This is a genomic window from Mycobacterium conspicuum, assembly GCF_010730195.1.
Lineage (GTDB): Bacteria > Actinomycetota > Actinomycetes > Mycobacteriales > Mycobacteriaceae > Mycobacterium > Mycobacterium conspicuum.
This window is the reverse complement of sequence record NZ_AP022613.1, coordinates 3,079,632-3,137,302: the sequence shown is the minus strand read 5'-3', so window position 1 is coordinate 3,137,302 and position 57,671 is coordinate 3,079,632. Positions and strand designations below refer to the sequence as shown.

Annotated in this window: 43 protein-coding genes and 3 pseudogenes (1 of these 46 only partly in view); 22 read left to right on the top strand and 24 right to left on the bottom strand. The window is 66.6% G+C overall.

All coding sequences use genetic code 11. The features are described from left to right. Nucleotides 1–239 precede the first annotated feature (239 nt). On the top strand, nt 240–818 hold the full coding sequence (locus tag G6N66_RS14625; protein WP_085232833.1) for a carboxymuconolactone decarboxylase family protein: 579 nt from the start codon (nt 240–242) through the stop codon (nt 816–818). Here G6N66_RS14625 and G6N66_RS14620 read toward each other — a convergent pair. From G6N66_RS14620 to G6N66_RS14590, 8 genes and pseudogenes are all read right to left on the bottom strand, one after another. Then, nucleotides 810–3,725, bottom strand: coding sequence for an MMPL/RND family transporter (locus G6N66_RS14620; RefSeq protein WP_085232832.1), 2,916 nt, complete (start codon nt 3,723–3,725; stop codon nt 810–812). The genes G6N66_RS14625 and G6N66_RS14620 overlap by 9 nt on opposite strands. After that, nucleotides 3,722–4,156: an MmpS family transport accessory protein gene (locus G6N66_RS14615; RefSeq protein ID WP_269474929.1), complete on the bottom strand. Its 435-nt coding sequence runs from the start codon at nt 4,154–4,156 to the stop codon at nt 3,722–3,724. The genes G6N66_RS14620 and G6N66_RS14615 overlap by 4 nt, the downstream gene beginning before the upstream one ends. Nucleotides 4,157–4,296: 140 nt before the next feature. Beyond that, complete coding sequence (locus G6N66_RS14610; protein WP_085232831.1) at nt 4,297–4,905, bottom strand: TetR family transcriptional regulator; 609 nt, start codon at nt 4,903–4,905, stop codon at nt 4,297–4,299. Nucleotides 4,906–4,965: 60 nt separating this feature from the next. After that, nucleotides 4,966–5,616, bottom strand: coding sequence for an RES family NAD+ phosphorylase (locus G6N66_RS14605; protein ID WP_232079309.1), 651 nt, complete (start codon nt 5,614–5,616; stop codon nt 4,966–4,968). Then, nucleotides 5,613–6,200 (bottom strand): hypothetical protein, encoded by a 588-nt coding sequence (locus G6N66_RS14600; protein WP_085232830.1) that lies wholly within the window; start codon nt 6,198–6,200, stop codon nt 5,613–5,615. Before G6N66_RS14600 ends, G6N66_RS14605 begins: the two co-directional genes overlap by 4 nt. 283 nt (nt 6,201–6,483) lie before the next feature. Continuing rightward, nucleotides 6,484–6,632: pseudogene (locus G6N66_RS30275) on the bottom strand (toxin); the annotation flags it as partial. A gap of 436 nt (nt 6,633–7,068) precedes the next feature. Beyond that, the gene (locus tag G6N66_RS14595; RefSeq protein WP_085232829.1) at nt 7,069–7,491 is read right to left on the bottom strand and encodes a PIN domain-containing protein; all 423 of its coding nucleotides are present in this window, start codon (nt 7,489–7,491) and stop codon (nt 7,069–7,071) included. After that, entirely contained in the window at nt 7,482–7,688 is a 207-nt protein-coding gene (locus tag G6N66_RS14590; protein ID WP_085232828.1) for a DUF2191 domain-containing protein, read from the bottom strand. Before G6N66_RS14590 ends, G6N66_RS14595 begins: the two co-directional genes overlap by 10 nt. 355 nt (nt 7,689–8,043) lie before the next feature. On the opposite strand from G6N66_RS14590, the gene G6N66_RS14585 reads away from it, so the two are divergent. The 4 genes from G6N66_RS14585 to G6N66_RS14570 all read left to right on the top strand — a co-directional run bounded on the left by G6N66_RS14585 (nt 8,044) and on the right by G6N66_RS14570 (nt 10,737). Further along, nucleotides 8,044–8,874: a DUF1906 domain-containing protein gene (locus G6N66_RS14585; RefSeq protein WP_085232827.1), complete on the top strand. Its 831-nt coding sequence runs from the start codon at nt 8,044–8,046 to the stop codon at nt 8,872–8,874. A gap of 165 nt (nt 8,875–9,039) precedes the next feature. Beyond that, nucleotides 9,040–9,450, top strand: coding sequence for a TA system antitoxin ParD family protein (locus G6N66_RS14580; protein WP_085232826.1), 411 nt, complete (start codon nt 9,040–9,042; stop codon nt 9,448–9,450). 12 nt (nt 9,451–9,462) lie between these two features. Continuing rightward, the gene (locus G6N66_RS14575; RefSeq protein WP_085232825.1) at nt 9,463–10,041 is read left to right on the top strand and encodes a zeta toxin family protein; all 579 of its coding nucleotides are present in this window, start codon (nt 9,463–9,465) and stop codon (nt 10,039–10,041) included. A 78-nt stretch (nt 10,042–10,119) separates the two neighbouring features. Continuing rightward, a complete protein-coding gene (locus G6N66_RS14570; RefSeq protein WP_139825194.1) occupies nt 10,120–10,737 on the top strand; it encodes a TetR/AcrR family transcriptional regulator in 618 nt (205 codons plus the stop codon). A 15-nt stretch (nt 10,738–10,752) separates the two neighbouring features. Here the strand turns inward: G6N66_RS14570 and G6N66_RS14565 are convergent, their stop codons facing one another. The 4 genes and pseudogenes from G6N66_RS14565 to G6N66_RS14550 all read right to left on the bottom strand — a co-directional run bounded on the left by G6N66_RS14565 (nt 10,753) and on the right by G6N66_RS14550 (nt 15,351). Next, nucleotides 10,753–11,838, bottom strand: a complete 1,086-nt coding sequence (locus tag G6N66_RS14565; RefSeq protein WP_085232823.1) for a methyltransferase — start codon at nt 11,836–11,838, stop codon at nt 10,753–10,755. Nucleotides 11,839–12,262: 424 nt separating this feature from the next. Continuing rightward, nucleotides 12,263–12,612 (bottom strand): annotated as a pseudogene (locus tag G6N66_RS30270) (type II toxin-antitoxin system PemK/MazF family toxin). After that, a complete protein-coding gene (locus G6N66_RS29560; protein ID WP_232079308.1) occupies nt 12,594–12,743 on the bottom strand; it encodes a hypothetical protein in 150 nt (49 codons plus the stop codon). The pseudogene G6N66_RS30270 and the gene G6N66_RS29560 overlap by 19 nt, the downstream one beginning before the upstream one ends. A gap of 226 nt (nt 12,744–12,969) precedes the next feature. Then, nucleotides 12,970–15,351: a putative bifunctional diguanylate cyclase/phosphodiesterase gene (locus G6N66_RS14550; RefSeq protein ID WP_085232821.1), complete on the bottom strand. Its 2,382-nt coding sequence runs from the start codon at nt 15,349–15,351 to the stop codon at nt 12,970–12,972. 514 nt (nt 15,352–15,865) lie between these two features. Here G6N66_RS14550 and G6N66_RS14545 point away from each other — a divergent pair. Next, the gene (locus tag G6N66_RS14545; RefSeq protein ID WP_085232820.1) at nt 15,866–16,324 is read left to right on the top strand and encodes an MPT63 family protein; all 459 of its coding nucleotides are present in this window, start codon (nt 15,866–15,868) and stop codon (nt 16,322–16,324) included. A 163-nt stretch (nt 16,325–16,487) separates the two neighbouring features. On the opposite strand, the gene G6N66_RS14540 is transcribed toward G6N66_RS14545, so the two are convergent. Further along, the gene (locus G6N66_RS14540; protein ID WP_085232819.1) at nt 16,488–17,060 is read right to left on the bottom strand and encodes a maleylpyruvate isomerase family mycothiol-dependent enzyme; all 573 of its coding nucleotides are present in this window, start codon (nt 17,058–17,060) and stop codon (nt 16,488–16,490) included. 54 nt (nt 17,061–17,114) lie between these two features. Here G6N66_RS14540 and G6N66_RS14535 point away from each other — a divergent pair, with 54 nt between their 5' ends. From G6N66_RS14535 to G6N66_RS14520, 4 genes are all read left to right on the top strand, one after another. Beyond that, complete coding sequence (locus G6N66_RS14535) at nt 17,115–17,756, top strand: class I SAM-dependent methyltransferase (protein WP_085232818.1); 642 nt, start codon at nt 17,115–17,117, stop codon at nt 17,754–17,756. A gap of 30 nt (nt 17,757–17,786) precedes the next feature. Continuing rightward, nucleotides 17,787–18,839 carry an alpha/beta fold hydrolase gene (locus G6N66_RS14530; protein WP_197747042.1) on the top strand — a complete coding sequence of 351 codons (1,053 nt, stop codon included), beginning with the start codon at nt 17,787–17,789 and terminating at the stop codon, nt 18,837–18,839. An 81-nt stretch (nt 18,840–18,920) separates the two neighbouring features. Beyond that, complete coding sequence (locus G6N66_RS14525) at nt 18,921–19,436, top strand: FKBP-type peptidyl-prolyl cis-trans isomerase (RefSeq protein ID WP_232079510.1); 516 nt, start codon at nt 18,921–18,923, stop codon at nt 19,434–19,436. Between the two features lie 185 nt (nt 19,437–19,621). Then, nucleotides 19,622–20,221, top strand: a complete 600-nt coding sequence (locus tag G6N66_RS14520; protein WP_085232816.1) for a hypothetical protein — start codon at nt 19,622–19,624, stop codon at nt 20,219–20,221. Here the strand turns inward: G6N66_RS14520 and G6N66_RS30265 are convergent, their stop codons facing one another. Together G6N66_RS30265 and G6N66_RS30260 are read right to left on the bottom strand one after the other, a co-directional pair. After that, nucleotides 20,222–21,112, bottom strand: a complete 891-nt coding sequence (locus G6N66_RS30265) for an N-acetylmuramic acid 6-phosphate etherase (RefSeq protein ID WP_332107699.1) — start codon at nt 21,110–21,112, stop codon at nt 20,222–20,224. 84 nt (nt 21,113–21,196) lie between these two features. Then, nucleotides 21,197–21,820, bottom strand: a pseudogene (locus G6N66_RS30260) (BadF/BadG/BcrA/BcrD ATPase family protein); the annotation flags it as partial. Between the two features lie 280 nt (nt 21,821–22,100). Here G6N66_RS30260 and G6N66_RS14510 point away from each other — a divergent pair. The 3 genes from G6N66_RS14510 (at nt 22,101) to G6N66_RS14500 (ending at nt 38,585) form a co-directional block, all read left to right on the top strand. Continuing rightward, the gene (locus tag G6N66_RS14510) at nt 22,101–23,756 is read left to right on the top strand and encodes a PfaD family polyunsaturated fatty acid/polyketide biosynthesis protein (RefSeq protein WP_197747041.1); all 1,656 of its coding nucleotides are present in this window, start codon (nt 22,101–22,103) and stop codon (nt 23,754–23,756) included. Between the two features lie 741 nt (nt 23,757–24,497). After that, a complete protein-coding gene (locus G6N66_RS14505) occupies nt 24,498–31,088 on the top strand; it encodes a type I polyketide synthase (RefSeq protein WP_232079307.1) in 6,591 nt (2,196 codons plus the stop codon). Between the two features lie 6 nt (nt 31,089–31,094). Further along, the gene (locus G6N66_RS14500; RefSeq protein WP_085232813.1) at nt 31,095–38,585 is read left to right on the top strand and encodes a beta-ketoacyl synthase N-terminal-like domain-containing protein; all 7,491 of its coding nucleotides are present in this window, start codon (nt 31,095–31,097) and stop codon (nt 38,583–38,585) included. Here G6N66_RS14500 and G6N66_RS14495 read toward each other — a convergent pair. The 4 genes from G6N66_RS14495 to hrpA form a co-directional block, all read right to left on the bottom strand. Further along, nucleotides 38,582–39,973 carry a GH12 family glycosyl hydrolase domain-containing protein gene (locus tag G6N66_RS14495; RefSeq protein ID WP_163645848.1) on the bottom strand — a complete coding sequence of 464 codons (1,392 nt, stop codon included), beginning with the start codon at nt 39,971–39,973 and terminating at the stop codon, nt 38,582–38,584. The genes G6N66_RS14500 and G6N66_RS14495 overlap by 4 nt on opposite strands. Nucleotides 39,974–40,106: 133 nt before the next feature. Beyond that, the gene (locus tag G6N66_RS14490; RefSeq protein ID WP_269474952.1) at nt 40,107–40,409 is read right to left on the bottom strand and encodes a WhiB family transcriptional regulator; all 303 of its coding nucleotides are present in this window, start codon (nt 40,407–40,409) and stop codon (nt 40,107–40,109) included. A gap of 412 nt (nt 40,410–40,821) precedes the next feature. Then, complete coding sequence (locus tag G6N66_RS14485) at nt 40,822–41,169, bottom strand: WhiB family transcriptional regulator (RefSeq protein ID WP_085231063.1); 348 nt, start codon at nt 41,167–41,169, stop codon at nt 40,822–40,824. A gap of 226 nt (nt 41,170–41,395) precedes the next feature. Further along, nucleotides 41,396–45,334 carry an ATP-dependent RNA helicase HrpA gene (hrpA, locus tag G6N66_RS14480; RefSeq protein ID WP_085231054.1) on the bottom strand — a complete coding sequence of 1,313 codons (3,939 nt, stop codon included), beginning with the start codon at nt 45,332–45,334 and terminating at the stop codon, nt 41,396–41,398. A 116-nt stretch (nt 45,335–45,450) separates the two neighbouring features. On the opposite strand from hrpA, the gene G6N66_RS14475 reads away from it, so the two are divergent. Continuing rightward, nucleotides 45,451–46,416: a GGDEF domain-containing protein gene (locus G6N66_RS14475; RefSeq protein WP_085231062.1), complete on the top strand. Its 966-nt coding sequence runs from the start codon at nt 45,451–45,453 to the stop codon at nt 46,414–46,416. A gap of 35 nt (nt 46,417–46,451) precedes the next feature. Here G6N66_RS14475 and G6N66_RS14470 read toward each other — a convergent pair whose 3' ends face one another. Both G6N66_RS14470 and zwf read right to left on the bottom strand, forming a co-directional pair. Then, nucleotides 46,452–46,880: a limonene-1,2-epoxide hydrolase family protein gene (locus G6N66_RS14470; RefSeq protein WP_232079305.1), complete on the bottom strand. Its 429-nt coding sequence runs from the start codon at nt 46,878–46,880 to the stop codon at nt 46,452–46,454. A 70-nt stretch (nt 46,881–46,950) separates the two neighbouring features. Further along, nucleotides 46,951–48,450, bottom strand: coding sequence for a glucose-6-phosphate dehydrogenase (gene zwf / locus G6N66_RS14465; RefSeq protein WP_085231052.1), 1,500 nt, complete (start codon nt 48,448–48,450; stop codon nt 46,951–46,953). Nucleotides 48,451–48,598: 148 nt separating this feature from the next. Here zwf and G6N66_RS14460 point away from each other — a divergent pair, with 148 nt between their 5' ends. Further along, the gene (locus G6N66_RS14460; RefSeq protein ID WP_085231051.1) at nt 48,599–48,874 is read left to right on the top strand and encodes a hypothetical protein; all 276 of its coding nucleotides are present in this window, start codon (nt 48,599–48,601) and stop codon (nt 48,872–48,874) included. A 7-nt stretch (nt 48,875–48,881) separates the two neighbouring features. On the opposite strand, the gene G6N66_RS14455 is transcribed toward G6N66_RS14460, so the two are convergent. Both G6N66_RS14455 and G6N66_RS14450 read right to left on the bottom strand, forming a co-directional pair. Continuing rightward, nucleotides 48,882–50,456, bottom strand: a complete 1,575-nt coding sequence (locus tag G6N66_RS14455; RefSeq protein ID WP_085231050.1) for a PecA family PE domain-processing aspartic protease — start codon at nt 50,454–50,456, stop codon at nt 48,882–48,884. 87 nt (nt 50,457–50,543) lie between these two features. Beyond that, nucleotides 50,544–51,989, bottom strand: a complete 1,446-nt coding sequence (locus G6N66_RS14450) for a PecA family PE domain-processing aspartic protease (protein ID WP_085231049.1) — start codon at nt 51,987–51,989, stop codon at nt 50,544–50,546. 139 nt (nt 51,990–52,128) lie between these two features. On the opposite strand from G6N66_RS14450, the gene G6N66_RS14445 reads away from it, so the two are divergent. The 3 genes from G6N66_RS14445 to G6N66_RS14435 are packed head-to-tail and all read left to right on the top strand — an operon-like array spanning nt 52,129 to nt 54,024. Then, nucleotides 52,129–52,782: a cutinase family protein gene (locus G6N66_RS14445; protein ID WP_085231048.1), complete on the top strand. Its 654-nt coding sequence runs from the start codon at nt 52,129–52,131 to the stop codon at nt 52,780–52,782. A 14-nt stretch (nt 52,783–52,796) separates the two neighbouring features. Further along, nucleotides 52,797–53,447, top strand: coding sequence for a DUF1345 domain-containing protein (locus G6N66_RS14440; protein WP_085231047.1), 651 nt, complete (start codon nt 52,797–52,799; stop codon nt 53,445–53,447). A gap of 28 nt (nt 53,448–53,475) precedes the next feature. Further along, nucleotides 53,476–54,024: a thioredoxin family protein gene (locus G6N66_RS14435; RefSeq protein ID WP_085231046.1), complete on the top strand. Its 549-nt coding sequence runs from the start codon at nt 53,476–53,478 to the stop codon at nt 54,022–54,024. Nucleotides 54,025–54,048: 24 nt separating this feature from the next. On the opposite strand, the gene G6N66_RS14430 is transcribed toward G6N66_RS14435, so the two are convergent. Then, a complete protein-coding gene (locus G6N66_RS14430) occupies nt 54,049–54,555 on the bottom strand; it encodes a MarR family winged helix-turn-helix transcriptional regulator (RefSeq protein WP_085231045.1) in 507 nt (168 codons plus the stop codon). A gap of 333 nt (nt 54,556–54,888) precedes the next feature. On the opposite strand from G6N66_RS14430, the gene G6N66_RS14425 reads away from it, so the two are divergent. The 4 genes from G6N66_RS14425 to G6N66_RS14410 all read left to right on the top strand — a co-directional run. Then, nucleotides 54,889–55,650, top strand: a complete 762-nt coding sequence (locus G6N66_RS14425; RefSeq protein WP_085231061.1) for a cutinase family protein — start codon at nt 54,889–54,891, stop codon at nt 55,648–55,650. A gap of 53 nt (nt 55,651–55,703) precedes the next feature. Further along, nucleotides 55,704–56,690 (top strand): D-2-hydroxyacid dehydrogenase family protein, encoded by a 987-nt coding sequence (locus tag G6N66_RS14420; protein WP_085231044.1) that lies wholly within the window; start codon nt 55,704–55,706, stop codon nt 56,688–56,690. Nucleotides 56,691–56,790: 100 nt separating this feature from the next. Beyond that, nucleotides 56,791–57,483, top strand: coding sequence for a DUF899 domain-containing protein (locus tag G6N66_RS14415; RefSeq protein ID WP_085231043.1), 693 nt, complete (start codon nt 56,791–56,793; stop codon nt 57,481–57,483). Further along, nucleotides 57,480–57,671, top strand: the 5' end (the start) of a protein-coding gene (locus tag G6N66_RS14410) for an SRPBCC family protein (protein WP_085231042.1). 291 nt of this gene lie beyond the right edge of the window; 192 of the gene's 483 nt are visible here — the first part of the coding sequence; it begins with the start codon at nt 57,480–57,482; its stop codon lies off the right edge, out of view. Before G6N66_RS14415 ends, G6N66_RS14410 begins: the two co-directional genes overlap by 4 nt.

Below are 57,671 nucleotides of genomic sequence, written 5' to 3'. Positions count from 1 at the left end.
ATCTGACCGCGCAATGAATTGCATGTGAAATCCGAAGAAGCGACGACGATGTTCAAATATCTGAGCATCCATACATGAATTCTCAATGGAGATCCTCGACGGTATTAGGTCTGTCAAGGGACTCCGCGCGGCAAAGGTATGAATTCGGTGTGGCTCGGCCGAGTGCGGCGAAACCTTGCAGATCGAAAGCCGCGGAGTGTCAAATACCTCTTGAATCCGCGCACACAGGAGATGACGACTTGACACGAATCGCGCCTTCCGAGGCTTTCGCCGCAGTGCCGACGCAAGACCTCGGCCAAGGAGACCGGATCAACCTGGGCGTTGCCGGCATCGTCGGTCGCCTCCCTGCCGTGGCGGAGGCACTCGGCGGACTGACCGCGGCGCTGCGGTCGAGCGGCACCTTGTCGCCCCGGCTGCTCGAACTGGTGCGCCTGCGCATCGCGTTTTTCAACCAGTGCCGAAGCTGCATCGCGGTGCGCTACCAGAGCGCCATCGACGACGGTCTCGACGAGGACGCGGTGTGCTCGTTGGAAAGACCGGCCGAGGCGGAGAACCTGTCGGCCGCCGAGCGCTCGGCCCTGCGCTTCGCCGAGCTCTTCGCGACCAACCACCTCGCCATCGACGACGCCATGTACGACGAGCTGCGCCAGCATTTCAGCGAGGACGAGCTCGTGCAGCTCGGCGTGCATTGTGCGATCGCGCTGGGGATCGGTCGGCTCTCCGCGACCTGGGATGTCAGCGACGACCTCCCCGCCTCCTTGGCGTCACCCGGGCAGTTGGCGCCCTGGAATTCCGCGTCGGTGGTCGCGTCAGGCTAAAGCGTCCGCCGTTGCGGGCTCGGGCTTGCGGGCCGGTGTCGGCCAGGGCGAAGGCTTCGGCCGCTGCCGGACCCGCTGCGGCCACCAGAACCATTTGCCCATCAGCGCGGCAATGGACGGCGTCATCAGCGAGCGCACGATCAACGTGTCGAACAGCAATCCGAGGCCGATGGTGGTGCCGACCTGACCGATGACGGTCAGCTGACTGACGGCCATCGTCACCATCGTGAAGGCGAACACCAGCCCCGCCGAGGTGACGACCGACCCGGTTCCACCCATCGCGCGAATGATGCCGGTATTCAAGCCGGCGTGGATCTCCTCTTTGAACCTCGACACCAGCAGCAGGTTGTAGTCCGCGCCGACCGCCAGCAGGATGATCACCGACATCGCGAGCACCATCCAGTGCAGCTCGATGCCGATCAGATGCTGCCAGATCAGCACCGAGAGGCCGAACGACGCACCCAGCGAAAGCAACACGGTGCCCACGATGACCGCCGACGCCACCACACCTCGGGTGATGATCAGCATGATGATGAAAATCAGGCACAGCGAAGCGATTCCGGCGATCAACAGGTCATAGGTGTTGCCGTCGCTGAGGTCCTTATAGATCGACGCGGTGCCCGCGAGATAGATCTTCGATCCCTCCAGCGGGGTGCCCTTGAGCGATTCGTACGCGGCCTTCTTGATGGCGGCGATGTGCGAAATGCCTTCCTGCGACATGGGATCGCCGTCGTGACTGATGATGAAGCGCACCGCGTGGCCGTCGGGGGAGATGAAGTTCTTCATGCCCTTCTTGAACTCGGCATTGTTGAAGGTCTCCGGCGGCAGGTAGAAGGAGTCGTCATTCTTGGACGCATCGAAGGCCTTGCCCATGGCGTTCGAGTTGCGCTGGGCCTCGTTCTGCTGATCCTGCAGACCCTTTTGGGTCGAATACATGGTCAGCATCGTGGTTTTCATGGCCTTCATGTTCTCGATCATCGACGGCATCAGCGCCACCATCTGCGGCATCAGGGTGTCGAGATGATCCATGATGGGCAGCAGGCTCTGGATGTCGTCGGTCATCAAGTCGACGCCGTCCAACGCGTCGAAGACGGACCGAAGCGAGAAGCAGATCGGGATGTCGAAGCAGTGCTTCTCCCAGTAGAAGTAGCTGCGGATGGGCCGCCACATGTCCTCGAAATTGGCCATGTCGTCCCGCAAACTCTGTACGTCGATGGTCATCTCGTGCATCTTCTTGACCATCACGTGCATGTCGTTGGTCATTTGCGTGGTGATGCTCTGCATCTTGACCATGCTGTCGATGGTGGTCTGCATCATGTCGGCCTGGTGCAGCATGTCGGCCATCTGGTCTTCTTGGTACTTCTGGTTCATCTGCTGGGTGACGCCCTGCATGCTGATCTGGAACGGGATCGAGGTGTGCTCGATCGGCGTGCCCTGGGGCCGGGTAATCGCTTGCACCCGACCGATTCCCGGCACCCGGAAGATCGTCTTGGCGATCTTGTCGATGACCAGAAAGTCCGCCGAGTTACGCAGATCGTGGTCGCTTTCGATCATGAGCACTTCGGGATTCATCCGCGCCTGGGAGAAGTGCCGATCGGCGGCCGCGTATCCCTCGTTGGCGGGTAGATCGGTCGGCAGATAATTGCGGTCGTTGTAGTTGGTGCGGTATCCGGGCAGGGTCAGCAGGCCGATCAGCGCTACCCCGATCGTCACCACCAGGATCGGCCCGGGCCACCGAACAACCAGCGCGCCGATCTTGCGCCACCCCCGAATACGTTGCGTCCGGCGGGGTTCCAGCGTCTTGCCGAAGCGCGTCGCCACCGAGATGACGGCGGGACCAAGCGTCAGTGCGGCCGCGACCACGACGACCATGCCGATGGCCAACGGGATGCCCAGCGTCTGGAAATAGGGCAGGTTGGTGAAGTTCAGGCAGAACGTCGCGCCCGCGATCGTCAGGCCCGATCCGAGCACCACATGCGCGGTGCCGCCAAACATGTCGTAGTACGCGTCTTCCCGCGAAAAACCCCTAGCGCGGGCCTCCTGATATCGGCCGATCAGAAAGATCGCATAGTCCGTGGCGGCCGCGATCGCCAACGTGACCAACAGGTTGGTGGCAAAGGTCGACAGCCCAATGATCTTGTAATAGCCGAGGAAAGCGACCATTGCGCGGGCGGCGAACAGCTCGAACACCACCATCACCAACGTGAGCAGCACCGTGACGATCGACCGATAGACCAACAGCAGCATGGCGATGATCACCGTGAAGGTCGCCGCCGTAATCACTTTCAGGCTGCGGTCGCCGGCCATGTGCTGATCGGCCGACAGCGCCGCGGGCCCGGTCACGTAGGCCTTCACCCCGTCGGGCGGGTGCACGCTCTTGACGACGTTCTGCACGGCTTCGACGGATTCGTTGGCCAAGGCTTCGCCCTGGTTGCCGGCCAGGTAGACCTGGACATAGGCGGCCTTGCCGTCGTTGCTCTGCGCGCCGGCCCCGGTCAGTGGATCGCTCCACATATCCTGAACGTGCTCAACGTGTTTGGTATCGGCGTCGAGTTTTCTGACGATTTCGTCGTAGAAGGCATGGGAATCGGCACCCAGCGGCTTTTGGCCCTCCAGGACGATCATCACCGAGCTGTTGGACTTGTATTCGTCGAACACCGCGCCCATGCGCTTCGTCGCGACCACCGACTGCGCGTCGTCGGGAGCCATCGACACCGAGCGCATCTTCCCGACCTCGTCGAGGTCGGGGGCGAGCATGCTGAGCAGCGCGATGAGAGCGATCCAGCCCAGGATGACGGGGACCGCGAACCTGCGGATGATGCGCGGGATCGCGGGCCGCGCTTCGTGTTTGGCGACGGGAATGGTGTCGGTGCGAGCGTCGGCGGTGTCGTGAGACGTTGTGCTCATGCGGATTTCACCAAGCAGAAGGTTAGGGCGTGCACGCCGTCGGTGGTGTTCTCGGCCTTGACTTCGTCATCGATGGTGATGCGACACCCGAGGTGGTCGCCGTCGCTTTGCGCCGAGATGTTCGGGAAGACCGACGGGGCGGTGGTGCTGAGCACCAGCGTCCACGGCAGCGGCGCACCGTCGACCCGCTTCGGGTCGGCGGACAGATCCAAGTAGTTCACGTTCGCGTGGCTCGCCGAGCCGAAGACCTCATATTTGACGACCTTGGGCTTGAACGGCTTGGAATCATCGAGCCTGGGACTGGTCAAAACCCCGGTGTCCTGGGCGCCGAAAAACGACTTGACCCGGACGACGGCGAATCCGCCGATCACCACGACCGCCACGATCAACAGCGGCAGCCACGCGTTGCGCACAAGCTTGCTCAGCCGCACCTAGGTGATTCCTTCCGGTCATGCAGCGTGGTCCCCGCCGTCTGGCGCCGCTCACTCGGTGGAGGGCGGCTGCAACCAGCGCACCAATACATCCTCTGCATTATTTGCAGAATATGCAAGTTTGCTGGAGGTGTTTCAGATCACTTGGTAAAGATGCTGTTCACCAGGGCGGCCGCGTGCTCGACGTAGGGCACCGGCGTGTCGTCGTCGTCCTGCGGCTCGCCGCTGGCCCACCGCTCAAAGCCCGAGCGCACGGCTGTCAGCGCCAGGGCGGAGATCAGCGCGGGTACCTCATCGTCGGGGCGCATGCCCTGACGGCGGGCGACGATGCCGATCAGCTGATTCTGGAACCGCTCCAGATCGGCGAGGAATGCCGACAACACCGCGGGCGTGGACTTGACGAGTTCAAGCATCCCGGCGACCTGCTCGCGGTCAGGGGGCATGTCGCGCAGGTGGTGCGCCGCCAGGTCGATCAGCTCGGCCAGAACCACCGAGTATGGTGCCGGCCCGGCCGCGACGAACTCGGCGGCGAGCTCGGGCGGGATGTCCGAGGGGCCGTAGGCGATGGCGGACTCTTTGTTCGGAAAGTAGTTGAAGAAGGTGCGCGTCGAGACCCCGGCCGCGAGGCAGACGTCGTCGATGGTCATCTTGTCGAAGCCGCGTTCTTGTGCCAGGCGCACTGCGGCGCCGCGGATGTCGGCGCTCGTCTGGCGCCGGCGCCGTTCGCGAAGGCCGACCGGATTCGTCACACGACAATAGTTGCACATCATGCAAACTTTGCAGTCAAAACCGAGGCGGACAGGCCCGAGTCAGACGATGTGGTAGTCGAGACGTCGCGCCGCGGCCGCAAGGCGACCTCCCAGATCGGGGTGGGTCAGAGGAAGCGAGAGCACCGGACGTTTCCGCATCGCTGAGTGGGCCGGCGAAAACAGCGCCAAACATGCCCCGCCCGCAAAGCGGCTGTTGTATCGCACCCCGTCAAGGTTGGGGAACGCCTCGACGATGGCCCGGGCCCATCGCTGCGTAACCGCGTGTGGCGCAGTCGATATCGCGAAGGTGCCGCCCGCGCGGATGATCCACGCGCCGACGCTGTCGGCTGCTAGATCCAGCACGCTTAGCGGCCGGTCAAATTGCAGCCCGGTCAGGTACGGTAGGCCGCTGCGGCGGTCGATCGTGCGATCGATTTGAAACGCCTCGGCAAGCGCGACTCCGGGGTCGCAGGCCCCGTACCACACGGTTCGATCCGGGTGTTCTGCCGGCGGTGGAGGGTGGGGGTCAAAGCGGAGCACCGGCCCGTAGTGCCGAAAAGCGTTCCAGGCCAACACATGGGTGCCTTCGGTGCGGTGAACGCGCCACCATGTCTCGCTCGTCTCGATCCGGCGCTGCTCGTCATCGTTGATACCGATCCTGCGCAGCTCCTCCGCGCTGGGCGGGGCGGGAAGCGTTGCCCCGTCGCTCACGTACTGGCCCAGTCGGCGATCTCGACCAGCTCGAGTACCGGCGCGACCGGACCGCCGCTGCGCAGCCAATCCAAGATCGATCGGGGCTGGCCATCAATCTGCAGATCGGCCTGCGGTGTGCGCAGCAGGCCCGCCACCGCTGTGGGATGCATTCCGGTCGGCAGGGCCCGAAAGACTTGCTCCAGCCCACGAATTTGCGTGTGGGGCTTGCCCGTCTTCGGATTGGCCTCGAACTGGATCACCGGATACAACCAGGCGCCGTTGCTTTCGGTGGCCCACAGTGCGCCGGCCAGGCGCCGCTGCCGCACTCGCGACTCGTTGATCCCCAGCAGCGAGGCCACCTCCGGGCCGGTGTAGGCGGTGTTGATCAGCCGTGCGGTATGCGCCACGATGTCGGCCGCGGACTCGGCGAACGCGACCGGATCCTCCGTGAAGCCGGCGTCGTCGAGGATCCGCGCCTCTTCCTCGGTGAGCGCCGCCGCCGCCGGTTTGATCGCCGGCAGCGTCCTTAGCGCGGCCACCAAATCCTCCCGCTGGAGGTTAAACCGTTCGGAAAGCAGTCGATCCAGCTCTTCGTCGATCATCTGAGCTCCCGGTGGCACGAGCGGTTGGAAGTAACGATAACTAACGATACGCCACAAGCGTTAGTTTGCCTAGGAGACGGGGTGCGCCCGGTGCGCTGGGGAGGGGGCCCGACGGATATTTCGTCACAGTGACGTAATGAGCGGCGGTTGCCCCCACTGGAGCGGGGATGGGTTCGTCAGGGCTCCAGCACGCCGGACTGGCCGGATGCACAACTCGTGCAGTGGAATCCGAGCTTGGCGACGGACGCTCAGCTAAACGTCGGGCCTTGTGGGAGTTGCGATCCTATGAAATCAGCGCGATGACGAACGATGTCGCCGCCGCTAGGGCGGCCGGACCGACGTTGCCGATCGGTCGCCAAGCGCGGAAATCGGCAGCCACTGCACCAACTCGGGAAGGAGCGTTCCATCGGGCTGGCTGGCGGGCACGACCATCCGGGTGCGTGCTCGACGTTAACGAGAGGCGGCGCCGACGACCGACCGAGCACGGGGTTCGAATAGCCCTGCGGCACAGGGTAATTCGTCACAGTGACGTAATGCTGGTGGCGCGACGGTTGGGAAGGGCAGGTGGCCGGCCGCCGCCTATGGGGCCGGTAGCTCCGCGCGCGCCCATGGTTTCACCTAGCACCCCGAGTCATCCACTAAGTGATTGAAACGTAGGCCAAGCTCGAAGTACGCACACGGTGTAGGTGGCGCGTTGGGGAGCGAAAATTTTTGAACAATGCCGCGACGTGCCCAGACGGGCCAATCGTCAACTGCTGCGAGCTCTTTCATCTAGCGCAACCCGCCAAGCTCTTTGCCGATAAGCGACATTATGTCAAGTTAAGTACTCCGTTTTTATCAGATGAATCATTGCCTGACTCTTGCTCGCTCAGATGGCCCCCCGCTCGAGGACCCATCGGTGTCGAAACTCTAGTACCTCTGCAGCAATCTCAAAGTCGGCGTCGTAGTGGATCAGCGTCAGGTTGTGGGCATTGGCCAAGGTTGCGATCAGGAGGTCAGCCATGCCGACAGCACGGTGGCGGCCAGTGATGGCCAACTGTCGTTGTGCGCCGAGTGCGGTCTGCCAGTGTTCGTCATTGGTTGGCAGGTATTCGTACGCCAATCGGCGGTCTGACCAGAGTTGTTCATAGTCGGCGGGATTGCGTGCGCTGAAGAGCGCCTCGGCGTCGAGTTGAGCTGTCGTCGCGACTAATCCGGCCTCAATGAGAGGGGCAAGCCGAGAGGCAACTTCCCGGTTCGTCATCCGCGCTGCTGCACTGGTATCGATGAGGTGCCGAGCGATCACCGCCACACGTCACCACGTCGATCAGGGTCGGCCATCTCCCCTAGCCCGCCAGCTTGCAACCATGCCACCTGGCGGGCGCGCGCAGACGATGCAGCCGCTTGCTGTAATGCGATACGCACGGTATCCGAGACACCGGACGTCTTGAGCTCTTTCTGCGCGGCAGCCAGCAGGTCGTCGTCGAGCTCGATCAGGCGCTTTGTCATTTACGAGGCCCTCCACCGGTATATATCGAATTACGACTCAGTATATACCGGATGTGGTTAGGGTGGGGCGCGAGACGTCGGTGAACTCTCGCGGGGGAATATGCGGCAATTGAATATGCAGCGATACCAGTAAACGAACTCCGCAGTCACCGCGCCTATGCCCTGTCCGTCTCGATCAGCGCACGCAATTCTTCGGCGATCTCGTCGACGAGTAGTCGCCCGGGCCCTTCGTAAGAGCTCGCGCGCGGCTTAATCGGTCGAAACGGTCACCGTTCGGTATCCATTCTGAAACGCACCCGCGTTTCGGCTGGCGCAGGTCTATCGGCAACGGCTGTCACGTCGTTAACATCGCGCGATGCCCGATTTGCCCTCAGCGGCAAGCGATGTGCGATTGCGCACGCTTTCCCGACGCGATGCGCTGCGTTACGCCACTGCGTTGGCCGGTCTGGGTGCCGTATCAGTAGCCTGCGGCACGCATACGGCGGCCGCCGCTTCTCCCCCCCAACTGATCGACTTTGCCGCGCACCAGATTCCGGCGCACGAGATCCGAAGGGCCGGCTACAGCGGGGTGGTCAATTACGTCTCGCTGTCACGCCCTGGCTCGTCTTTTGGCGCCAAGCCGATCACTCGGTCCTACGCCGACTCTTTGAAAGCCGCGGGCTTGGTGATCGTGAGTAACTACCAATACGGCAAGCCAGGTGGGTCGGCACCGTCCGACTTCACCCGGGGCTACGCCGGCGGCATCGCGGACGCGCGCACCGCTTGGCAGCTGCACACCGCGGCGGGCGGCGGCGAGGGAGCGCCGATCTTCTTCACGATCGACGAAGGCATCAACCGCGACACCTGGAATCGACTCGCGCTGCAGTGGTTTCGGGGCATCAACTCGGTCCTCGGTGTTCAACGCACCGGAGTCTACGGGGGCATCGATGTGTGCCAGTGGGCCGCGACCGATGGCGTTATCGGGTCTTCGAGCACAGCCGGCCGCCGGTGGGCCTGGCAAACTCGCGCGTGGTCCGGCAATCGGGTCCACCCCGCCGCTGTTCTTTATCAGCGCGTCGTGAGCACCGCGTCCAATCCCGGCCCGCGGGTCGGCGGACTCGAAGTCGACGTCAACGATGTCCTGGCCCCGGATTGCGGCCAGTGGAACCTCCATCGGTCGAGTTATCCGAATGGCGATGTGCGATAGGTCCGATCTCTCCTGAAATCCCATCGAGTCTGGCGCGGCGCAATATGCAGGACTTGGATACGCAGAGTTACCCGTCCGACGCGCGTGTCATCGGCGTCCAGCTGGAAGCGTGGCGTATCATTCTGATACGCTCTGTTGCAGATTGCTACGTCCTAAGGAGAAGCCATGCCGGGCGCTGCAGATCGGGTGACCCGCTTCGATGCGGACCTCGTCGACAGCGCCGCTGCGGAAGGCGCGCGGCAGAGCCGGTCGGCCAAGCAGCAGCTCGATCACTGGGTTCGGGTCGGGCGCGCCGTGTCGGCCCACCACACCGCCGCGCGACGTCGAGTCGAGGCTGCGCTCGTCGGGGACATCGAACTGCGTGAACTCAACGTCGAAGAAGGAGTGGTGTTCAACGCCGAGATCGATGCCGCGATCCAGGAGAGCCTGGCGCAAGCCAACTATGGCGCGGTGTTGGCCCGGCGCGGCGTCACCACCGTGGCCCTCAACGAGTCGGGCGATATCGTCGAGCATCGCCCGGATGGCAGCTCCATCGTGCTCGCGCCCAAGCGCCGCGCGTCCCGCCGCGGAAGGTAGATCAGCCAGCCGATGAACCGGCTCGATCTCGTCGTCGGACCCAACGGTGCCGGCAAGTCGACATTCGTCGAACTCACGCTGGCTCCGCTCCTACCCGGCAGCGTGTTCGTCAACGCCGACGAGATCGCCAGACAACGCTGGCCCGACGACCCGGCATCGCATGCGTACGAGGCCGCGGCGGTTGCCGCCGACACCCGTTCAAGACTGATCGAACTGGGCCGGTCGTTCATCGCGGAAACCGTGTTCTCCCACCCGTCGAAGCTCGAGCTGATCGACGCCGCCCACGCGGGGGGCTACACCGTTGTTCTGCACGTGCTGCTGATCCCCGAAGAATTGGCCGTGCAACGCGTCAGGCACCGGGCCAGCGCCGGCGGCCACGATGTGCCCGAGGATAAGATTCGCGAACGCTATCAACGCCTCTGGGCTCTCGTCGCTGCCGCGATCACCCGATCCGACTCGGCGACCGTCTACGACAACAGCACCCTGAAGGGCCCCCGCATTGTGGCGCAGCTGAGCTCTGGGGTGATCGTCGGCTGTCCCAGTTGGCCAATATGGGCACCCGAACCGTTGCGCTCGCGCTGGTCGATGTAACGCCGTCACCGACCGCCATACGCGTTCTTTTCAATGTGGATTGAAATGATATCGTTCGCACGTGTCCTGCCTGGGGAAATGGTGAAGCGCCGCGGCAGACGTCAAGGCGGGCCGGTATCGCGTGACGCGGTGCTGCGCGCGGCGAAGCGACAGTTCGCTATGCGCGGCTATGACAAGACGACGCTGCGAGCGATCGCCGACGACGCGCGCATCGATCCGGCGATGGTCCTCTATCTCTTCGGCTCGAAAGCGGCGTTGTTTCGCGAGTCGATGACGTTGGTGCTGCCGTCCGACCTGCTGACGACCGAGCTGGCGCAGAACGACGACGACTTGGGCTGCCGCGTGGTGCGTGCCTACCTCGGCATCTGGGAGCGGCCCGATACGGCCGCGAGCATGGCCTCGATGGTGCAGTCGGCGACGTCGAACAGCGACGCCAACACTGCATTTCGCGATTTCCTGCGCGACTATCTGCTCACCGCGGTGACCGACGCTTTGGGCGGCGGCGACGAGGCGCGACTGCGGGCGATGCTGGCCGCGACCAACCTCGTCGGCACCGCGATGCTGCGGTACATCATGCGGGTGCCGCCGCTATCGTCGCTCGGTGTTGAGGAGGTGGTCGCGCTGGTGGGGCCCGCGGTGCACCGGTCTTTGACCGCTCCCGCCGACGAGCTGGGCCTGCACCTGTCATCGCGCTAACCCAATAACCCTGGGCTACACCGCGATTCCCTCCACGATGCTGAGCGGCGACACGGTGTCGATGACGCGGTTCAACCGGAAACCGGCCTGGTCGAGCAGCCGGCCGTATTCCTGCGCGGTGCGTTCGCACGCGCCGGCGACGACCAGCATCTCGATGTCCACCCACTTACCGTGGAAGTCGCGGTCGTGGTCGGGAATGACGAACTCGCACAGCAACAGTCGCGCGCCGGTGCGGGCCGCGTTCCGGACCTTCTTCAGGATGCGCACCGCGTCTTCGTCGGGCCAATCGTGAATGACGTTCTTGAACACATACGCGTCGCCGCCCTCCGGCGCGGACTCGAAGAACGAGCCCTCTTCGATCCGCACCCGATCGTCCACGCCGTACTTGTCAAGCAACTCCGGGGCGCCGGCCACGACCTCTGGAAGGTCGAAAAGTATGCCGCGCGCGCTCGGCGCCGTCTGCAGCATCGCCGCCAGCAGCCGACCGTGTCCCCCACCGACATCGACGATGGTGCCAAACGCACTGAAGTCGTAGGCCGCGATCAACGGCGCGGTGGCGAACTCGGACAGGTTGGTCATAGCGGAGTTGAAAATCTGACCCAACTCCGCTTCCTCGGTCAGGTACTCGAATACCGGTTTGCCACGCAGCTCGGGCACCACTGGCCGCCCGGTCCGGATCGCCTCGGTCAGGTGGCTCCAGTGCTCGCGATGCTGAGGTGACCCGACCCACCGCGCCATCCCGGCCATGGACACGGGCGCGTCGGTGCGCAGGGTTTCCGCGAGCGGGGTGAGTGCGTACCGCCCATCGCCGCGCTGGCGGAAAATCCCGATGCCGATCAGCGCGCGCATGAGTCGGCTCAGCGCGTCGGCGTCGGCGCCGACCCTGTCGGCCAGCCGCTCGCCCGACAGCGGGCCATCGGCCAGGGCGTCCGCCACGCCGAGGTCCGCCGCGGCCGTGATCGCCTGAGACACCCACGCGTGCAGGATCAATTCCAGCATCACCGCGACCGGCGGGGCCGAGCGCTGGCGCAGCCGCGACAGGTGGTGACGGGCCCGCTCAACGGCTCGCGCGACCTTTACGGGAGGAACCTTCGACGTCAACTGACTACCTCTTCTCTTCTAGTCGTCACGCCGGACGCCTTGCGCGGCGCTCGCTTGAGGCGCTTGGCCAGGAACCTGGGCACCAGGAACTATGCCCGCAAACCGACAATATTTCAATCAATATTGAAATACTCACTCGGTCGGCTGAAAGCCGGGTGAGCGTTCGCGGGCCGCGGTGCCGCGGCCTCGACGATCTGGCGTGCCACACGTGCCGCCATGTAATCCGATTCGTTACGCCACGCCGGACGGCGGCATCAGATATGGCGGCTTGCCGGTAAAATGCACGAATTAGGCTGTGCACCAGCCTGTTTCACACTTCGATCATGGTGGTCGGGTCATGCTCAGCTTTGCGTTGTCGCACTGGTATACGAGCCCGCGACCTCTCGCCGAATTCGTCGGTCGCGCGCATGATTTGGCGCCTAACTCACGGACCGAGTACAAAACGCAGCGCTTGATCAATGGCTTGTAACTGCTCTGGGCCAATCATTCCTTGACGAGATGACAGTCGCTCGACGGAGACCACTCGCAGTTGGTCGCAGCGAGCGTAAGAGGTGCGGTCGAGTCCGCTGCTTTCTGGCTCGAGTTCGACATGGCTTCGCAGGCCGTAACTAGCAGTCGTGATCGGCACATGACCACCAGGCCGCCGGGCCCATTGTTGAGGATGTCGACCGATACCACCACCGCCGGGCGACGAAAAGCCGGCTTATGTCCGACCGGCTGGCCGAGGTCGACGTAGTAGACCTCGCCTCGCCAGATCAAGCCAACGCGTCCCACTCGTGACGTTCGGCCAGGTACTGCTCCCACAGTTCGGGGTCGCTACGTAGGCGCTGGTAATCCCCGTTGAGTTCGCGCAGGAACTCCTGCCTTTCCAAGGCGTCGATGGCCGCGTGCACGACGTCGATCACGGCGGTTTGACGAGCCTTAGCCAGCGATTGGAGCCGCTCAGAATCGGAACGACGGACGCGAACAGTGGTGGTTTCTGCTGCCATAAAATCAATTAGACGAAATGTAGATCGCAGACGCGACCGCAGATTATCTCGTGCGTTGGCATAGATCAGTCCGTGGCAGACCGCGCGTCGCCCCGATCGAATTAAAATGCCAGCGCCGCAACGGTTTTCGGCAGTAGGCGATTCATAACCTCGGGCTTGCCTCGGTTCGGCGCGTGGTGGCGAGTCCAGCCTCCGTGTCCGGAACCGTGTCATCGTGTCGTCGGCGCAGCATCGGCATCCCCGCGCACCTGGTGCGGCAAGACATGGCGATTTCGGATAGCGCGGACGCTGCGCCGAACAGGTGGCCTTGCGCCGATAGGCATCCCGCCTTGAACACCGTTTCGGCCTGCTCGGCGGTTTCTATGCCCTCGGCGATCACGTCCACGCCCAGCGCATCGCACAAGCCGACGACCGATCGGTACAGCGTCAGGTTTCGTCCCGGCTCGACGCCCACGGCGAGCCCACGGTCGAGCTTCACGATTTGAACGGGCAGCTCGTGCAGGTAGGTCAGCGAGTTGTAGCCCGCGCCGAAGTCGTCCAGGGCCACCCTGATGCCCACTTCGGTCAAGCGTCTGATGGCGGCCGCGCCGTCGGCGAGATCGACAACGGGAACCGTCTCGGTGATTTCTAGGACGAGTCGGTGCGGCGATAACCGGTGTCGCGCCAGCGTGCGGCGAATGGCCTCCTCGAATTCGACGCTGCCAAGTCGCGCGGCACCAACATTGATGTGGATGTCCAGATCGAGGCCCGCGGCCTGGATCTCCGCGCAGGCCAGATCCAGCACCATGGCGTCGAATTGTGCTCCCATGCCATTCGCTTCAGCCGAGGAGACGAAGGTCTGGGGAGGAATCTGTACCCCGCTTGGCGTCGTCCACCGGGCAAGCGCCTCCACCGCGACCGGGACGCCGTGTGGGAGGGAAACCACGGGCTGATACTTCAGCCGAAAGCCCTCCGGGATGCGCCCATCCGCTTGCCGCAGCGCCGCAGAAAAGTCCTCCGACACGCTGGACGACGGGTGGTAGACGACGGCGGTGTCCTTGCCCAGCCGCTTCCCCGTGTACATCGAGATGTCGGCCTGCCTGAGCAGATCGTCGGACGTCGGCGCCAGACCGTCACCACCCGGGCTGACCAGGCCCATGCTGGCACGCACCCGCAGGGAAGTTCCGTGTACGGAGAACGGACTGCGCAGCGCCACCCGTAGCTTGTCGGCGAATATCTCGGGTGCCTCGACACCACCGGGAATCAGGACGGCGAACTCGTCTCCCCCGATGCGAGCCAGCATGTCAGCAGGTCTGAGGCAATGCGCTAGGCGTTCGCTGATCGCGCACAGCAACTCGTCGCCGGCAGCGTGCCCGAATCTGTCGTTGACCTCTTTGAAGTCGTCGATGTCGACGAAGATCAAGACGAATGGCTCGTCGCGTATCGCTTCGTCCAGTCGCTGCGCCAACAACAGTCGATTCGGTAGGCCGGTCAACGCGTCGTGGTGGGCCTGATGGGCCAGCCGGCGTTTGGCGTCGACGAGCTGTTCGGTCAACGTCCGCTGTACGCGCATCGCCACCACGTAGCGGGTCGCGACCAGCAACGCCATTGCCAAATATGTGCTGACGAAGATCGGGTCGACCCTGCGGCCGATGAGCACGTGGAATGTGAGCAGCGTCGTGCTGCCCAAAAAGCCCACGTAGGGCAGGGTTAACTGCGCCCAGTTGGTCGGCTGTTCGAGGTCGTCGTGGTGGGCTCGGGGCCGCGGTGGCAGTTCGAGCAGGCTCCACGTGATGAACAGCGGAGCCATGACGAACCCGGTGCCGACACCCAGGTCCAGCGCGGTCACGCCGACGCTCCTGAGGTAGGCCAGCAGCCTGTCCGAGGAAGCAAGGGTGATCACCGCGGCCGCTAGCAGCATGTAGTTCGCCCGGCCCGGCCGATAGGGCGGGTACCACATCGCAACAAGAACGGCGCTCACCACCACGACGAGCTCAACAGCGGCGATGCCCCAGACGACTTCGGTATTGGTCGACCGCGGCAGTGCGGCGCCGTCCATGGCGCCCAGGCGGGCGACGTAGACCAAGTGGCAAAACGCCAACGTCGCCAGCAAGCCATCCAGGACGGTGGTGATCACGCCCGGCCGGGTCCGCACCCAGGTCCTGGCATCGTGTTGATGGCCAGCGCGCACAAGGAGCACCATCGCCCCGCCGAACAAGAGTCCGCCGATAAAGTAGCCGGCGACGGCGGGCCCCGACGCAGTGGCTCCGAGGTTCTCGGCGCGCGCGGCCCGCGAGAGAAACTCCGCGACAGTAAAGGTAGCGATCGCCGCGAGGAGCGACACCCGCCACCAGCGCGACAGGCCGGTCACCCGGCGCACCACCATGAGCCCGACGAGCAATGCGCCCAGACAAACGATCGCCTCGAGGACATACTGCACGCGTTGCGCCGTCGCCACTCCCCACAGCCCGAGCGCGTTAAACCCTGCCGTCGCGACGACGACGGCAGATAGCCCGCAAAGCAGGCGTCGTCTCCCAAACGACAACGCGCCCCCTCCAACCCACGGCGTTGACGCTCAACATCCTGGCAGAATTGGTTGACGGCTGTGGCCGTTATCCCCCGATTGGCCTACGTTCAGTTTTCACTCGTTATTTCGCGCGACAGCTAGCCGAATGAGCGCAGGTCCGCGTTAGGTGAATTGGCAACGCGTCTCGACCGATCCGGAAATACGGCGGGATCGACGACGGCGACCATTGGTCATTTCTTAATCCGATTGTGCACAAAAGGATTTCGCCTGCCGACAACTGTACCGGTAGTCCTAATGCCCCGCCTGGCGGTATGCGATCGCTCCGAACCGGTCGAGTTGTACGACGTACCATCCACTTTCGGACCGACACGATATCCATGAGAAACCGCGCCGATATCGAGGGTTTACGAGCGCCCAAGATCGACGAGCGTGCTAGCGAGTATCAGGTTTGAAGTTCCAACCTTTGGATAGACCTCGCCTGTGGATCAGCTGCCGCTTTTAGGCAGTCGACACATCACGAAGGGAGCCCGACGTGGCATTCTCACGCATTGCATCGAAAACAACTGCTGCCACCGTAGTACTGGCGGCGGCTGGAATCCTGGCGGCGACACCGGCATTCGCCGATCCGCAAGTGCTGCCATTCGGCCAGATGGCCGAGATTTCAAGTAACGGCGGCACGATCGACTACACCGTGAGCAACCTACAGCCCAGCGGTCACAACGACGGCGTGTGGTACTCCGACGTCACGGCCAAAGGAGTTAGCGGCAACGCAACACCGAACATTGCCGACTTCAACGCTCGCGCCGCCAACAGCTCCACGTTCGCGGTGATGAAGGGCAACCAAACCGACGGCCTTCCTGAGGGGCCGCTCCCCTTGGGCAACCCTGTTACCGGACGGCTGTACTTCAACGTTCGCAATGGCACCAACCCCGACAGCGTTGTGTACCGCGACGCCGGAGGCACCGACAAGGTCGTCTGGAGGACGATGTAGCTCGGCGAGCATCTCGTCATTCCGAACCTTGCGCTAAGGGCCGCTTTGACGACGTGCCCCATGGCGCGATGAGTCCGATCCTCGCTGACCGTGGAGCTGCGCGGGCACCCAGCCCGGTGGCCGCGGGGTAAAACCGCGCCGGCGGAATGCCATAGGCCGACCCTCACTCCCCTCGCCATGACGGGTCGCGGCCGAGGCGGGCCAAAAGCTTCGACTGCACGTCGGCCCCGTCGTCAACGGCAACCGGAGCCGCGAACATCCCCGACGCGCTCAGCGCGGTCGGCTCGGCCGGCAGATCATTGACGAAAACCGCACACCATCCAGGATCCAACCGGTCATCTGCCCCCACCGCGCGGGCCAAATCCCAGGTGTGCACCAACACGTCTCGGGTAAGGCTTGGCACCAGTTTTCGGGCATCCAGCGTCGTCGCCTGATTCGTCCCCACCGCCGGCACTTGCACGACACGCTCGAACAAGCCTTCCCGGCCCAGCGCGTCGTGCAGCGCGTGGAAAGTCAACTCCCAACGGCGCTGTGGATCGTCGCGGGGACGCTCCGGCTTCAGCCCGAGGGGCCGCAACAGAAGCACGTCATGAAAGCCGATCACGTGCTCCACGACGGCCCGCGCGTCCCAGGAAGCGCAGGGTGACAAACGATCCCATTTGCCGTCCGCCGATTGAACGGCGTCGCCGAACCGGCGGCACACCGCCAAGTGGAACTCGCCCACATCTGCATACATTTCAGTCATCATGGCCTCGCAGCCGGCGATGCACCACCGGGTTAGGGTCGGGCTGTGCTCGATTGGGATCACAACGCGTACTACCACCGGTTGTTGCTCCGGCAGTTGCCGTCGCGCTGCGAACGCGTACTGGATGTCGGATGCGGCGCTGGATCATTCGCGGCCAAGCTCGCACAGCGAAGCATCCACGTCGACGCCGTCGATCGCTCGCCCGCGATGATCGAACAGGCGCGGCATTGCGCACCGGCGAACGTCAACTGCGTGGTTGCCGACGTCCTGGCCGACGAGCTGCCCGGCCGGGACTACGACGCGATCGTCTCGGTCACGGCGCTGCACCACATGCCGCTGCGGGACGCGCTCCGAGCGCTGTCGGCCGCGCTGCGACCGGGTGGCATACTCGCGGCCATTGCGTTGCCCCGCTCGGACCTGCGCCGAGAACTTCCGATCGAGGTCGCCGCTTCGGTGGCGCATCGTTTCTTCGGCTTGGTGTTTTTCGCGGCGCGAAGGTTGGGTAACGGCAATGGCTTCGCGAAAGACGCGGATCGTTCCATCATGCCCGTCGTGTTGGACCCGCCATTGACAACCCGCGAAGTCGCCGAAGCCGCGAGCGCGCTCCTCCCCGACGTTCGTGTCCGACGGCTACTCTTCTGGCGGTACCTGCTGACCTGGCAGAAGCCGGCCTCAAAACCTTTATGAGACAACCGTTTACGACTTGGAGGGCAGCACGTGAAGAAAGCCATCGCGGTCGGCGGCGGTGTGACGGTCGTGGCCGCCGGGCTCGCGGTCGCGGGTCGCGCCATGGCCGGGCGCGCCGATCCATGGCAGGCGCGAGTGGTCGCGGCCGGGTGCACGGCGAAGACCGCGCGGATCGGCGAGGTGGATCTCGGCTACGCGGAGGGGCCAGACAACGGACCCCCGCTGCTGTTGTTGCATGCCCAGCACATGGACCGGCACAGCTACAGCCGGGTGTTGCCCGCTCTGGTCAAGCGCTTCCACGTCTTCGCTGTCGACTACCCCGCCCACGGCATAACCGTTGTGCCCGAGGGATATCCGATGACGGCGAACCGGATTGGAGCGGATTTGGCGGCCTTCGTCGAGACCACGATAGGCATGCCCGCGTACGTAACCGGCAACTCGTCCGGCGGGCTGCTCACCGCGTGGCTGGCCGCAAACCGTCCGGATTTGGTGCGCGCGATCGTGCTGGAGGATCCGCCGTTGTTCGCCGCGGAGTATCCACGCATCAAGACGACGATCGTCGACCGATCGTTCGCCACCTGTGCGGACGCCGCCCGGGATGGCGTCGACGACTTCCTGCCCTACTGGATCCGCAGCAACCGCGCCTTTTTCGCCGAGCATGTTGCCCCGGGAGCGGCCTTCCTGCTGGCCCAGGTCGTGAAGGTCTACCGTGCGGCACGCCCCGGCCAACCCGTGGACATCGGGTTGCTGCCAAACGACACGGTGCGACTGTTCGTGCGCGGCATGGATCAATACGACCCGCGGTTCGGCGCCGCGTTCCACGACGGCACCTGGAACGCCGGCTTCGATCACGCCGAGGCGCTCGCCAAGATCAGCTGCCCGGCGCTTCTGTTGCACGCCAATTTCGATTTCCTGCCCGACGGCACACTCAATGGCGCGATGACTCAAGAAGACGCCGACAGGGCGGTCGCACTGCTCGCCAACGGGACCTATCGCAGGGTCGACGCCACCCACGTCGTGCATCTCGACAAGCCCGAGCTTTTCATCGATATCCTCCAGGTCTTCTTCCTGGGCTCTCTGTAAAGGAGGGCACGAGGCGGTAGCGTGACGGCCGTGAAATTCTCCCGGGTTTATTTCGCCACGCTCGCGGCCTCCGTTGCGGCAATTGTCGCGGCAACCGTTTTGACCCTCGCCGCCTCGGGCACGGCCACCGCGGCCGGCTCCTGCCCGACCGCAGCACCGCCGAGCGGCGGGACGCCTGACTGGACGCTGCCCGGTACCACCGGCAGCGTCGCGGTAACCGGATCCACGGATACCACCGCTCCGCTCGTGAACGTAACGACGCCGTTCAGCGTCACCCAGACCCAGGTGCACACGCTGCACGCCGGGGATGGCCCGGTGGTTCCGGGCACGGCCCGGGTTTCGGTCTGCTACATGGGCGTCAACGGGCGCGACGGGTCGGTATTCGACAGCAGCTATGCACGCGGCGCCCCGGTTGCGTTCTCGCTTGACGGAGTCGTGCCGGGCTTCCAAAAGGCCATCACCGGGCAAAAGGTCGGGTCGACGGTGGCCGTGGCGATGACCCCCGCCGACGGCTACCCCGACGGTCAGGCCAGCGCGGGAATCCGGCCGGGCGACTCCCTCATCTTCGCGATCAAGATCCTCAGCGCCTCGAGCTGAGCGACGCCGGAAGCAGCCGAACGCCGAGCGCATCCGTCGCCGTCGTGACGCTCGCCAGCCGAGCGGTCACCGTCGTGCCGAGATTCCCGCGCCCCTCGGGTGAGCCGCCGGGCAGCAAAGCCACTGCGGGAGAACCTTCGGCCCGATAACGTACCCCCGAAGGAGGGGGTGGGCGGTTGATTGGAGTGGCTCGGCGCGCGGGCGCCGGATTGGCCGTCGTGGGTACGGCGCTGGTGCTGCCCGCGTGCGGTTCGATGGGCACACCCGCGTCGTCGTCGTCCAGCGCCGACGTGGTGACCACGGTTGCGGGTGGTGACACCTGCCAACGGCGGGTCGGTCCCAACGACGGGACACCTGACTTCTATCGGCAGCAGTACGCCGACGGCTTGGCGGATCCCCTCGAGGCGAGACTCCAGACGTACGGTTCGGCGACTGCGTCCGGTGATCCGCACCGCATCGGCGACGTCGCGGCCGCGCTCGACACCGACATTCGGGCCGACGCGCGCCTGGTGAACGTCCCACGGCTGTACGGCTGCTACGACCAGGCGGTGTTGACGCGTCTGCAGGACGCGACGGAAGCGTTCGCGACCACGCTCGATGCCCTGTCCTGCGCCGCGGCCGACATGTGCAACAGAAGGCAGGCCGAGGTGCCCGGCCTTGTCGCGCGGGCGGCACCCCAGGAACGAAGCTACGTCGAGGCCCTCGATGCCTATGCCGCCCAGTTCGGCGGGGAGCAGCTCCCGGTGCCGGGTGCGGCGGCCGGGTCGAAAGTCAGGCGCGTTTAGTCACAGCGCGTCGCGCACCCGTCCCCGCGCTCGGTCGAGCCGGACCGCGGCCTCGGCGGGATCGACTCCCGCGAGCAGCGCGACGATCGCGGTCTTGGCGTGACCGCCCGCGGCGGCGAGCGCGGCGGTTGCCGTGTGCTCGTCGACGCCGGCCGCGTCGCGAACGATCCGTACCGCCCTCCGGCGCAGCTTGGCGTTGGTCACGCGCACGTCGACCATTCGCGGCCCGTAGGCCCTGCCGAGGGCGATCATCACGCTCGTCGAGAGCGCGTTGAGCACCACCTTTTGCGCGGTGCCCGCGGTCAGCCGCGTGGACCCGGCGAGCACCTCGGGCCCGGTCAGCAGTTCGATGACCACGTCGGCGGACGCCTCGCTGCCCGCGTTGTTGACGATGGCGACGGTGAGCGCGCCGGCCGTGCGCGCGTGCTCGAGTGCCCCCAGCACATACGGTGTGCGGCCCGACGCCGTGATCCCGACGAGCGCGTCGGCCGCGGTCAGGTCGGCGAGATCCGCCGGGTCGAACGTGTCCTCGGCGCCCTCGATCGCCGTGGTCAGCGCCGCGGGTCCCCCGGCGATGACGCCGCGCACCGCGTCGGTGCCGAACGTCGGCGCGCACTCGGCCGCGTCGAGCACCCCGAGCCGCCCGGGCGTGCCGGCGCCGGCGTAGATCAGGCGCCCGCCGCGCTGCAGCCGCGCGGCGATCGCCTCGGCCGCTTCAGCGATCCGCGGGACCGCGGCGACCACCGCGGCGTGCGCCTCACCCTCGGCGGCGACCAGCAGGGCGACGATCTCGCCGATGGGCCGGGCGTCGAGGTCGTCCAGGTTTGGTCGGGCGGCCTCGGTGGCGAGCGTGTCGAGCCCGGGCGAGGCGGTAGCCGCTTGCCCGCGGATCAGGTGCGGCTCGTGGATCGCACCCAGTCGCAGCGCGCCGTCGAGCGCGTCACCGGCGGCCGGCAGGACGTCGAGTCGTGCGCGCAGCGCCGCATTCCCGGCCAGCCCGCCCACCATGGCGATCGGACCATCCCCCAGCGCGCGGACGGTCGCGGCGAGCGCCTCGGCGGCCGCGTTGACGATCGCCGCCGCCGCGGCGTCGTCGTGCGCGGCGAGGACGTCGGGCGCGAAGGACGCCGCCGCCGGGACTCCGGTGGCGCCGTTCAATTGCGCGGGCCAGGTCTTTGGGGCGCCGAAGCGGGCGCGGGCGGCGTCGAGCAGCGTGGTCATCGGGCCGCGGCCGTCGTGGGCGCGCAGCGCCGCGCGTAGCCCGGCGGCGCCGATCCAGGCGCCGCCACCCTCGTCGCCCAGCCACGGGCCCCATCCGTCGGCGGTACGCAGGGTGCCGTCCGGGCCGATCGCGAGCGCCACGACCCCAGTGCCAGCGACCAGCACGACGCCGGGTTTGCCGTCCAGTGCCCCGGCGTGCGCGAGCACGGCGTCGCTGGTCACCGTGACGCGCTCGACCCGCAGCCGCACCAGCAGCGCATCGCCCAGCGCGCGCGCCGCGTCCGGCGCGGCCAGCGCGCCGGCGGCGCCCACGATCACCTCGTTGACGGGGTCGAATTCCCGCGCGACGGCCAGGATCGCGGCCAGGGCGGCGGGCATGCCGCCGGGCGTCGCGAGCCCCGGCGCGCCCGGCCCGTCGGCCCGGCGGCCGTGCGCGGCGGCTCGGCAGGACGTCTTGCCGAGGTCGACGGCGAGGATCACCGCACCCATCTTGCAGGGTCTGCATGCTGCGCGTTAGCGAGATCTTCGGATAAAGGCCAGACGAGACCGTAAGCTCAGTACCCGAATTTCACGGGATCCTCGTCGAGGACTTTTCGGTTGGGACATTCGCCCGCCCCGGCGATTTATGTCCGAACTGATGATTGAAGGGAAACCGGCAGTGAATGAGCCAGCCACCGCGGCAATAGAGCCTCGCACCGAATCGGTGGCGAGCCCGGTTTTGGGTGGGTGGCTCCCGGGCACGGCGCCCGCGGCATTCGCACCGCAAGACATCGCGCACATCCTGCAATACGTGCGCCATCCGATTCACGTGGTCCGAGAGGCGGCAACCGGACATTTGGGGCTTGCCATGGGAGGACGCCTCGTCGGCGCCGGCGAGTCCGATATCGCAATCGTGGGGACGCTGCCGCCGATATACCCGGAGTGGTTGGGTGACCGTGAATTCTGCGAGGCACACGGGACTCGTTTTCCTTATGTCACCGGAGCCATGGCCAACGGCATCGCGACGCCCGCCCTGGTGGCGACGATGGCCGAGGCCGGGATGCTGGGCTTCTTCGGTGCGGGCGGGCTTTCGTATGCCGCCGTAGAGGCCGGCCTGGCCGACATTCAGGCGAGGTTGGCGGGCAGAACCGACGTCGCCTGGGGCGCAAACCTGATCCACTCCCCCAACGAAGTTGCGCTCGAGACCCGCGTCGCCGAGCTGTTCATCGCGAGAGATGTCCGCACCGTCGAGGCGTCGGCGTTCCTGAAACTCACCCCAGCCGTCGTGCACTACGCGTTGTCGGGCCTGTCGACCGATCCGGCCGGCGCGATCATCCGCAAGAACCACGTCATGGCGAAGGTCTCGCGCCCCGAGATCGCTCGCCTGTTTATGGAGCCGGCGCCCGCGGCCTTGGTCTCGGCGCTGCAAGAGTCCGGCAAGCTCACCGCTCGCGAGGCCGAACTTTCCCGACACGTGCCGTTGGCCGAGGACATCACCGTGGAGGCCGACAGCGGCGGGCACACCGACAACCGCCCGCTGCAGGCGATCCTCTCCGAACTCGTGCTGCTGCGCGACAAGCTGGCGCAACAGCACAACCTGAACAGCCGCGTGCGCGTCGGCGCCGGCGGCGGGATGAGTACGCCCACATCGGTCGCCGGCGCGTTCGCAATGGGGGCGGCCTATGTGGTGACGGGCTCGGTGAACCAAGCCTGCGTCGAGTCGGGGCTGTCACCGCAGGCACGCGAAATGCTGGCCAAGGCGGGGGTGGCGGACGTGATGATGGCCCCCGCTTCCGACATGTTCGAGATGGGCGTGAACCTGCAGGTGCTGAAGCGCGGCTCCATGTTCGGGCCGCGCGCGAAAAAGCTCTACGAGTGGTACGCCGGCAACCCGGACCTCGCCACCGTAGTAGGCAAGCACGGCGCGGAGCTGGAAAAAATTCTCGGCAAGACTGTCGCCGAGGTCTGGGCCGAGACGCAGCAGTTCTGGCAGGAGCGTGACCCAGCGGTGCTCGAACTCGCGACCCGGGACCCGAAGTACCAGATGGGACTGGTGTTCCGGTGGTACCTCGGCCTGTCGAGCCGCTGGGCGATCGACGGCGAATCCGATCGAGTCATGGACTACCAGATTTGGTGTGGTCCGTCGATGGGGGCCTTCAACGGTTGGGTGGCGGGCAGTTTCCTCGAGCAACCCGAGCACCGCAACGTCGACCAGGTGGCCCTGAATCTGCTCGAAGGCGCCGCTCAGATCAGCCGGGCCCAGCAGGCCCGCACGTGCGGTGTGCCCGTCCCGGCGAGCGCATTCCGCTACGTGCCTCGCCCGTTGTCCTTGTAGGCATTTACCCAAGCGTCATTACTTGCGCCGACCCGGCAAGCGCGACTGCAACCCGGAAGATGGCCCAGCCTTTTCGCGCCGCGTCAGCTCAGGCGCGTGCTTATAACGGGCGCGTGTGCCGCACTTAAATAGCAACCACTGCCGACGCCATGACATTGACCGACGCTCAATGATACGGGCCTGCGCTGACCGACCGCGGCCGACGCGCCGCACGACAACCTCGGTGTTTACCGTTGGTCTGCCGGACATTAATCTTCGCGAAGCGGGCTTGGCCGGGAAACCGGTTATCTCTCATCGATTGAAACTAGGTGAAATGACTACTTGTATTAATCGCCGCCAAAATAATGTGGCTGAAAATGGCGATAATATTTGCCGCAGTGCGAATTCACTTAATGCATAAAATTGCCCTCGGCGGTGCCCGGCCGATGCGGCAGACTTTGCCACGACTTAACGATCGTCGACGCTGAGCACGTCCGCTGAAGTGCGATTACTGGCCAGTAAACTGGCAAGTAAACTAGCGGGTCATGGCAGGGCTCTAAATCCGATGATCGGTATTGACAAACCGTCAGTAGAGAACCGGCCGCTCTGATATCGTCCGTTCCGTCGAGCGTTAGACCCGTCTCGGGGCTGATCAATGCGGTAATACATCGGCGGTCAGCCTTTGGCATGACGTAGGTTTGGCGCCCGATGTTGTTTGCCTACGCCTCGCAGAGGAGACCGATGGTATCCAAGCTTCCGCCTGTGGCCGTCGTCGGTGTGAGCGCGCTATTTCCGGGGTCCCCCGAAGCCGAGCGCTTCTGGCGCAACATCGTCGATGGCGTCGACCTGTTCTCTGAGGTTCCGGCGTCGCATTGGGGCATCGACGACTACTACGACCCCTCTCCGTCCGCGCCGGGCATCAAGGTCTATGCAACTCGCGGCGGATTCTTGCCCACGATCGATTTCGCGCCGATGGACTTCGGAATCCCGCCGAACGTGGTGCCCGCGACCGACACCGCCCAACTGCTGGGGTTGCGGGTCGCCCAGCAAGTGTTGGAGGACGCCGCAGGCGGTGACATTTCTCGGATTGATCGTGAGCGGATCAGCGTAATTCTGGGCGCCTCCGGCGGTACCGAGATGACGACCTACATGGCCGGCAGCCTGCACCAGCCGGTCTGGGAGCGGGGGCTGCGCGCGGCCGGTCTCTCCGGGCCCGAGCTCGCGGCCTTCAGTGAGACCGTTGCGTCTGGCTACACGCCGTGGCAGGAAAACACCTTCCCCGGACTTCTCGGCAACGTGATATCCGGACGGATCGCCAACCGCTTCGATCTGGGCGGCACGAATTGCGTGATCGACGCGGCGTGTGCCAGCTCCCTGGCCGCGCTCGAGGCCGGGCTCAATGAGTTGTACCTCGGCAAGTCGGACATGGTGATCGCCGGCGGCGTCGATGCCTTCAACGACATCTTGATGTTCATGTGCTTCGCCAAGGTCACCGCGCTCTCCCCGACGGGTGACTGCCGGCCGTTCTCCGACCAGTCCGACGGCACCATGCTCGGCGAAGGGCTCGCGATGCTGGCGCTCAGGCGCCTCGATGACGCCGAACGCGACGGGGACCGGATCTACGCGGTGATCCGCGGCCTCGGCACATCGTCGGATGGCCGCGCCAAGAGCATCTACGCGCCAAGCCCGCTCGGCCAGGCCAAAGCGCTTCGCCGCGCGTATGAGGCTGCCGGCTACGGTCCGGAAACGGTGGGCCTCGTCGAAGCGCACGGCACCGGGACCAAAGCCGGTGATGTCGCCGAGTTCACCGCGCTGCGCGAGGTCTTCGACGAATCCGGGCGTGCCGATCGCCAGTGGTGTGCGCTCGGTTCGGTCAAGTCTCAGGTCGGGCACACCAAGGGTGCGGCGGGGGCTGCCGGCCTGTTCAAGGCCGTGATGGCGTTGCACCACAAGGCGTTGCCGCCGACGATCAAAATCGATCGGCCCAACCCCGCACTCCAAATCGAGCAGACCCCGTTCTACCTGTCGACGAAGGCCAAGCCGTGGATCGCCGACAACGGCGTCCCGAGGCGCGCATCGGTTAGTTCGTTTGGCTTCGGCGGCACCAACTTTCATGTCACGGTCGAGGAGTACACCGGCGCCGGCAAGCGCGCCTGGCGGTACCGGTCCTGGGATTCCGAGCTGGTTGTGCTCGGTGGCCCGTCGGCGTCGGACCTTGCCGATCAAGCCGCGCGCCTGTCGGCATCACTGGTCGACAGTCCCGACATGCTCAGCTACCTGGCGCGTAGCACGCAATCGGGGTACGACGCGGCGCAGCCGCACCGCCTGGCCGTTGTCGCCGACGACGTTTCGAGTCTGCGCGCGGCGCTCGACGAACTCGCGGAGCAGCTCGCCAAACCCGATGTCGCGCCGTCGATCAGCTCGCCCAAAGGCTATTTCTATTCGGCACAACCGTCCGGCCCGGTCGCCCTGCTGTTTCCCGGTCAGGGCAGCCAGTACGTCGGCATGGGCTCAGACATCCCGCAGCTCTACGAGTCCGCGCTGTCGCCCTGGGAAGCCGCTCGGGCGGAGAGCCTGAACGCCGATCGCGACCTGCACCAAGTTGTCTGGCCGAAGACGGCATTCACCGATGACGAACGTGCCCAGCAGGCAGCCGAATTGACCAAGACCGAGTGGGCGCAACCGGGTATCGGCGCGCACAGCTTGAGCCTCCTGTCGGTGATCCGCGCCCTGGGCATTGCGCCGGTCGCCGTCGGTGGGCACAGCTTCGGAGAGGTCAGCGCGCTATGCGCCGCCGGCGTTTTCAGCGACGAGGCCGCGTTGCTGATCGCTCGGGCGCGTGGCGCGTTGATGGCCCAGGCGGCAACCAGCAGCGACGGGGCGATGTGTGCGGTGACCGCACCCGTGGACTGGGTCCGCAAGGGGATTGCGGACTGGGGCCTTTCGGTGGTGATCGCCAACCACAACGCTCCCGAGCAGTTCGTGCTATCGGGTGAGCGCGCGGCCATCGACGAGGCCCTACAACGATTCAGCGCGGCCGGTGTGAATGCGCGCCACCTCGATGTCGCTACTGCCTTTCATTCCGACATCGTCAGCTCGGCAGTCGGCCCGTTTGCCGAGTTCCTCGCCGGTATCCCGTTTGACACGCCGACGGTGCCGGTCTACGCCAATGCCACGGCCGCGCCCTACCCGGGTGGCGGCCAGGAAATGCGGACCACGCTTGCCAGCCAGATCGCCGAGCCGGTGCGCTTCGTCGAACAGATTCAGGCGATGTGGCAGGCCGGTGCACGCACCTTCATCGAGGTCGGCCCCGGCAGCGTGCTGACCAATCTGGTCCGCAAATGCCTTGCCGACCAAGAGCATTCCGCGGTGTCGCTGGACGCCAAGGGCCGCAACGGCATTCGATCGCTGTGGCTCGGACTGGCTCAGCTGGTAGCCGCCGGCGTCCCGATGAATTTCGAGGGCCTGTGGTCGGACTACCGCCTCGGCGACGACCCGCGAAACCGAGAGAAGCCGAAGCTGACTCTGAAGATCAATGGATCCAACTATGGAAGACCGCAACTCAACGACGAGCCCGTGCTCAGGCCGACCGAAAACACCCCAACCGTCGATCGCAGTGGCCACGACAACGGACACAGGACCGCATCGGAGACCAAATTGATGCCAGCCGAACCAATCCCAGCTCTGCCCCGCGTAAACGGGACGGCATCGCCTGCCGCGCCGGCCGCGGCCGCCGCGTTCAACGGCAACGGCGCTCATGCCGCGCCGCCCTCGGGCACGCTCAACATCAGCGCCGAGGTGGTGACCGAGATGATCGCCGCGCTGGGAACCCTGCAGCAGGCGGTCGGCCAATTACAAGGACACCTGCAAGGTCTGCTGTCCGGAGCCAGCCCGGCCGCGGTAGCCCCGGTGGCGTCGCCGCCGGCAGCACCGCCGGCGACGCAGAACGGCACGCCGGCAATGCCCGCCCCGCCGCCAGCCCCGACCGCCTCCACCCGCGCGACGGTGCTGCCCGCACCGCCGCAGGCCCCGGTCGTCTCCATTGGCGGACCGGCGGTGCCGGCACCGCCGGTCGCGGCACCCGCTGCGGTCTCGGTGGGTGGGGATTTGGTTTCGCCGATGCTTGAGGTGGTTGCCGAGAAGACGGGTTATCCCGTTGAGATGCTGGATCTTTCGATGGCGCTTGAGGCTGATTTGGGTATTGATTCGATCAAGCGTGTGGAGATTTTGTCGGCGGTGCAGGATCGGGTTCCGGGTTTGCCTGATGTGGAGACGGCGACGATGGCGGCGTTGGTGACGTTGCAGGAGATCGTCGACTACTTGCAGTCGCTGGTGGGTCCGGCGGTCACCAATGGCGCGTCGGCCGCGCCGGTGGCGGCGCCGGTGGCGGTGCCTGCTGCGGTCTCGGTGGGTGGGGATTTGGTTGCGCCGATGCTTGAGGTGGTTGCCGAGAAGACGGGTTATCCCGTTGAGATGCTGGATCTTTCGATGGCGCTTGAGGCTGATTTGGGTATTGATTCGATCAAGCGTGTGGAGATTTTGTCGGCGGTGCAGGATCGGGTTCCGGGTTTGCCTGATGTGGAGACGGCGACGATGGCGGCGTTGGTGACGTTGCAGGAGATCGTCGACTACTTGCAGTCGCTGGTGGGTCCGGCGGTCACCAATGGCGCGTCGGCCGCGCCGGTGGCGGCGCCGGTGGCGGTGCCTGCTGCGGTCTCGGTGGGTGCGGATTTGGTTGCGCCGATGCTTGAGGTGGTTGCCGAGAAGACGGGTTATCCCGTTGAGATGCTGGATCTTTCGATGGCGCTTGAGGCTGATTTGGGTATTGATTCGATCAAGCGTGTGGAGATTTTGTCGGCGGTGCAGGATCGGGTTCCGGGTTTGCCTGATGTGGAGACGGCGACGATGGCGGCGTTGGTGACGTTGCAGGAGATCGTCGACTACTTGCAATCGCTGATCGGCCCGGCCGCCAACGGCGCACCGCCGACGCCGCAACCGCCACCATCCCCGGCCAACTCGAACGGCACGCCGGTAGGTGATTGCGTCCCTTTTGAGTTGGCCGGAGCAGCGATCGCCCGTCACGCGATGCGTGCGGCAGCTGCTCCGGCAAGCGGGATGGGGATGCCCGGTCTGCACACCGCCGTCACTGTGGAGGTCGTGGGAACCCGGGACGCCGAGGACGCCATCGCGGACGCGCTGGCCGCGATCCTGCGCACGCACGGTGTCGCCGCCACCGTCGTGGCCGAGCCCAGCGCCGATGCCGAGGCGGTGATCCACCTCGGTGGTCTGCGGCGAACCACCCGCCGCGACGACGCGTTGGCCCTGAACCGGGTGGTCTTTGCCGATGCGCAACGCCTGGCGGCGAAGTTCCAGGACCGCGGCGGGGTATTCATCACCGTCCAGGACACCGGTGGCACGTTCGGTCTGCTGACCGACCCCGGTGAGCGCGCTTGGGCAGGCGGCATCGCCGCCCTCGCCAAGACCGCCGCACAAGAGTGGCCGACCGCCGAGGTCAAAGCGATCGATATCGCCGTCGGCCAACGGTCCCCCAGCGCCGTCGCGGAAAGCCTCGCTGAGGAGATATTGGCCGGCGGGCTGGAACTGGAAGTCGGTGTGGGCAGCACGCACGGCCGGGTCACCCTCGTCGCTGACGCGCGGCAGGTGACGACGCGCAACCGTCGCATCGACCAGCGCGACGTGATCGTCGTGTCGGGTGGAGGCCGTGGCGTCACCGCCGCGTCGGTGATCGCCCTGGCCAAGGAAACCCAGGCCAGCTTCGTCCTGATCGGACGCACGGAACTCGGCGACGAGCCCGCCGAGGCGCACGGGCTGTCGACCGATGCCGAACTCAAGCGGGCGCTGCTCACCGCCGCCGCGGCGCACGGCGTCAAGCCCACCCCCAAAGAGCTGGAACAGCGGGTGCAGCGCATCCTGGCCGACCGCGAGGTGCGTGCCACCCTGGCCGCCCTGACCGAGGCCGGCTCGCGGGTCCGCTACACCGCAGCCGACGTGCGCGACGCGTCGCAACTCGGGGCCCTGCTCGACGGCGTGCGAGCCGAGTTCGGGCCCATCACGGGCGTGGTGCACGGCGCCGGCGTCTTGGCCGACGCCCCATTGCACAAGAAGACGCTGGACGGATTCGACCGCGTCTTCGAGACCAAGGTGGGCGGGCTGTGTGCACTGCTGGACGCGACGGCCGCCGATCCGCTGAAGCTGGTCTGCCTGTTCTCGTCGGTGGCCGCGCGCAGTGGCAACGTCGGACAAAGCGACTACGCCATGGCCAACGAGATCCTCAACAAGGTCGCCCTGGCCGAGCAGGCCCGTCGCGGCCCGGGCTGCCTGGTGCGGGCATTGGGTTGGGGGCCATGGGATTCCGGCATGGTCACGCCCGGCCTTAAGGCGATGTTCGAGGCCCGTGGCATCGCGCTGATTCCGCTCGCCGACGGCGCGCAGGCCTTCGTCCGAGAGGTGCTGGACGGGCACGTCGACAGTCCCGAGGTGATCCTCGGCGAGGGCGTGCTCGCCGGATTGCCGACCCACCCGCTGCCCGCCGCAGGCCGCGTCGCGCGGGTGGTTGCGCACGTGACGCGGCAGCCCTACCTGGTTGACCACCGCATCCAGGGCAACGTCGTCCTTCCGGTGGTGCAAGCGCTGAAATGGTTCGTGCGAATGGCCGAGGCCTGTCGGCCCGGGCACCGTGTCGAACGCGTACTCGACCTCAGGGTGCTGCGCGGCGTGACGTTGCACGACTTCGAACAACACGGTGACGCGATGCTGGTGCGCTGCGCGCCGGCAGACGATCATCAACATCGGCTGACGTGCACGCTGTACGACCTCTCCGAACAGTCCGCGTATTACTCCGCGACCGTCGAAATGGGTTCGGGCTCAACCACTGAACCAGCCCACCCGCCGTCCGTCTCCGTCGCGCCGCTCGGCGGCCGCCAGCTCGACCGCGACGCGTGCTATACCGGCGGCGCGCTCTTCCACGGCCCTGCGTTCCAGGTTCTGAAGGGCGTCGACTGCCGGGATTCGAGCGCCACCGCGTCGTTGCACGGACTGATGACGGCGGGCTGGCAGGGCGAAGGCTGGGCCACCGATCCCGCGGCGCTCGACGGCTGCTTGCAAGCGGCATTGGTATGGAGTTTCGACCAGCTCGGCCGCAAGGTGCTGCCGTTGCGGGTCGGCGAGGTCGTGCGGTACCGGGCCGGCGCGCTGGGTGACGGGCTGCGCTGTGAGCTCTCGAACGGCGAAGCCAAGAACAACCGGGCCGTTTGCGACCTGGACCTGCTCGACGCCGAAAACCTTTTGGTGGCCAGCTTCAAACGACTCGAGTTGTATCCCTACGGCGGCTGAGGCGTCGTGAATTTCGAGCCCATTGCGATCGTCGGTCAGGGCTGCGTCCTTCCCGGCGGGCTGAACCCCGACGAGCTGTGGAAGACGGTGCGCGATAGCCGCGACGCGCTCGGCTCGGCGCGGCCGGATTATTGGGGGGTCTCCCCCGCGCGCGTTCTGCAAGACCAGCCGGACGCGCCGTACCTCGACCACACCTGGTCTGATCGCGGCGGCTATGTGCGCGGCTTTGACGACGTTTTCGATCCCGGCGGTCTGTTGCTCGACGCCGACGAATTCGACGGCCTCGACCCGCTGTACCTGTGGGTGGTCGAGTCGGCCCGCCAGGCGGTGCACAGCGCCGGCTGGAGCGCTGGTGCCGTCCCGGGCTCGGCCGGGGTTGTTCTCGGCAACCTGAGCTATCCCACGAAGACGATGACCGACCTCGCCGAAAAGGTCTGGCGCGGTACCGAACACGGGATCGACTGGCGAAATCGGTTCATGTCCGGCCTGCCGGCCCACCTCGTCGCCAACGCACTGGGATTGACCGCCGGCGCCACCGCCCTCGACGCCGCATGCGCCTCCTCCCTGTACGCCATCAAGCTGGCGTGCGATCGACTGCACGACCGCACCGCGGACGTCATGCTGGCGGGCGGCGTCAACGGCGCCAGCGACCTGCTGCTCCACGTCGGCTTCAGTGCCTTGCAGGCATTGAGCCGCACGGGCCGATCGCGCCCCTTCCACCAAGGCGCCGACGGATTGGTCCCGGCCGAGGGCGCTGCCGTTCTGGTGCTGCGCAGGTTGGAAGACGCAATCGCCGATGATAACGGCATCTTGGGCGTCATCCGGGGAATCGGCCTCAGCAACGACGGCCGCGGACGGGGTCTGCTGGTCCCGTCACAAGAGGGTCAAGAGCGCGCGATGCGGCTCGCCTACGAAATGGCCGGGCTCCAGCCGCGCGACATCTCCCTCGTCGAGTGCCACGCCACGGGAACCTCACGCGGCGACCTGACCGAACTGATGAGCATGACAAGTATCTTCGCCGGCCTGGCGGACATACCCATCGGATCGCTGAAATCCAATCTGGGACACTCGATCACGGCCTCCGGCGCCGCGGGTGCCATCAAGGTGCTGGCGGCGATGCGTGCGGGCGTGCGTCCCCCGACGCTGCACGTCGACGATCCACTGCCCTTCATCGCCGACTCGCCGTTCCGTCTGCTCACCGCGCCCGAACCGTGGGAATGCGACGGGCCACGCCGCGCCGCGATCAACAACTTCGGCTTCGGCGGCAACAACGCCCACCTGCTGCTCGAAGAGTGGATCGCGCCTACCGACCAGCGCGAAACTCCGCCGAGATGGCCGACGCCCACACCCGCGGCCGCCGACGGCATCGCGATCGTGGGACTTAGCCTCTTGGTGGGTGACGGATGCGAAACCGCTTCCGTCGCAGACCATCTGAAGGCCGGCCAGCCGATCCTCGGGGAGGGCAGCAGTGGCACCCTCGGGGCGCGGATGGCCCAGGTGCGTCTCGACCTGACCCATACCCGTTTTCCGCCGGCCGATCTCAAGCAGACCCAGCCCCAGCAACTCGCCCTGCTGGGCGCGGCCCTCAACATCGACGAGCTGATCAAGCGGCTGCCGCCGGACAGAACCAGCGTCATCGTCGGCATGGGTTGCGACGCCGAAGTGACGCGATTCGGCGTGCGCTGGCGACTGGCCGACGAGGTCGACGACCCCGAGGCGCTGGACGCGGCGCGCGATGATGTCGTCCACGGCTGGTCCACCGCCGGCGTGGTGGGCGCCATGCCGAACATTGTGGCCAATCGGTTGAACAGCCAATTCGATTTGCGCGGGCCAAGTTTCACGGTATCCAGGGAGGAGCTGTCCGGGACCACGGCCCTCGAGCTGGCCGCGCGGGCGTTACGGCGAGGCGAAATCGACGCGGCGGTCGTCGGGGCGGTCGATCTCAGCTGCGAACCGGTCCACGAAGCGGCGGCACGCGCGTTGCTCCGACCCGACGAGCAGCTACCCGGTGACGCCGCGGTTGTGCTCGTGCTCAAACGCGCCGCCGACGCCCGGCGTGACGGCGACAGGACGCTGGCCACCCTGCCCGCCGATCAGACACATCGGGGAGAGTGCCTGCACCTGGGCACCGCGCCCGGCGCGTTGAACCTCTCCCCGCTGCTGGGCCACGCCCACGCCGCATCGGGGCTGCTGCACGTCGCCGCCGGCGTGCTCTACGGGCTACTGGACGTTTGGCCCGACGGCGAACCGTGGACAGCGCAGCAGCGGGCGGTCGTCGTCGCGCTGCACGCGTTGGCCGGCCAGGAACAACACCTCGTGCTGGTGCCACCGGTCGCCGGACGCCGCGACGCCGACGAGCTGGTCGCGCTGCTGTCCCCGGTCGCCCCAAGCCAAACGCGGAAACCCGCGCTGTTGCATTTCCCGGCGCACCTTCCCGCGGTCAGGCTCCCGAATCACGTTGTGGCTGAGGCAGATTACGCAGCGGAGCCGGTACCGGTGTCCGTCGGGGTCGCCAGCGCCGCCGATCCGCCACCGGTGCCGATCCGCACGGACGCACCGAGATACCCGACCAGGACCCCCGGAGTGGAGCAGTCAATGACACACTTGCCGGTTCCGCCAGCCCTACCCAAAGTGGCGGAGGCGTTGGCACGAGTTCCGCTGGGTGACGAGCTGGCCGAGCGGACGCCGCCGGAGCCGCTGTCGCTCGGTGTCGACCTCGACCGTCGAAAGGCAAGCGCCACAACGGCGCACACTCCCAAGGCCAACGGCGCCGCCGCAGTCCCTGAGAAACCGAAGGCGCCACCGCAGAATGCGCCGAGCGGCCCGAAACCGCGGGCGCACAGCGACGTCAAAAAGGTCGACTATTTCCCGGACGGGGGTGCCTACCGGACAATCCAACCCGCCCGGCCCGCCGACAAACAACTTCCCACGCCGACGGTCAAGCGCGACCCGGTGGGTCTAACGCTCGACAAGGCCGGCCTGGCCGTGCATGCCTCGGGCAAGATTTCGGAGATCTACGGCCCGGCATTCGCCATCCAGGATGACTACGCCCGACAGGTACGGATGCCCGAACCTCCACTGTTGCTGGCGGATCGGCTGCTAGGCATCGACGCCGAACCGGGCAAGGCCGGCAAGGGGACGCTGTGGACCGAAACCGATGTCACCGCCGACGCATGGTGGCTGCATCAGGGACGGATGCCGGCCGGGATCATGATCGAAGCCGGGCAGGCCGACCTCATGCTCATCTCCTGGATGGGTGCGGACTTCGCCAACAAGAGCGATCGCGTCTACCGCCTGCTCGGCTGCGAGGTGACCTACCTGGGTGGCCTGCCCGAAATCGGTGACACCCTACGCTTCGACATCCACGTCGACGGCCACGCCCGCCAAGGCGCCATCCGCATGTTCTTCTTTCACTACGACTGCACCATCGACGGCGTAGAGCGGATGTCGATGCGCAACGGGCAGGCCGGCTTCTTCTCCGACGAAGAACTGGCGGCGTCGGGCGGAATCCTGTGGCGCCCCGAGGATGAGACGGTCGACGGCCCGATGGACCCCACGCCGGCGCAAACGGCGCGCACCTCGCTTCAGCGCGCCGATCTGGAGGCCATGGCCGCCGGCGACATCTTCCGCACCTTTGGCCCCGGCTTCGAGCGCGCGGCCAGCCACACCCGCCCGCCGATCATCTCCGGCGGCGACATGTTGTTCGTCGACGAGGTCACCCAGCTGGACTTCACCGGTGGCCCCTGGAGCCGGGGCTATCTACGCGCCGTCTCGCACGTGACCCCCGAAACCTGGTATTTCGAAGGTCATTTCAAAAACGACCCCTGCATGCCCGGCACCCTGATGTTCGAGGGCACGATGCAGACGATGGCGATCTACATGACCGCCATCGGCATGACCATCGGGTGCGACGGCTGGCGCTTCGAGCCGGTGCCGTTCGAGACGTACAAACTGGTCTGCCGCGGACAGGTCACGCCGCAATCACGCGAGGTGGTCTACGAGGTCTTCGTGCGCGAGGTCATCGCCGGGCCCGAGCCCACGCTGTTCGCCGACCTGCTCGTCACCGTCGACGGGCTGCCCGCTTTCCATTGCAGGCGAATGGGATTGCGGCTCTCGCCCGGCTGTCCGATGGACATGGGCCTGCGCGAGCTGGCGGGCCACGTCGAACCCAAGCCCGTCGCCGAGGGCCACGGAGTCAAGTTCGACCTCACCGCGATGCTCGCCTGCGCCGTCGGCAAGCCGTCTTTGGCGGTCGGACCACTGTACGAGAAGTTCGACACCCACCGCAGGGTCGCCCGGCTCCCCGGGCCGCCGTATCACTTCATGTCCCGGGTCACCGAGGTCGTCGGCGAGCTCGGTGTTCCGCAGGCCGGCACGTCCGTCGTCGCCGAGTACGACGTCCCCAGCGACGCCTGGTATTTCGCCGAGAACAAGGGCGCAAACGGAAAGTTGACGATGCCCAACGCGGTCCTGATGGAGATCGCGCTGCAGCCGTGCGGCTGGGTCGGCGCCTACGCCGGATGCCCGCTGGACTTCGACGTCGACCTGTTCTTCCGCAACCTCGACGGCACCGGAGTGCAGCACCGCGAGATCACGCCCTCGACCGGAACCCTGCGGATCAGGGCCACGCTGAACAACATCGCCCAGGCCGGCGGAACCATCATTGCGACCTTCGACGGCGAGATCTCCGATGCCGAAGGACCCGTCTACACCTTCGACACCGTGTTCGGCTACTTCCGCCTCGAAGCGTTGCAGCAGCAGGTGGGCCTGCCGGTCAGCGCCGAGCAGCGTGCCCTGCTGGAGATGCCTTGTGCGGCACCGGTTATCGACCTGCGCGCCCGCCCGACGGAATTCTTCGGCCCCGGGGCCCGGCTGGCCGATCCGATGCTGTTGATGATGGACCGGGTTACCGGTCGCTGGCCCACCGACGGAGCCGCCGGGCTGGGCCGGTGGCGCGGCGTCAAGGACGTCGATCCCGACGAGTGGTTCTTCAAGGCCCACTTCTACCGGGACCCGGTACAGCCCGGCTCCTTGGGCATCGAGATGCTGCTCCAACTCCTGCAATTCGCGATGCTCGATCTCGGCTTGGGCAAGGAGATGGGCCCGACGGCGCGCTTCGAGCCGGTGGCGCTGCATGACCCGATCACCTGGCGGTACCGCGGTCAGATCGTGCCGACCAACAAACGGATCACGGCGCAAATCGAGATCACCCGCATGCAGCGCGACACCGACAGCATCCTGGCCGTGGCCGAAGCTTCGCTGTGGAACGACGGAATCCGGATCTACAGCGCGACCAACCTCGGCATGCGCATCACGCGCGATGCGGCAGAGTCGCCGGTCGAATCCTGCTCGACCACGGTTGAGTCCGAGGTGGCCGCGGCGACGACGCTGGAGACGACCCTCGATCCCACCCGGGACACCTGGATCGTCGACCACTGCCCCTCGTATGTAATCCCGGCGCTGCCAATGATGTCGGTGCTCGACCTGTTCGCGCAGGCCGGCGCTCGTGCCCTAGAACACGCCCCGGCCAAGGTTGTCGAAATCGCCGACCTGCGGCTGCTTCGCTGGATCGTCGTCGATTCGCCGACGAAGCTGCGGGTAATCGTCGAACCCACCGAGCCTGGGCGTTTTGCCGGTCGCGTGGAGGTGTGGCGTGACGCACGCCGAGCGGAGTTCTCGCGCTGGGAGACACACGCGCAGGCGGTGATCGTCACGGCGGACGGCTACGCCGGTGAACCGGCAGCCCCTGCCCCGTTGAAAGACGCGATCCCGTATGCCAACCCGTATGACGGCACGGTGTTCCACGGTCCCGCGTTTGCGACCCTGATGGACGGCGCCCGGATAGGCCGCAACGGTTCGTCAGGCACGCTTGCGGTCGACCGCTGCCAGGTTCCGGTCGGCGAGCAACACCCCGGCCTGCTCGACGGCGCGTTCCACATCGTTCCGCACACCGCGATGAACGTATGGACTTGCAACAGCGGGGCCAGTCCGGATGTCGCGTCCTATATCGACGCCGCGGACCCGACCGTCGGATTCCCGCATCGCGTCGTGTGGGCGCGGTTCTACCGCGACGCCCCCGTGAACGGGACCGTCGACGTCGAAACCCGGTTTGTCGGGTTCGACGACACCGAGGGTCGTATGCCGATCGTCGACCTGTGGCTCGGCGCCGCGGGGCAGCCCTGGGCGTACCTCCGCGTGGTCGAAATCCTGTTGGACAAGGGACCCCTCGCTGCGGTCAGCGGCCCCAAGCGGCGCGCGTTTGTCGGTGAGCGACGCGCGGTGCCCGGCGTCTCGTTGAGCGATCGGGTAAGCCACGGGGTGGTCACACTCGATTCCGCGCGCGCGGCCACCCAGGAATGGTTCAAGGGCACCTTGAAAGCGGTGTACGACACCGACAGCCACGGGGATGCGCTGATCGCCGACATTGCGATCAAAGAGGCGGTCGCGGACGCGGCCCACGGCGCGATCCACCCCGCACGGGTTCAGGTTGTCGACGGTGAGGTGAGCTGCCCGGTGCTGCCGTTGGAGCGCATCTCCGTCGAGCTGGAGCAATTGGATTCGCGCGCATGCCGCGCAAGCGCGTCGCTGCACACGGATTGGCAACCGATGCGCAGCTGGCACAACGACAAGCTGGGCATGCAGCAGGGCGGATTCGGAGACCTGTTGCTGTGGGCCCTGTTGTCGCGCTTTGTCAGGCACATCATCGTTACCGATCCCGCCGCGATGGCGGCGATTCGCGGGCGCCCGGTGCTATTGCTAGGCAACCACCAGGTGCAGATCGAGTCGATTCTCGGCACGTCGGTCGCATCCTGGGTGACCGGCACGCAGGTTGCCACGGTTGCCCATGCCAAGCACGAAAAGCGTTGGGTCGGTGGTCTTTTACGGCTGGTGGACGCCGTGACGGGCAGCGAGCTGGGGCGGTTCATCCGCTACTTCGACCAGCAGAATCCACGACAGTTCATCGGCCTGGTCAAAGACATGAAGGGCGATGTCGTCAACCACGGCCTGTCGGCGATGGTGCACGCCGACGGAACGCGATATGTCCGTTCCGGCCAGCGCGTCGCAAGGCTCACCTCCACGCTGTTGGATATGGCGGTGGACCTGTCGATGCCGATCGTGCCGTTGTACTTCGCCGGAGGCCTGCCCGAGGAACCGTTGGCCGCCAAGCTCGAGGTGCCCTATCGCCAAGCGGCGCAGGACTACATCTTCGGTCGGCCGATCATGCCCGAAGAATTGACCGCGCTGCTGTACCTGGATCGTCGGCGCCACGTCATCGACGCGATCAACGCCCTGGCGCCGTTCAGTGATGCGCCGCACCAGCCCAATTACGCGGCGGAGGACCGAATCAATGCCGCCTTTCCCGGCGCGTCGCCGCTGGAGTCGATCTGGGGATGCATCGAAGATGCCCTGGATGCCCTACCCGTGGACTGGCGGGCGACGATCGGCGCCGACGAATGGACCGCGGCCCGATCGGCCCCACAGCACACCACCGCCTAGTCGAGACCATTGACGCTGGCGGAAAACGAGTCGACCGACGCGCCGACGCTGCCGCTCCACGGCTCGAAGCCCGCCTGGATGCTGGTGAGGTACCACGAATCTGTCACCGGCTCAATGGTTTCGGTGTTGTCGACGAAGCCCATCACGTCGAAATTGTTCCAGGTGGTGATCGGTGAGTTCGCGACGTAGGAGACGACGTTGTTCTGGCCGTTGCTGCCTTCCCACACGGTGAAGCTCTTTCCGTCGATCGTGCTGGTGCCCACCACGGAGCCGACCGGCTGGATGGGCCCGGTGTGGTTGAACCAGATCATGATCTCCTGTTGGTTGACACCGGTGGTGATGGGCGTTGGGTTCAGCCAGATGTCGTAGGAGGCGTCATACGTCCCGCTGGTGGGGTACGTGTACGTGATGCTGCTGGTTGCGGATTGGATCTGGCCGAGCTGTTCGGGCAGCGGGCTGCCCGGCGAACCGGTGCCGTAGTGGTAGCCCAGGTAGACCGATGGGTATCCGAGCGGGGCGCCGTTGGTTGGGGCCGAACCGTTTTCGGTGGTGATGGTGAACCCGGTGCCGCTGACGGTGATTGCTTGCCCGCCGGGGTTGTTCCACGCGTTGTTCTGGACCACGTAAGCGTTTTGGATCGTCGTCGTTCCGTACTGGTCGGTGATGACGATCCCGCCCGGGGGCGGCGGTGGCGGCGGTGGTGGCGGCGGCGACGTGGCGCCGGTCTGGCCATCGCTGCCCGGTTGGCCGAACAGGCCCGCCTTTCCGCCCGTACCACCCAGGCCGGGGGCGCCGCCGTTGGCTGCCCCGCCATTGCCGCCGTCGCCGCCGTTGCCAAGCAGGAGGCCGCCCCTGCCCCCGGAGCCGCCCGAGCCCCCGGGAGCCCCGGCCCCGCCGGCTCCGCCATGCCCGCCATTTCCGATCAAGCCGGCGTCGCCGCCGGCCCCGCCGTCCTGGCCTGGCCCACCGGCGGCGCCGCTGCCCCCGTTCCCGTACAGCCACCCGCCGTCGGCGCCCCGGCCGCCGGCGACCGTCGCATCGGCGCCATTGCCGATTAACGGCCGCCCCGTCAGCGCCTCGGCGGGGGCATTCAGCACACCGAGCACGTTGTGGGCTTCGGTCGCCGCATACGATTTCGCACCTGCGGCCAACGCCTGGACGAATTGGGCGTGAAATTCGTCCGCTTGGGCGGTCACGGCATGAAATTGCCTCGCGTGGGTGGTGAGGAATGCTGTGATCGCCGCCGACACCTCGTCGGCACCCGCGGTTACCAGCGCCGTCGTCGGGCCGGCCGCGGTGATTCGGGCGCCGCTGAGCGTCGAGCCGATGCCGGCGATGTCGGCGGTCGCCGCTGCCAGCGTTTCCGGCGCGACCATCACATACGGCATGCCCAGCCCCTCGATTACGGGTTTATAACGGCCCGATCACGGACTTATCACGACACCGAAAAGCCTAGCAATCGTGGATTGCCATGAATTCGCAATGGCGAAATTCGTTGTCAGACAACAGATCCGGCGCCAACTAGCCGACGGAGCGTGGCTTGCGTTTGCTGAGGAACTCGGCCCACGACACGACCTCGGGGTGCTCCTTGAGCAGTGCCCTGCGCTGGCGTTCGGTCATGCCGCCCCAGATGCCGTACTCGACCTGGTTGTCGAGCGCTTCAGCCCCGCACTCCCGCACCACCGGGCAGTGCCGGCAGATCGCCACCGCCCGGCGCTGGGCGGCCCCCCGCACGAAGAGTTCGTCGGGATCCGAGGTGCTACACAGCGCTTTGGCGACCCAGGCACGCTCACCCTCGGTCACGATGGGTAGAACGCTGCTCAGCGCCGTGCGGTTCGGTCGTTGCGCGGAAGGCGGTATTTCTGACAATCGAGGGTCCCTTCACACCGGCCGCACGCTGCCGCGGCCGCCCTGCCGAGAAGAAACTGCTACCGGCTGCGAACGGCTGACGCTGATGACCGACACGAGTAGCCCTCCGAGCTGGCAAATGACAACCGGCTATATCGTCACTGCCCTCGCGGGGGCTCAGTAGCGTAGTCGACTACTGCACTTGAAGCGGTTCCGCAGTTGGCCCAAGCCGTTCACCAACTGGTGGTGTTGGCCGCCTTGTGCGCGTGTTGATTTAATGGCCGGGAACCCGGTATCGCCCGAGAGCCGTAACAGAAACGCAATGAGGAAGCGCGCTACTTTGGCCGCTGGAGGAGCACTCGGGGTGCTGGCCAGGCGCTATCTCGCGCTATCCGGCCGAGCGGTTATTGCGCTTTTCGAGGAATTCCGACCACGACACGACGTCGGGGTTCTCCTTGAGCATTGCCCGGCGCTGACGTTCGGTTAAGCCGCCCCAGACGCCGTATTCAACCTGGTTGTCGAGGGCGTCGGCCGCGCACTGCTGCATGACGGGGCAGTGCCGGCAGATGACGGCCGCTTTGCGCTGCGCGGCTCCCCGCACGAAAAGTTCGTCGGGATCGGCGCTCCTGCACAGGGCTTTCGCGACCCACGAGCGGTCGCCTTCGGTCACTGAGCGCAGGTTGCTGTTGACCGGAACTAGGTTCAGTCGACGCGCGGCGGGCCGTGATTCTGACAACAAAGTCTTCCCTTCATCCCGGCCCGCACGCTCGGCCGCTCCCCTTTGGTGAAGATGGTCCTGGGTTCAGCCGCCACGCCCAGAGGTGTGATGCAGATCTCCCGATTGCCTAAGGTAGCTGTTCGGCATCGATTGCGCAACGCTTTCTGGCACGCGCGTGCTAGATCTTTTCGCCGACCTGTACGCGGCGGCTGGAAAACCGGCCTTGGCTACGAGTCGCGCGAGCTCAGGGACGATCGTGCACGGCGTCGATCGACCGGTAAATCCGCTGCTCACTTACCGGACGCGGGGTGCCGAGCTGCTGGGCCCACAGGCTGACCCGCAGCTCCTCGATCTGCCAGGCAATGTCACGGACATCGGCGGCTCTCCCCCGCGCCGCCGGCAAAGCGTGCACCAGCTCGTCGTAGGCGTCTTGCACGGCCCGCACCCGCTGCATCCGCTCCCGGTCGGCGCCGAGCGCGTGCGGCAGCCGCTCGAGGCGGCGAACGATCGCCATCAGGTAGCGGGTCAGATCGGCCAGGCGCGCAGTTCCGGTGCGGGTGACGAACCCGGCCGGCATGAGCCGTCCCAACTGGGCGTTGATGTCGGTGATCGCGTCGCGCTGCGCTGCTGACGGCCGCTCGGGCAGCAAGAGTTGCACCTCTTGCGCCGCGGACAACACCTTCTCCACGCGGGCGACGACGTCGACCGTCGTTGGCACCAGTTCGTTCGCCACCCGATCGCGCAGCGCGGCGAACTCGGCGCGCGACCACGCCGGCCCGGCGACCAACACGTCCGTCGCGGCGTCGGCGCAGTCGTCGAGCAACGCGGACACGGAGCCGTCCGGGTTCGCGCCGAGCGCCAGGCGGGTCCGCAGATCCAGCTGCCGCTCAACCGCTTTGACCGGCGAGGCGACGCTCAACCGGACCAGCCGTCGCGTGCCCGCGCCCATCGCGCTTTCCTGCTCGCCGGGCGTGGCAAAGACCCGCAGGTCCACGGCGGTTCCCGCGTCCACCAAGGCGGGAAAGCCCCGCACGATGCGTCCCTTGACCGTGCGTTCCACGACTCGAGGCAGTTCCTCCAGGTCGCTGGGCCAGCTGCGCAGCCCGCTGCGCTCCAGGTCGGCCACTTCGGCGCCGATTGTGGCGGCCACCGCGCGCCGTGCCGGCGCCGCCAGCCGCTCCTGCAGCGCGCCGAGGTCCTTGCCGCGGGCGATCTCGGTGCCGTCGCTGGATTCGACGGCGAACGTCACCCGCAGGTGTGCCGGCAGCTTGTCCAGGTCGAAGGCGTCGATGGGCACCAGAACCCCGGTGCGACGACGCAGTTCGCGCTGCAGCGCGTCCAGCAGCGGTTCCTGTGCCGGGTCGATCGCGGCCAGCACCGCGCGCGCGGTATCGGGGGCCGGAACGAAGTTGCGCCGCAACTCTTTTGGCAGCGAGCGGATGAGCGCGGTCACCAGCTCTTCACGCAGCGCCGGTACCTGCCATGCGAATTCGTCGCCCCCCAACCGCGCCAGGACGTCGACCGGAACGTGCACGGTGACACCGTCATTGGCGGCGCCCGGCTGAAATCGGTAGGTCAGCGGCAGCGCGACATCGCCCGCTTCCCAGGTGTCCGGCCGATCGTCATCGGCGGCGTGGGCGGTGCGGAGCAGATCGTCGCGGCTGAAGGTCAACAGATCCGGTGTCCGATGCCGCTGCTTTTTCCACCACGCGTCGAAGTGCCGCGCCGAGACGACATCGGCGGGGATGCGGGCGTCGTAGAGCGCGTAGATGTCGTTGTCCCCGACCAGCAGGTCGCGACGGCGGACCCGCTCCTCCAGGTCCTCTAGTTCCGTGCGCAGCACGGCATTGTCGCGAAAAAAATGATGGCGGGTCTGCCAATCACCCTCCACAAGCGCGTGCCGGATGAACAATTCCCGCGCCACCACGGGCTCCACCGAGGCGTATCCGACCCGTCGGCGCGCCACCAGCGGCAGGCCGTACAGCGTGACCCGCTCGACGGCCATCACCTCGCCGCGTTCGGCGTCCCAGTGCGGTTCGCTGTAGGTGCGCTGCACCAGGTCACCGGCCACCCGCTCGACGGCCTCGGGCCCGATGCGCGCGGCGGTCCGCCCGTACAGCCGGCTGGTCTCGACCAGCTCTGCCACCACGACCCAGCGCGGCGGCCGCTTGCTGAGCACCGAACCCGGCGCCAGCACGAAGCGCGAATTGCGCGCGCCCAAATAGTCGCGGGCATCCTCCCGTCGCATCCCCACGTGCGACAGCAGCCCCGCGAGCAGCGCGGCGTGCACCCGGGCCGGGTCGGCGGGCTTGTCGGACTCGTGAATTCCGAGATCGCGGGCGATGCTGCGCAGCTGCCCCACGAGGTCCTGCCACTCCCGGATCCGCAGAAAGTGCAGGAAGTCGTTGCGGCACATCCGCCGAAAGGCACTGCCAGACAATGCCTTTCGCTGTTCGCGCAGGTATCGCCAGAGGTTTAGGTAGGTCAGGAAGTCGGAGTTCTCGTCGGCGAAGCGGGCGTGTTTCTGGCGGGCGGCCTCCTCGCGGTCGGCCGGCCGTTCGCGCGGGTCGGGGATCGACAGCGCGGCGGCCAGCACCAGCACCTCGCGCACACAGCCCTCGGTCTTGGCCTGCAGAATCATCCGGCCCAGCCGGGGGTCGACCGGCAGGCGCGCGAGCCGACGGCCCAGGCCGGTGATCGCGCCGTGGGCGTCGAAGGCGCCCAGCTCCTGCAGAAGTTGCACGCCGTCGCGGATGCTGCGCGGATCGGGCGGGTCGAGGAATCCGAAGTTCTCGACCTCGCCGAGCTGCAGCGCCGCCATTTGCAGGATCACCGAGGCGAGATTGGTCCGTAGTATTTCGGGATCGGTGTAGCGCGGGCGGGCGGCGAAATCCTCCTCGGAATACAGGCGGATGCACACCCCGGGCGCCAACCGGCCGGAGCGGCCGGCCCGTTGGGCGGCGGAGGCCTGCGACACCGGTTCGATCGGCAACCGCTGCACCTTCAGCCGTCGGCTGTAGCGCGAAATGCGGGCGTTGCCCGGGTCGACGACGTAGCGGATTCCCGGCACGGTCAGCGATGTCTCGGCGACGTTGGTGGCCAACACGACGCGGCGTCCGGTGTGCGGTGCGAACACCTTCTGCTGCTCGGCGGTGGGCAGCCGGGCATACAGCGGTAGCACCTCGGTGTGCTTGAGGCTGCCGCTCAAAGCCTCTGCGGTGTCGCGGATTTCACGCTCACCGGACAGAAACACCAGGACATCCCCCGGTGGTTCGGCCTCAAGTTCGTGGATCGCGTCGACGATCGCCTCGATTTCGTCGCGGATCTCGGTGCGGATAATTTCGTGATCGGGATCGTCGGGGTCGCTGGAATCGTCGTCGGAGCTGGACGCAACGACTTCCAGTGGCCGGTACCGGATTTCGACGGGGTGGGTGCGCCCGGACACCTCCACGATCGGGGCTCCACCGAAGTGTGTGGCAAAACGCTGCGGCTCGATCGTCGCCGATGTGACGATCACCTTCAGGTCGGGTCGGCGCGGCAACAGCTCGCGCAGGTAGCCGAGCAGGAAGTCGATGTTGAGGCTGCGCTCGTGGGCCTCGTCGAGGATCAACGTGTCGTAGCGCAGCAGGCGGCGATCGCGCTGAATCTCGGCGAGCAGGATGCCGTCGGTCATCAGCTTGATCAGGGTGCGGTCGCTGACCTGGTCGGTGAACCGGACGGAGTAGCCGACCGCGTCGCCCAGCGGGCAGCCCAGTTCGTCGGCGATCCGCTGCGCGACCGTGCGCGCAGCCAGCCGCCGGGGCTGGGTGTGCCCAATCGTGCCGCGGATGCCGCGACCGGCATCGAGGCAGATCTTGGGCAGCTGAGTGGTCTTGCCCGACCCCGTTTCACCGGCGACCACGACCACCTGGTGCGCCCGCAGCGCGTCGGCGATGTCCCGGCGCCGCTCGCTGACCGGCAGATCGGGATAGGTGATCGCCGGGACGGCGGCCTGCCGCGTCGCCACCAGCGCTTCGGCCTTGGCGATCTGGGTGGCGAGCGGCCGCAGCTTCTCGGGCGTGGCGCCCCGCAGCTTCTTCAGCCGCCTGCCGAAGTGCGCGGCATCGCGAATGGTCAGGCCGTCCAGTCGCTTGCGCAGCGCCGCCAAAGCCGCCGCGGGCGTCTCGCTGGAGGGTTCGGCCATTCCGACCACAATAGGCAAGGCCAACGTCCAGTACGGTGCAGAAGCCGGACCATGTGACCAGGAGTGTTGACGGGATGCATCTCAAGCTGCCGGGTCGGACGACTCGTCGAAACCGGCTGGTGCTGCGTGCTGACGCCGGAAGCGGCTTCTACGGCAACCAACAGGCGCGGCTGCTCAGGATCTATCTTGGCGCGACGACGTTCCTGTTCACCTGGGGCGTGGTGTTCACCCTCTTCCCAATCCATCGAGGAATGAAGGGCGGGCAGCCGATCGGGGGCATCGTCGCGATTGCCCTCGGCCTGGCGGCGCTGCTGTGGCTTGCCGCGCGGCCCGACAAAACCGCGCCCGCGACGGCGGCGGCGATGGCGGCCACACCCATCGTGATGGCCTTCCACGTTGCGATCACTGCCGAGTTCGCGTGCCTCATCGCGCCGATGTTTCTGGCGATGTACCTGCGTGCCTTCTACTCGCCGCGCCGCGGGTTGATCCTGGTCACTGCGCTCACCGGCGCGTGTGTGCTGGCCCTTGCGGTCGCCCCCGCCCCAAAGCTGTTCTACCTCGACTACGCCATCTTCGTCGTCGCGATCTTCGGGGCTGCCGAGTCGTTCGGCTTTGTGATGCGGGCGCTGGTCGCCGCCGCCTGCACCGATCCGCTGACGGGCTTGCTCAACCGCGCCGGCTGGGAGATCGGGACGGCCGACCTGCTGACCCGATCACGTTCCGCGGCAGCCACGGTCACCGTGATCGCCTTGGACATCGACAACCTCAAACAGCTCAACGACATCGAGGGGCACCTGGCCGGAGACGAGCATCTGATCGGCTGCGCGAAGCGCTGGCGCGACTTGACGCCCGCCAACGCCGTCCTGGCCAGGCTGGGCGGCGACGAGTTCGCGGTGTGCATCGCCGAGCGGACGGGCGCGACGCCGACGGCGGCGGAGCGCTTCATCGCCGGCGTCCGGCTGCACACGCCCGAGACGAGCATCGGGACGGCGGCCGATCGGGGCGACGCTGCCGATGTCGCCGCGCTATACGCGAGCGCCGACGCCAGTCTCTACGCCGCCAAGCGCGCGAGGTCGCGCTAAGGCATCGTTCGAAATCGCCTGGTGCGCTTGGCTTTTCAGGCGTTAAGCGGATCGAACATGACCGACGGGTCGATGCCGAGCTGGCGAGCAACATGGGAGGCGTCCCAGTACTCGCGCCAGTGGGTGATCTTGCCGTCGCGGACCTGGAAGATCGCCACCACGTTGAACGAAACCTCAACGCCGTTCATGGCATTGATGTCGAGGCGCTCGACGACGACGGTGTCGTCGTTGGACACGATGGTGCGGATTTCGCTGCCCTCGATCATGCCGGTCGAAAGCTGGCTGTGCTTTTCGAGTTCGGCGCGCGCCGCGTCGCGCCCGACGATCACCGGTGACAGTGGGACATGAAGTTGCCAGGCGAAATCGTCAGAGATCAGCCCGACCATCGTGTCGACGTCCATCCGCTCGCCGTAAGCGGCATGTATAAAATCGACAACCAGCTGTTCTGTCTTGTTCTTCGCCACAACGCTTTTCGTCATTCGTTGACAATAAGCGTCTTCCGGGTTCCAGAGGAAGAGTCAGTTTTTTGCTGCGTTAGGCCTTGGCCTCGCGCCATCCCCGCTCGAAGGGCAACCGCCACGCGTTCGGCGCGATCAACTGATGAATGGCGTTGGGGCCCCACGTGCCGGGCGGGTAGGACTTGACCGGCGGCGGATCGTCGAGCAGCGCCTGCGAACGCTCCCACAGTGATTCGATGCCCTCGGCGGTGGTGAACAGCGTGTGATCGCCCCGCATGGCGTCGAGAATGAGCCGCTCGTAGGCCTCCAGCGTGGCGGAGGAGGACGGGATCTCTCTCGACGAGAATTGCATGGACAGTTTGTCGAGCTTCATGCCGGGCCCGGGACGCTTGCCGTAGAAGGACAGCGACACCTTTGAGTTGTCGGCGAGGTCGAACGTGAGGTGATCGGGACCCTGGGTGCCCACCCCCGACCCCGCCGGGAACATGCTGCGCGGAGCCTCTTTGAACGCGATCGAGATGATGCGGATGCCCTCGGCCATCCGCTTGCCGGTGCGCAGATAGATCGGCACGCCGGCCCAGCGCCAGTTGTCGATCCCGACCTTGAGCGCGATGAACGTCTCGGTGTCGGAATCGCTTGCAATCCCGGGGGTGTCGCGGTAGCCGCTGTACTGGCCGCGCACCACGTCCGAACAGTTGATGGGCAGCATCGACCGGAACACCTTGTTCTTCTCTTCGCTGATGGCATACGGTTCGAGCGCCGTCGGCGGTTCCATGACGACGAATGCCATCACCTGCAGCAGGTGCGTGACGACCATGTCCTTAAACGCGCCGGTGCTCTCGTAGAAGTTGGCCCGCTCGTCCAGTCCCAAGGTCTCCGGGATGTCGATCTGGATGTGGTCGATGAAGTTGCGGTTCCAGATCGGCTCGAACAGACCGTTGGCGAAGCGGAACGCCAGGATGTTCTGGGCCGCTTCCTTACCCAAGAAGTGGTCGATCCGGAAGATCTGGGATTCGTCGAACGTCTCGTGCACGAAATCGTTGAGCGCCACCGCGCTGGCCAGGTCGGTGCCGAACGGCTTCTCCATCACCACCCGGGAACGCTCGACGAGGCCGGCCTCGCGCAGCGTCGTGATGACGTCGCGCGCCGCTTTCGGCGGCACCGACAGGTAGTGCAGTCGGCGGGTGTTCGGTCCGAGGTTGACTTCGGATTCGGCGACGGCGGCGGCGAGCGATGCGGGTCCGGCGCCCTGGGGGACGTACCGGATGATCTTGGCGAAGTCGGCCCACTGTTCGTCGGTGAGCTTGTGGGCGCCGAACGAGTCGATCGCGCTTTTGGCCAGTTCCCGGAACTCGTCGTCGGTGAGGTCTTCCAGCGACGTCGCGATGATGTGGATGTCGGGCGCGAGCTCGGACTGATCCAGGTACGCCAGGCCGGGGATCAGCTTGCGTTTGGCCAGATCCCCGGTCGCGCCGAACAGCACGATGACGTGGGGATCGAGCGGGTCGTAGTCGTGGCGGCGCGGGCGTGAACCCGGCGCCGGATACGCGATCGTCTGCGGTTTCTTGGTGGCCACCCCCGCGATACTTCCACCGCCGCGCCGTGTTCGCAGCCCTGCGGGTGTTCGTTCACAAAATGTCCACGTGCCGAATGGCACGCCCTGTTCGCCGAAGCCGTTCCGGGCCCTGATGATTCGTCGCGCCGGGCGGCGCAGAATAGCGAGCATGAACGGAATCGACGTCTCGCTCTTCTGCCCGGCGCGCCACCACGTTGGCAATCTCGTCAAGAACGCCGCCCAGATCGGCTACAAGCCGCGCGATAAGCAGCAGTTGACGGCGTGGCCCACGCATCAGGCGGACATGTGGTGGGAGGTCTCGTGTCCCGACGGCTGCCCGGGCGCGTTCGGCGGCGCCGTCGACCCGATCCGGCAGGAGGTGGACCGATTGGCGGCCGACCCGAGCCGGACGACGGCGCACTACACGCTGCAGCGCGTGGGCTGAGGGCGGCTCAGGTGGGCAGGTAATCGAAGTAGGTTGTCCCGATACCGCTGGGGTCGCGGGCGATCCACACCGGCCCCTGCGCGAAGGGCTCGAACCCGGTGTTCATCCCGGCATCCGGCACCGTCGTCGGGATGTTCGTTGCGGTCGTCTGATAGTGATACAGCTCGTGACCCATGCTGTCGTAGACCGTGATGATGTCGCCCGGGTGCACCGCGCCGACGGATGACGGAATGGTCCCGTACACGCCGCCGGAGTCGATGAACGCGCCGGGAACCGACACCTGCTGCCCGTTATTGACCGAAACGAGCAGGTTGCCGACCGGCGCGCCGTCAACGTGGTTGTATGCCGGAAGGGGGTTGGTGCTGGAGAACTGCAGATAGCCCTGCGGCTCGTTGATCAGCACGCCCCGATTCATGGTGGGGTCAGGCAGCCCGTTGACCGGTGAGGCGCCCGGGCTCGGGCCGCCCGCGTTCACTCCGATGCCCAGGATGCCGGCCGCGCCGTTGCCGCCGGCGAAGCCCCCGAACGGGGTCGGGAAGCTGAGCATGACGACGTCGACCGGGATCGACGAGACCAGGCCGTTTCCGAAGTCCACCGTGGTGTTGAACGTGACGTAGAAGTACGTCAGGCCCCCGCTGTACGCGCCCGTGCCGATCCCGGTGGGCAGGCCGAGGTGGAACAGCCCCACGTCGCGCAGTGGGATGACCAGACCGGTGGACCCGGTGTCGACCAGCACGGGCACGCTCGGTCCGCCGCCGACAGAGACATTGACCACCGGCTCGGTGCCCTGGTAGATCGGCATCGACACCCCGCCCGGCCCCAGGGTGGCCCCGGTTTCCCCGCCAACCCCGAAGCTGCCCAACAACCGGCCGGGGGTTCCGCCCGCTCCGCCGGGTGCGTTGGTACCGCCGTCGCCGCCGTTCCCGCCCGAACCGAAGAAGTTACCGGCGTTGCCGCCTCCGCCGCCGGCACCGCCCCCGGCGCCCCCGCCTTGTCCACCGTTGCCGCCGTTGCCGAGCAGGATCCCACCGGTACCCCCGGCCCCACCCGCCTTGCCGGTCCCGGCGTCGCCGCCGTTGCCGCCGTTGCCGATCAGACCCGCGTCACCGCCGTGGCCCCCGGTTTGCCCGGCCCCACCCGACCCGCCGTTGCCGCCGCTGCCGAGGATCCACCCGCCGTCGCCGCCGGCCTTTCCGGTGCCCGCGGCCGCGTCGGCGCCGTCGCCGAACAACGGGCGGCCCGTGATGTCCTTCCACGGCGAAAACCACGCGAGGTCCGACGCGATTTGCAGCGGCGAGGCGTTCGCCGCTTCCGCCGCCGCATACGCGGCCCCGGCGCCGCTCAACGCCCGGACGAACTGGGCATGAAACGCGCTGGCCTGCCCACCGAGCGCCTGAAAGGCCTGGCCGTGCCCGGAAAACAGCGCCGCCACCGCGGCCGATACCTCGTCGGCGCCGGCGGCCAGCAGCCCGGTGGTCGGAGCGGCCGCCGCGGCGTGGGCCGCATCCAGCGCCGAGCCGATGCCCCGCAAGTCCGCCGCCGCTGACGCCAGCACTTGGGGCGTCACGTCCAAAAGTGACACTTAGCCCCCCTTGTCGCCCGATTGAGTGGGTTACAGCCTATCCAGAGCCTGTCGGCGCGCGTCGGATTTCATAGCACCTTCATGGCGCTACTGGTCGAAAACCAGTTCGTGATTGGTGTAGTCGACGTAGATCGGCCGCTGCGTGAACGGGATATACCCGGTGTTCTGGCTGCCCGAGGTGATGACCGACGGTGCATTGCCGTTCACGACGTACGAATACAGCTCGGTACCGCCGTCGTAGACCGTGATCGTCGTCCCATTGGGCACGGAACCCGTGCCGCCCGGGATCAGCGACTGCAGGATGGTTCCGTACACGCCGCCGGAGTCGACGATCGTGCTCGGGTTGGGGTTGGACGTGACGGTGCCGTTCGAGTTGCTGACCACATAAGTCAGTCCGTTCGTGGTCGTCCCGTCGCTCAGGGTTGCGAGCGGGGTGTAGGGGTTGGGCCCGAACACCAGCTGATTGTGCGGCTCGTCGACGAGCACCCCCTGACCGAGGTTGCCCGGCAACGCCTGCGTCGGGCTGTAGTGGTTCGGGCCTGCGGTGGTGTTCCCGACACCCAAAATGCCGACCGCGCCGTCGGAGGAAACGAAGTTGGAGAACGACCCGCCGAACGAGAAGATCACGACATCGACGGGGGTTGCCGAGGTGACAATCCCATTTCCGAAATTGATGGTCCCGTCGAACTTGACGTACAGGTAGGTCAATCCCCCGCTGTAGGCGCCGATCCCGACCCCGGTCGGCAGCCCCAAATGTTGTAAACCGATGTCCTTCAACGGGATCACCAGACCGGTCGATCCGGTATCCAACAGCAGGGGCACAGTCGACCCGCCGTTGACCGAGGCGTTCACGAGGGGCTCGGTGGTCTGATAGATGGTCAACGGCACGGAGCCGTTCACGTTGCTGCCACCGGCCAACCCGTTGCTGCCGTTGGCGCCGAACAACCAGCCGCCACGGCCCCCTGCGCCGCCCCCGCCGGCGTAGCTGCCGTCCGATGCTCCGCCCGTCCCGCCGGCCCCGCCGACACCGAACAGCCCGGCATTACCCCCGTTGCCGCCGGCCTGCCCCGCCGCGCCCGAGCCGCCGTTGCCGCCATTGCCGAGCAGCCACCCGCCGTCGCCGCCGTTGGCCCCGGTGCCCTTGGCGCCGTTGGCGCCGTTACCCACCAGCGGGCGCCCGGTCAGCTCCTTCCACGGCGAAAACCACTGGGTGCCCAACACGGCCTGTTCGGCGGCCTGCAGCGGCCCGGCGTTGGCCGCCTCGGCGGCCGAATACGCGCCTTGCGCGCCGCTCAGCGCCTGGACGAACTGGCCGTGAAACGAGCTGGCCTGCGCGCTGAGCGCGTGAAAGGCCTGGCCGTACTCGCTGAACAGGCCCGTCACCGCCGCCGAGACTTCGTCCGCGCCGGCAGCCACCAGCCCGGTGGTCGGGGCGGCGGCCGCCGCGTGCGCCGCATTCAGCTCCGCGCCAATGCTCTTCAGATCCGCTGCCGTCGACTCCAGCAGCTCGGGAACCACGTCCAGAAGCGACACCTATGCCCCCTTTAGGTCCTTCACGGATGCGTGTGGTCAGCCTCTCCAGATCCTGCCCGGGGAGCCCGGCTTTCGCCACACCGGTGACCGGCTCCACGTCGACTCAAAGCTGATTCCGAAGGTGTGCCAGGATTTGAGAATGAGTCCACGCAGCCTTGCTCGCACCGTCGGTGCCGTCTTGTTGACGGCTTGGGCGCTGCTGAGCACGCCGATTTTTAGTCCCGCGGCCGCAGCCGATCCCTGCTCGGACGTGGCGGTGGTATTCGCGCGCGGCACCCATCAGGAGCCCGGCCTGGGCAACATGGGACAGGCCTTCGTCGACTCGCTGACCCCGCAGCTGGGTGGGAAGTCCGTCGATGTCTATGCGGTCAACTACCCGGCGAACGACGACTACCACAACAGCGCCAACGCCGGCGCCAATGACGCCAGCGCTCACATTCAAGGCATCGTCGCCGGTTGTCCGAAGACGAAGATCGTGCTGGGCGGGTATTCGCAGGGCTCGACGGTGATCGATCTGGCCACCAACCAGATGCCGCCCGCGGTGGCCGACCATGTCGCCGCCGTCGCCCTGTTCGGCGAGCCGTCCAGCGGGTTCTCGACCATGTTGTGGGGCGGCCAACCGCTGCCGACGATCAATGCGGCCTACAACAGCCGGGTCATCAGCCTGTGCGCCCCCGACGACCCCATCTGCTCCGGGGGCGGCAACATCATCGCGCACGTTTCCTACATCGAGTCCGGCATGGTCAACCAGGCCGCGAATTTCGCGGCCACCAAGGTCAATCAGGGGCGTTGACCCAGGCTGGCATCATGAAGCCCGTCGTTGAGTTGGCCCGCGACACGGTCGCGGTTCGGTTGACGGTCGCCGTGGCGCTCGGCGTCATCGTCGCTGTCGCGGTGGGCAATACGGTCGGATGGCGATTCGCGCTCGTCGGTTGGATCACCGCTGCGGGCGTGTTCGTCGCCTGGACGCAGGCCATCGTGCTCGGCATGGACGCCGAGCAAACCCGGAAGTGGGCGACGCGGGAGGATCCCACCCGCTGGGTCGCCGACCTGGTCGTCCTGACGGCGAGTATCGCCAGCCTCGGCGGGGTGGGGTATGTGGTGGCGGCCGGGTCGCACACCGGCGCCAAGGCGCTGGCCGCCGCGATCGTCGGCGTCCTTGCCGTCACGGCGTCCTGGTTCGCGGTGCACACGCTGTTCACCGTGCACTACGCGCGGCTCTACTATTCGGGCGAGCCGGGGGGAATCAACTTCCACGACCCGGAGCCGCCGCGCTTCAGCGACTTCGCCTACGTCGCGTTCACCGTCGGCATGACCTTTCAGGTGTCCGACACCGAGATCTGTTCGACGTCGATCCGGGCGACGGTGCTGCGCCAGGCGCTGGTGGCCTACCTGCTGGGCGCCGTCGTCCTGGCCGTTACGATCAATCTGATCGCGGGGCTGGGCTCCAAGCTCTGACCCGCGCGCGCCAGTTACTCTGGCGGGCATGGCCATTGAGTCCACCATGCTCGCCCTCGGCACCCCCGCGCCGCACTTCGCACTCCCCGAGCCGGCCACCGGCAAGACGGTCAGCCTCGACGAGCTCACCGGTCCCGCGTTGGTCGTCACGTTCATCTGTAACCACTGCCCCTACGTCCAGCACGTCGCCGCCGGGCTGGCCGCGCTCGGCCGCGACCTCGCCGCCCAGGGCGTCGCGATGGTCGGCATCTCCAGCAATGACGTCGTCAGCTATCCGCAGGACGGGCCCGATCAGATGGTCGCCGAGGCCAACCGCCACGGCTGGACCTTTCCCTACCTCTACGACGAAACCCAGGACGTCGCCCGGGCCTTCTCGGCGGCCTGCACCCCCGACACGTTCGTCTTCGACGGCGATCGCCGACTGGTCTACCGCGGCCAGCTGGACGACTCCCGGCCCCGCAACGACGTGCCGGTCACCGGCGCCGACGTCCGCGCGGCCGTCGATGCGGTGCTCGCCGGGCGCGCGGTCGACCCGGACCAGCGGCCGTCGATCGGCTGCGGTATCAAGTGGCGTTGAGCAGTTCTAGCCGGTGTTGACGGATCACCAACCGCCGGGCCAGATCAGCGACACCGCATCCTCGGCGGGTTCGCCGCACGCGGCGGCGAACTGATCGAACGCCGTGGCAACGAGTTCACGGTCCCGGGGAGCCATCCCCCGCAGCGCCTTGGTGATGGCCCTGCGCCGATGCCTGACCACCTTGGTCACCAGCCGGCGGCCGTCCGCGGTCAGGCTCAACGTGATGTTTCGCCGGTCGGTCGGGGATTCTCGGCGGTCAAGCCAGCCGGCCTTGATCAGGCGGTCACAGATGCGGCTGGCATTGGACGGGTTGACGTCGAGGCCGGCGGCCACCGCGGCCAGGTTCAGCGGGCCGCGGGTATCCACCATGACCAGCACCCGCCACTGCGGCACGGTCACGTCGTCGACGACCGACGCTATGGACGAGGCGGCGATACCCACCAACGCGCGGGACGCGCGTGATACCGCCTCGATCTGATCGGCCGTGGGTCCTTCGGTGCGGGCGCTACGGCGGCGCTGTGCTGTGGTCATCAGAGCATCATTGCCTAGGGTGCGCCCCAACCGCGAACCGAAAGCGGTATTCATAGCAAATCCTTTGCTCATGAGCATCGGCGTTCGTGGCGACGGCGATTCGAGGAGCAACCGGCTCGATGCGGTCAGCGGGCAGGCCCGTAACGGTGCCGAACGTCTCGTCGGCGTTACGGCTGCGCACGCCGGTGCCGCACGAACCACGTTCGGGGGGTGCGGTATTGGCGTCGGGCGCGGCCCGTGAATTTTTGATGAACCAGTGCTGCTCGGCAATGGTGATCGAACGTACAACGAAATTCTTGGTTTGCGATGCGCGGCGGTGGGCACCTATGCGGCATGATCGCACTTCACATCAGGCGTTGTCTTGGCTCTGCAACCATCGCGGCATCGGGTCTTGGGGCTGCCGTCCTTCCCGTGCCCGCTGTGCCCTCCGCATCCGCCCAGCCGTGTCCCGACGTTGAGGTCGCTTTCGCCCGCGGTACCGGAGAGCCGCCCGGCGTCGGACCCACCGGCCAGGCGTTCGTCGATTCGCTGCGTGCGCGCGTCGCCGGGAAGTCGGTCGATGTGTATCCGGTCAACTACCCCGCCAGCAACGAGTGGTCCACCGGCGTCGACGGCATCAAAGACGCGGGCGCTCATGTCGTTTCGGAGGCCGCGAGCTGCCCGCGGACCAAGATGGTGCTCGGCGGTTACTCCCAAGGTGCGGCCGTGATGGGCTTCGTCACCTCGGCGGCCGTGCCAGATGGGGTCGACCCGGCGACCGTGCCCAAACCGCTGTCCCCCGACGTCGCCAACCACGTCGCCGCCGTCGTCCTGTTCGGCACGCCGAATGTCCGGGCCATGAATTTCCTCGGGGAGCCGCCCATCGCCATCGGCCCGAGCTATCAGGCCAAGACGATCAAGGTGTGCGCTCCCGAGGACCCGGTGTGTTCCGACGGGATGAATTTCGCCGCGCACGACACCTACGCCGACGACGCCAGCATGGTCGACCAGGGAGCCGCGTTCGCGGCCAGCAAGCTCGGCGCGGGACCCAGTGCTCCCCCGCCGCCTTCGCCGGTCACCGTGGTGCAGGCTCCGCAGCCGGGCCCGGGGAACTAGCGACACCGCCGCGCCGTCGGGTCGGCACTGCGCGCACGCGTAGGTTCGACACCGTGCCTCAAGTAGCGATACTCGACGACTACGCCGGCGTGGCCCTCGACCTCGCGGACTGGTCGCAGGTGCGGACCCGAGCCGATATCACCGTCTTCGACCGGCACCTGTCCGAGGAGCAAGCCGCAGACGCCCTGCAGCCCTTCGATGTGCTGTGCACCCTGCGCGAGCGGATGGCGTTCCCGCGCACCCTGATCGAGCGGCTGCCGAACCTCAAGCTGATCACCATCGTCGGCAAGACCCTGCCGAATCTGGATATGGCCGCGGCCACCGAGCACGGTGTCCTGGTCGCCCACTCGGACTTCGCGAATCCACGATTCCGCTCGGTGCGCGACGCCACCCCGGAATTCGCGTGGGGGTTGATGATCGCGACGGTGCGCAACCTTGCCGAAGAACACCTGCGCATGCGTGCCGGCGGGTGGCAGGCCAGCACCGGGATGACCTTGGCGGGCAAGACGCTGGGACTGCTGGGCCTCGGCCGGATCGGTAAGCGCATGGCCGAATACGCGAAAGTCTTTGGCATGCAAGTCATTACGTGGAGCCAAAACCTCACCGACGAGGCCGCGTCCGCGGTCGGCGCGCGGCGGGTCGACAAGGCGGCGCTGTTCGAAGAGTCCGACGTGGTCTCCATCCACCTGGTGCTCTCCGAACGCACCCGCGGGCTGGTCGGCGCGCCGGAACTGGCCCTGATGAAGCCGCACGCCTACCTGATCAATACGTCCCGGGGCCCGATCGTCGACGAGGCGGCGCTGATCGCCGCGCTCACGGCGGGGCGGATCGCCGGTGCCGGGCTCGACGTCTACGACAGCGAACCGCTTCCGCCCGAGCATCCGTTGCGGCTCCTACCCACCGTGACGTTGTCGCCCCACCTTGGCTATGTCACGCGCGAAATGCTCGGCGCCTTCTATTGCGACACCGTGGAAGCCGTGCAGGGCTGGCTCGACGGGACGCCCATTCGGATCGCCAACCCCGAGGCGCTATCCAGCTAACCTGCCGGTCGCCGTGCACCGCTGGCATTGTGCACCGATGAGTTTCGCGCGCCCTGGTGGTCATACCTTCGACACCACACACCCGAAGGATCGGATCTCCATGTCCCACGCCCTACCGCCGATCGTCGATGGCCAGACCTGGCGCGCGCAGCTCGACGAGCTGCGCAAGCGCGAGAAGGCCGCGACCCGCGAACTGGATGCGATCGCCGCACAGCGTCGGCGGCTGCCGATGGTTGAGTTGCCGGACTACACCCTGATCGGCGCCGAGGGACCCGTCCGCCTCGCGGACGTGTTCGCCGGCCGCTCGCAGCTCATCGTCTACCACCACATGTGGTCGGACGGCGCGCGGTGGCAGTGCGGCGGGTGCACCGGGTTCACCTCGCAGTTCACCAGGCTGGAGTTCCTCGACAACTACGACGCCCGCTTCGTCATCGTCACCAACGGACCGATCGACGAGGCGCTCGCCTACAAGCGCCGGGTCGGCAACCGGATGGACTGGTACTCGTCGTCGCAGAGCCCGTTCGGGTCGGACATGGACGCGCCTCCCGGCGGCGGCTTCGGGGTCAACGTGTTCCTGCGCGACGGTGACACGGTGTACCGCACCTGGCACACCAACGGGCGCGGCACCGAGCAACTCAGCCACACCTTCGCGCTGATCGACCTGCTGCCGTGGGGCCGACAGGAGGAATGGCTCGACTCCCCCGCCGGTTGGCCTTCGCGGCCCACCTACTCGGGTTGGCTCGACTCCCCCGATATCGCGCTCGCCTACGGGACAACCGAGGACAACTCATGACCGCCAGCACCGAGAGCTACACCGTCACCCGCACCATCGACGCCACCCCGGCCCGCATCTTCGCGGTCCTGGCCGACCCGACCCGTCACCGGGACACCGAGCCCACCGATTGGGTCCGCGATGCACTGGAAATCGCGCCGATCACGGCCGCCGGGCAAACGTTCGCGATGAACATGTTCTTCGAACCG

Bases quoted from the DNA above. Each gene is read 5' to 3' on its own strand.
- G6N66_RS14460 (WP_085231051.1), top strand. From the start codon at position 48,599: ATGAACGGAATCGACGTCTCGCTCTTCTGCCCGGCGCGCCACCACGTT.
- hrpA (WP_085231054.1), bottom strand. From the start codon at position 45,334: ATGGCCGAACCCTCCAGCGAGACGCCCGCGGCGGCTTTGGCGGCGCTG.
- G6N66_RS14440 (WP_085231047.1), top strand. From the start codon at position 52,797: ATGAAGCCCGTCGTTGAGTTGGCCCGCGACACGGTCGCGGTTCGGTTG.
- G6N66_RS14585 (WP_085232827.1), top strand. From the start codon at position 8,044: ATGCCCGATTTGCCCTCAGCGGCAAGCGATGTGCGATTGCGCACGCTT.
- G6N66_RS14415 (WP_085231043.1), top strand. From the start codon at position 56,791: ATGTCCCACGCCCTACCGCCGATCGTCGATGGCCAGACCTGGCGCGCG.
- G6N66_RS14425 (WP_085231061.1), top strand. From the start codon at position 54,889: ATGATCGCACTTCACATCAGGCGTTGTCTTGGCTCTGCAACCATCGCG.
- G6N66_RS14435 (WP_085231046.1), top strand. From the start codon at position 53,476: ATGGCCATTGAGTCCACCATGCTCGCCCTCGGCACCCCCGCGCCGCAC.
- G6N66_RS14590 (WP_085232828.1), bottom strand. From the start codon at position 7,688: ATGACAAAGCGCCTGATCGAGCTCGACGACGACCTGCTGGCTGCCGCG.
- G6N66_RS14495 (WP_163645848.1), bottom strand. From the start codon at position 39,973: ATGCCGTATGTGATGGTCGCGCCGGAAACGCTGGCAGCGGCGACCGCC.
- G6N66_RS14600 (WP_085232830.1), bottom strand. From the start codon at position 6,200: ATGATCGACGAAGAGCTGGATCGACTGCTTTCCGAACGGTTTAACCTC.
- G6N66_RS14445 (WP_085231048.1), top strand. From the start codon at position 52,129: ATGAGTCCACGCAGCCTTGCTCGCACCGTCGGTGCCGTCTTGTTGACG.
- G6N66_RS14575 (WP_085232825.1), top strand. From the start codon at position 9,463: ATGAACCGGCTCGATCTCGTCGTCGGACCCAACGGTGCCGGCAAGTCG.
- G6N66_RS14430 (WP_085231045.1), bottom strand. From the start codon at position 54,555: ATGACCACAGCACAGCGCCGCCGTAGCGCCCGCACCGAAGGACCCACG.
- G6N66_RS14570 (WP_139825194.1), top strand. From the start codon at position 10,120: ATGGTGAAGCGCCGCGGCAGACGTCAAGGCGGGCCGGTATCGCGTGAC.
- G6N66_RS14620 (WP_085232832.1), bottom strand. From the start codon at position 3,725: ATGAGCACAACGTCTCACGACACCGCCGACGCTCGCACCGACACCATT.
- G6N66_RS14540 (WP_085232819.1), bottom strand. From the start codon at position 17,060: ATGTATGCAGATGTGGGCGAGTTCCACTTGGCGGTGTGCCGCCGGTTC.
- G6N66_RS14580 (WP_085232826.1), top strand. From the start codon at position 9,040: ATGCCGGGCGCTGCAGATCGGGTGACCCGCTTCGATGCGGACCTCGTC.